The sequence below is a fragment of the Massilia jejuensis genome (assembly GCF_042656795.1).
Classification (GTDB): Bacteria; Pseudomonadota; Gammaproteobacteria; order Burkholderiales; family Burkholderiaceae_D; genus Telluria; species Telluria jejuensis.
Window position 1 is genome coordinate 55,965 of the sequence record NZ_JBHSMS010000011.1, and the last position, 55,242, is coordinate 111,206.

General features: G+C 67.6%; 55 protein-coding genes and 1 riboswitch (2 of these 56 running past the window's edge). Of the genes, 31 read left to right on the top strand and 24 right to left on the bottom strand.

What is annotated here, in order from left to right; all coding sequences use genetic code 11:
• Window positions 1-170, bottom strand: the 5' portion of a protein-coding gene (locus ACFPOU_RS02720) for a hypothetical protein (RefSeq protein WP_379716835.1). Its footprint begins 799 nt before the window's first position; 170 of the gene's 969 nt are visible here — the first part of the coding sequence; the start codon lies at window positions 168-170; its stop codon lies beyond the left edge, outside the window.
• 408 nt (window positions 171-578) lie between these two features.
• Between ACFPOU_RS02720 and ACFPOU_RS02725 the strand changes: the two genes are divergently transcribed.
• Window positions 579-1,949, top strand: coding sequence for a sensor histidine kinase (locus ACFPOU_RS02725; RefSeq protein ID WP_379716838.1), 1,371 nt, complete (start codon window positions 579-581; stop codon window positions 1,947-1,949).
• On the top strand, window positions 1,946-3,343 hold the full coding sequence (locus tag ACFPOU_RS02730; protein ID WP_379716841.1) for a sigma-54-dependent transcriptional regulator: 1,398 nt from the start codon (window positions 1,946-1,948) through the stop codon (window positions 3,341-3,343). The genes ACFPOU_RS02725 and ACFPOU_RS02730 overlap by 4 nt, the downstream gene beginning before the upstream one ends.
• A gap of 25 nt (window positions 3,344-3,368) precedes the next feature.
• On the opposite strand, the gene ACFPOU_RS02735 is transcribed toward ACFPOU_RS02730, so the two are convergent.
• Window positions 3,369-4,799 (bottom strand): metallophosphoesterase family protein, encoded by a 1,431-nt coding sequence (locus tag ACFPOU_RS02735; protein WP_379716844.1) that lies wholly within the window; start codon window positions 4,797-4,799, stop codon window positions 3,369-3,371.
• 128 nt (window positions 4,800-4,927) lie between these two features.
• Between ACFPOU_RS02735 and ACFPOU_RS02740 the strand changes: the two genes are divergently transcribed.
• From ACFPOU_RS02740 to ACFPOU_RS02760, 5 genes are all read left to right on the top strand, one after another.
• On the top strand, window positions 4,928-5,689 hold the full coding sequence (locus ACFPOU_RS02740) for a ZIP family metal transporter (RefSeq protein WP_379716847.1): 762 nt from the start codon (window positions 4,928-4,930) through the stop codon (window positions 5,687-5,689).
• 81 nt (window positions 5,690-5,770) lie between these two features.
• Window positions 5,771-6,103: a DUF5710 domain-containing protein gene (locus ACFPOU_RS02745; RefSeq protein WP_379716850.1), complete on the top strand. Its 333-nt coding sequence runs from the start codon at window positions 5,771-5,773 to the stop codon at window positions 6,101-6,103.
• A gap of 151 nt (window positions 6,104-6,254) precedes the next feature.
• Window positions 6,255-6,878: an exopolysaccharide biosynthesis protein gene (locus tag ACFPOU_RS02750; RefSeq protein ID WP_379716852.1), complete on the top strand. Its 624-nt coding sequence runs from the start codon at window positions 6,255-6,257 to the stop codon at window positions 6,876-6,878.
• A gap of 80 nt (window positions 6,879-6,958) precedes the next feature.
• Window positions 6,959-7,351: a VOC family protein gene (locus ACFPOU_RS02755; protein WP_379716855.1), complete on the top strand. Its 393-nt coding sequence runs from the start codon at window positions 6,959-6,961 to the stop codon at window positions 7,349-7,351.
• 19 nt (window positions 7,352-7,370) lie between these two features.
• Window positions 7,371-7,658 carry a hypothetical protein gene (locus ACFPOU_RS02760; protein ID WP_379716858.1) on the top strand — a complete coding sequence of 96 codons (288 nt, stop codon included), beginning with the start codon at window positions 7,371-7,373 and terminating at the stop codon, window positions 7,656-7,658.
• Between the two features lie 15 nt (window positions 7,659-7,673).
• Here ACFPOU_RS02760 and ACFPOU_RS02765 read toward each other — a convergent pair whose 3' ends face one another.
• The 7 genes from ACFPOU_RS02765 to cyoA are packed head-to-tail and all read right to left on the bottom strand — an operon-like array spanning window position 7,674 to window position 14,432.
• Entirely contained in the window at window positions 7,674-8,210 is a 537-nt protein-coding gene (locus tag ACFPOU_RS02765) for a response regulator transcription factor (protein ID WP_379716861.1), read from the bottom strand.
• On the bottom strand, window positions 8,203-9,546 hold the full coding sequence (locus ACFPOU_RS02770; protein ID WP_379716864.1) for an ATP-binding protein: 1,344 nt from the start codon (window positions 9,544-9,546) through the stop codon (window positions 8,203-8,205). The genes ACFPOU_RS02765 and ACFPOU_RS02770 overlap by 8 nt, the downstream gene beginning before the upstream one ends.
• Complete coding sequence (locus ACFPOU_RS02775) at window positions 9,530-10,366, bottom strand: SURF1 family protein (RefSeq protein WP_379716867.1); 837 nt, start codon at window positions 10,364-10,366, stop codon at window positions 9,530-9,532. Before ACFPOU_RS02775 ends, ACFPOU_RS02770 begins: the two co-directional genes overlap by 17 nt.
• Window positions 10,363-10,776, bottom strand: a complete 414-nt coding sequence (gene cyoD / locus ACFPOU_RS02780; protein ID WP_379716870.1) for a cytochrome o ubiquinol oxidase subunit IV — start codon at window positions 10,774-10,776, stop codon at window positions 10,363-10,365. The genes ACFPOU_RS02775 and cyoD overlap by 4 nt, the downstream gene beginning before the upstream one ends.
• Entirely contained in the window at window positions 10,773-11,417 is a 645-nt protein-coding gene (gene cyoC, locus ACFPOU_RS02785; protein ID WP_379716873.1) for a cytochrome o ubiquinol oxidase subunit III, read from the bottom strand. Before cyoC ends, cyoD begins: the two co-directional genes overlap by 4 nt.
• A complete protein-coding gene (cyoB, locus tag ACFPOU_RS02790; protein WP_379716876.1) occupies window positions 11,410-13,413 on the bottom strand; it encodes a cytochrome o ubiquinol oxidase subunit I in 2,004 nt (667 codons plus the stop codon). Before cyoB ends, cyoC begins: the two co-directional genes overlap by 8 nt.
• Before the next feature lie 2 nt (window positions 13,414-13,415).
• The gene (cyoA, locus tag ACFPOU_RS02795; RefSeq protein ID WP_379716879.1) at window positions 13,416-14,432 is read right to left on the bottom strand and encodes a ubiquinol oxidase subunit II; all 1,017 of its coding nucleotides are present in this window, start codon (window positions 14,430-14,432) and stop codon (window positions 13,416-13,418) included.
• 140 nt (window positions 14,433-14,572) lie between these two features.
• On the opposite strand from cyoA, the gene ACFPOU_RS02800 reads away from it, so the two are divergent.
• Together ACFPOU_RS02800 and ACFPOU_RS02805 are read left to right on the top strand one after the other, a co-directional pair.
• Entirely contained in the window at window positions 14,573-15,916 is a 1,344-nt protein-coding gene (locus tag ACFPOU_RS02800) for an MFS transporter (RefSeq protein ID WP_379716882.1), read from the top strand.
• 126 nt (window positions 15,917-16,042) lie between these two features.
• A complete protein-coding gene (locus tag ACFPOU_RS02805; RefSeq protein ID WP_379716885.1) occupies window positions 16,043-16,681 on the top strand; it encodes a dienelactone hydrolase family protein in 639 nt (212 codons plus the stop codon).
• A 44-nt stretch (window positions 16,682-16,725) separates the two neighbouring features.
• On the opposite strand, the gene ACFPOU_RS02810 is transcribed toward ACFPOU_RS02805, so the two are convergent.
• Window positions 16,726-17,634 carry a ZIP family metal transporter gene (locus ACFPOU_RS02810; protein ID WP_379716888.1) on the bottom strand — a complete coding sequence of 303 codons (909 nt, stop codon included), beginning with the start codon at window positions 17,632-17,634 and terminating at the stop codon, window positions 16,726-16,728.
• A gap of 393 nt (window positions 17,635-18,027) precedes the next feature.
• Here ACFPOU_RS02810 and ACFPOU_RS02815 point away from each other — a divergent pair, with 393 nt between their 5' ends.
• Window positions 18,028-18,666 (top strand): hemerythrin domain-containing protein, encoded by a 639-nt coding sequence (locus tag ACFPOU_RS02815; RefSeq protein WP_379716891.1) that lies wholly within the window; start codon window positions 18,028-18,030, stop codon window positions 18,664-18,666.
• 95 nt (window positions 18,667-18,761) lie between these two features.
• On the opposite strand, the gene hppD is transcribed toward ACFPOU_RS02815, so the two are convergent.
• A complete protein-coding gene (hppD, locus tag ACFPOU_RS02820; RefSeq protein ID WP_379716894.1) occupies window positions 18,762-19,850 on the bottom strand; it encodes a 4-hydroxyphenylpyruvate dioxygenase in 1,089 nt (362 codons plus the stop codon).
• Between the two features lie 533 nt (window positions 19,851-20,383).
• Window positions 20,384-21,289, bottom strand: coding sequence for a LysR family transcriptional regulator (locus ACFPOU_RS02825; RefSeq protein ID WP_379716897.1), 906 nt, complete (start codon window positions 21,287-21,289; stop codon window positions 20,384-20,386).
• 110 nt (window positions 21,290-21,399) lie between these two features.
• On the opposite strand from ACFPOU_RS02825, the gene hmgA reads away from it, so the two are divergent.
• The 3 genes from hmgA (at window position 21,400) to ACFPOU_RS02840 (ending at window position 23,908) form a co-directional block, all read left to right on the top strand.
• Window positions 21,400-22,710 carry a homogentisate 1,2-dioxygenase gene (gene hmgA / locus ACFPOU_RS02830; RefSeq protein WP_379716900.1) on the top strand — a complete coding sequence of 437 codons (1,311 nt, stop codon included), beginning with the start codon at window positions 21,400-21,402 and terminating at the stop codon, window positions 22,708-22,710.
• A gap of 13 nt (window positions 22,711-22,723) precedes the next feature.
• Window positions 22,724-23,137, top strand: coding sequence for a secondary thiamine-phosphate synthase enzyme YjbQ (locus tag ACFPOU_RS02835; RefSeq protein ID WP_379716903.1), 414 nt, complete (start codon window positions 22,724-22,726; stop codon window positions 23,135-23,137).
• A 192-nt stretch (window positions 23,138-23,329) separates the two neighbouring features.
• A complete protein-coding gene (locus ACFPOU_RS02840) occupies window positions 23,330-23,908 on the top strand; it encodes a PEP-CTERM sorting domain-containing protein (protein WP_379716906.1) in 579 nt (192 codons plus the stop codon).
• A gap of 88 nt (window positions 23,909-23,996) precedes the next feature.
• Here ACFPOU_RS02840 and ACFPOU_RS02845 read toward each other — a convergent pair whose 3' ends face one another.
• Complete coding sequence (locus tag ACFPOU_RS02845) at window positions 23,997-25,781, bottom strand: S8 family serine peptidase (protein WP_379716909.1); 1,785 nt, start codon at window positions 25,779-25,781, stop codon at window positions 23,997-23,999.
• 93 nt (window positions 25,782-25,874) lie between these two features.
• Window positions 25,875-25,963: riboswitch (cyclic di-GMP riboswitch) on the bottom strand.
• A gap of 246 nt (window positions 25,964-26,209) precedes the next feature.
• On the opposite strand from ACFPOU_RS02845, the gene ACFPOU_RS02850 reads away from it, so the two are divergent.
• On the top strand, window positions 26,210-27,193 hold the full coding sequence (locus tag ACFPOU_RS02850) for an alpha/beta hydrolase fold domain-containing protein (protein WP_379716912.1): 984 nt from the start codon (window positions 26,210-26,212) through the stop codon (window positions 27,191-27,193).
• 159 nt (window positions 27,194-27,352) lie between these two features.
• On the opposite strand, the gene ACFPOU_RS02855 is transcribed toward ACFPOU_RS02850, so the two are convergent.
• The gene (locus tag ACFPOU_RS02855; protein WP_379716915.1) at window positions 27,353-28,009 is read right to left on the bottom strand and encodes a VOC family protein; all 657 of its coding nucleotides are present in this window, start codon (window positions 28,007-28,009) and stop codon (window positions 27,353-27,355) included.
• A 168-nt stretch (window positions 28,010-28,177) separates the two neighbouring features.
• Between ACFPOU_RS02855 and ACFPOU_RS02860 the strand changes: the two genes are divergently transcribed.
• The 15 genes from ACFPOU_RS02860 to ACFPOU_RS02930 all read left to right on the top strand — a co-directional run bounded on the left by ACFPOU_RS02860 (window position 28,178) and on the right by ACFPOU_RS02930 (window position 45,389).
• Window positions 28,178-29,527, top strand: a complete 1,350-nt coding sequence (locus ACFPOU_RS02860; RefSeq protein ID WP_379716918.1) for a hemolysin family protein — start codon at window positions 28,178-28,180, stop codon at window positions 29,525-29,527.
• A gap of 278 nt (window positions 29,528-29,805) precedes the next feature.
• On the top strand, window positions 29,806-30,477 hold the full coding sequence (locus tag ACFPOU_RS02865; RefSeq protein WP_379716921.1) for a TlpA family protein disulfide reductase: 672 nt from the start codon (window positions 29,806-29,808) through the stop codon (window positions 30,475-30,477).
• An 86-nt stretch (window positions 30,478-30,563) separates the two neighbouring features.
• Window positions 30,564-31,910: an amino acid permease gene (locus ACFPOU_RS02870; RefSeq protein ID WP_379716924.1), complete on the top strand. Its 1,347-nt coding sequence runs from the start codon at window positions 30,564-30,566 to the stop codon at window positions 31,908-31,910.
• 74 nt (window positions 31,911-31,984) lie between these two features.
• A complete protein-coding gene (locus tag ACFPOU_RS02875) occupies window positions 31,985-34,396 on the top strand; it encodes a putative bifunctional diguanylate cyclase/phosphodiesterase (RefSeq protein ID WP_379716927.1) in 2,412 nt (803 codons plus the stop codon).
• A 135-nt stretch (window positions 34,397-34,531) separates the two neighbouring features.
• The gene (locus ACFPOU_RS02880; protein WP_379716930.1) at window positions 34,532-35,080 is read left to right on the top strand and encodes a TetR/AcrR family transcriptional regulator; all 549 of its coding nucleotides are present in this window, start codon (window positions 34,532-34,534) and stop codon (window positions 35,078-35,080) included.
• 268 nt (window positions 35,081-35,348) lie between these two features.
• Complete coding sequence (locus ACFPOU_RS02885) at window positions 35,349-36,581, top strand: 3-methyl-2-oxobutanoate dehydrogenase (2-methylpropanoyl-transferring) subunit alpha (protein ID WP_379716933.1); 1,233 nt, start codon at window positions 35,349-35,351, stop codon at window positions 36,579-36,581.
• 53 nt (window positions 36,582-36,634) lie between these two features.
• Window positions 36,635-37,642, top strand: a complete 1,008-nt coding sequence (locus tag ACFPOU_RS02890) for an alpha-ketoacid dehydrogenase subunit beta (RefSeq protein ID WP_379716936.1) — start codon at window positions 36,635-36,637, stop codon at window positions 37,640-37,642.
• Complete coding sequence (locus ACFPOU_RS02895) at window positions 37,643-39,028, top strand: dihydrolipoamide acetyltransferase family protein (RefSeq protein ID WP_379716940.1); 1,386 nt, start codon at window positions 37,643-37,645, stop codon at window positions 39,026-39,028.
• 4 nt (window positions 39,029-39,032) lie between these two features.
• Window positions 39,033-40,430: a dihydrolipoyl dehydrogenase gene (lpdA, locus tag ACFPOU_RS02900; protein ID WP_379716943.1), complete on the top strand. Its 1,398-nt coding sequence runs from the start codon at window positions 39,033-39,035 to the stop codon at window positions 40,428-40,430.
• A 267-nt stretch (window positions 40,431-40,697) separates the two neighbouring features.
• On the top strand, window positions 40,698-41,201 hold the full coding sequence (locus ACFPOU_RS02905) for a porin family protein (protein ID WP_379716946.1): 504 nt from the start codon (window positions 40,698-40,700) through the stop codon (window positions 41,199-41,201).
• 351 nt (window positions 41,202-41,552) lie between these two features.
• Window positions 41,553-42,335, top strand: coding sequence for a hypothetical protein (locus tag ACFPOU_RS02910; protein ID WP_379716949.1), 783 nt, complete (start codon window positions 41,553-41,555; stop codon window positions 42,333-42,335).
• Between the two features lie 2 nt (window positions 42,336-42,337).
• Window positions 42,338-42,967 (top strand): response regulator, encoded by a 630-nt coding sequence (locus tag ACFPOU_RS02915; RefSeq protein ID WP_379717008.1) that lies wholly within the window; start codon window positions 42,338-42,340, stop codon window positions 42,965-42,967.
• Between the two features lie 38 nt (window positions 42,968-43,005).
• The gene (locus ACFPOU_RS02920; RefSeq protein ID WP_379716952.1) at window positions 43,006-44,583 is read left to right on the top strand and encodes a GAF domain-containing sensor histidine kinase; all 1,578 of its coding nucleotides are present in this window, start codon (window positions 43,006-43,008) and stop codon (window positions 44,581-44,583) included.
• On the top strand, window positions 44,576-44,944 hold the full coding sequence (locus ACFPOU_RS02925; RefSeq protein WP_379716955.1) for a response regulator transcription factor: 369 nt from the start codon (window positions 44,576-44,578) through the stop codon (window positions 44,942-44,944). Before ACFPOU_RS02920 ends, ACFPOU_RS02925 begins: the two co-directional genes overlap by 8 nt.
• Window positions 44,945-45,131: 187 nt before the next feature.
• On the top strand, window positions 45,132-45,389 hold the full coding sequence (locus tag ACFPOU_RS02930) for a hypothetical protein (RefSeq protein ID WP_379716958.1): 258 nt from the start codon (window positions 45,132-45,134) through the stop codon (window positions 45,387-45,389).
• Window positions 45,390-45,522: 133 nt separating this feature from the next.
• Here the strand turns inward: ACFPOU_RS02930 and ACFPOU_RS02935 are convergent, their stop codons facing one another.
• From ACFPOU_RS02935 to ACFPOU_RS02955, 5 genes are all read right to left on the bottom strand, one after another.
• Complete coding sequence (locus tag ACFPOU_RS02935; protein WP_379717011.1) at window positions 45,523-46,296, bottom strand: Csu type fimbrial protein; 774 nt, start codon at window positions 46,294-46,296, stop codon at window positions 45,523-45,525.
• A gap of 9 nt (window positions 46,297-46,305) precedes the next feature.
• A complete protein-coding gene (locus ACFPOU_RS02940) occupies window positions 46,306-46,533 on the bottom strand; it encodes a hypothetical protein (RefSeq protein ID WP_379716961.1) in 228 nt (75 codons plus the stop codon).
• Window positions 46,530-46,697: a hypothetical protein gene (locus ACFPOU_RS02945; RefSeq protein ID WP_379716964.1), complete on the bottom strand. Its 168-nt coding sequence runs from the start codon at window positions 46,695-46,697 to the stop codon at window positions 46,530-46,532. Before ACFPOU_RS02945 ends, ACFPOU_RS02940 begins: the two co-directional genes overlap by 4 nt.
• Window positions 46,698-46,701: 4 nt before the next feature.
• Window positions 46,702-47,211, bottom strand: a complete 510-nt coding sequence (locus ACFPOU_RS02950) for a hypothetical protein (protein ID WP_379716967.1) — start codon at window positions 47,209-47,211, stop codon at window positions 46,702-46,704.
• Window positions 47,212-47,383: 172 nt separating this feature from the next.
• On the bottom strand, window positions 47,384-49,687 hold the full coding sequence (locus ACFPOU_RS02955; protein WP_379716970.1) for a sensor histidine kinase: 2,304 nt from the start codon (window positions 49,685-49,687) through the stop codon (window positions 47,384-47,386).
• 243 nt (window positions 49,688-49,930) lie between these two features.
• Here ACFPOU_RS02955 and ACFPOU_RS02960 point away from each other — a divergent pair, with 243 nt between their 5' ends.
• Complete coding sequence (locus ACFPOU_RS02960; RefSeq protein WP_379716973.1) at window positions 49,931-50,890, top strand: MYG1 family protein; 960 nt, start codon at window positions 49,931-49,933, stop codon at window positions 50,888-50,890.
• 51 nt (window positions 50,891-50,941) lie between these two features.
• Here the strand turns inward: ACFPOU_RS02960 and ACFPOU_RS02965 are convergent, their stop codons facing one another.
• The gene (locus ACFPOU_RS02965) at window positions 50,942-51,331 is read right to left on the bottom strand and encodes a hypothetical protein (protein WP_379716976.1); all 390 of its coding nucleotides are present in this window, start codon (window positions 51,329-51,331) and stop codon (window positions 50,942-50,944) included.
• A 154-nt stretch (window positions 51,332-51,485) separates the two neighbouring features.
• On the bottom strand, window positions 51,486-51,998 hold the full coding sequence (locus ACFPOU_RS02970; RefSeq protein ID WP_379716979.1) for a hypothetical protein: 513 nt from the start codon (window positions 51,996-51,998) through the stop codon (window positions 51,486-51,488).
• A gap of 188 nt (window positions 51,999-52,186) precedes the next feature.
• Between ACFPOU_RS02970 and xth the strand changes: the two genes are divergently transcribed.
• Window positions 52,187-53,005 carry an exodeoxyribonuclease III gene (xth, locus tag ACFPOU_RS02975; protein WP_379716982.1) on the top strand — a complete coding sequence of 273 codons (819 nt, stop codon included), beginning with the start codon at window positions 52,187-52,189 and terminating at the stop codon, window positions 53,003-53,005.
• An 87-nt stretch (window positions 53,006-53,092) separates the two neighbouring features.
• Here the strand turns inward: xth and ACFPOU_RS02980 are convergent, their stop codons facing one another.
• The 3 genes in view from ACFPOU_RS02980 to ACFPOU_RS02990 are tightly spaced (at most 10 nt apart) and all read right to left on the bottom strand, a layout consistent with a single transcriptional unit that may run on beyond the window.
• The gene (locus ACFPOU_RS02980; RefSeq protein ID WP_379716985.1) at window positions 53,093-53,806 is read right to left on the bottom strand and encodes an amino acid ABC transporter permease; all 714 of its coding nucleotides are present in this window, start codon (window positions 53,804-53,806) and stop codon (window positions 53,093-53,095) included.
• A 1-nt stretch (window position 53,807) separates the two neighbouring features.
• Window positions 53,808-54,500, bottom strand: a complete 693-nt coding sequence (locus ACFPOU_RS02985) for an amino acid ABC transporter permease (RefSeq protein WP_379716989.1) — start codon at window positions 54,498-54,500, stop codon at window positions 53,808-53,810.
• Window positions 54,501-54,510: 10 nt separating this feature from the next.
• Window positions 54,511-55,242, bottom strand: partial view of an ABC transporter substrate-binding protein gene (locus tag ACFPOU_RS02990; RefSeq protein WP_379716992.1) — the 3' portion only. 102 nt of this gene lie beyond the right edge of the window; the window shows 732 of its 834 coding nt (coding positions 103-834); the start codon falls outside the window, past its right edge; its stop codon occupies window positions 54,511-54,513.

The following is a 55,242-nucleotide window of genomic DNA, read 5'->3' on the forward strand; positions in this document are numbered from 1 at the left end:
CGGTCCTGGGGGGCGCTCAGGCCGAGCACGGTAAAGCCGCCGCCCGCGCAGCCATCGGACGAGGCCGCGCTGGCCTGGCCGGCGTAGCCGGCCGCGAGCAGCGCGCCGGCGAGGGCGAGACAGGCGGCGCGGCCGCCGGCTGCACGCGTGCGAAACGGTTTCTGGTTCATCAGGGTCTCCTCGGATATGGATAGGGGCAGTGCGACGCCATACGTCATCAGCAAGGCCCATGCCAGCCAGCCTTGCCGGGCGTGGCGTCGCGCCGCGCAGGTTCCTCCCGCGCATTTCGGGTGATTTCACCCACCCAGGGCGTGTTTTGCCCCAGTCGGGACCGGCCGCTGCACCGCGCCCACTTCACCCTTGTGGAATAAATGCAATAAGGGCAATAAAAGGTGGGAAGGCGTGGCGGTCCGGAGTAATATCGCCCCATGCGCAGTGCCCGAGGCCGGCATACCGGCTCGCGGTCGGCGCGCCGCAAGCCGCTGGGTCTTCGCCTGCCCGTCGCCTGCCCGTCGCTTGCCCGTCGCTTGCCCGTCGTCTGCTCCTCGTCCGCCTTTAACGCTGGGGGAATCCGCACCGTGAATCGCATCGACACCGCTGCCGCCAGCCAGTTCGACCTCATGCGACGGTTCTTGTTGCTGAGCCTGATCGCGATCTGCCTCGCCTCGGTCGTCTCGGCGGCCCTGATGTCGCGTTTCCTCACCCAGCGCCTGCTGCAGCGCGATGCCGAACTCACCCAGGATTTCGTCCAGAACGTGATGGCCATCGAACTGGCCCGCGGATATTCGCTCGACCATCCGCAAGCGGCACGCGGGCTGCTCGACTTTCTCCAGCACGTGGCCGCCATGCCCGACGTGGCGCGCGCGAATGTGTACGGCACCGACACGACCTTGCTGTGGTCGAGCGAGAACCGTCTCGGCCAGGGCAAGAAATACGGCGCCAACCCCGAACTGAACGAAGCGCTCAAGGGCAAGCTCGAAATCGAGAGCGGCGAAGTCGGGGTGAACGGGGCCGCGAAGGCGGAGCATTTCTACCTTGGCAAGTCGCACATGCGCTTCGTCGAGATGTATATCCCGATCCGCGATGCCGCCACCAAGGCGGTGATCGGCGTGGTCGAGGTGTACCGGATTCCGATTGCCCTGTCGCGCGCGATCAATGCCGGCACCGCCCTGACCTGGATGATCTCGATCGGTATCGGCCTGTTCCTCTACCTGGTCCTGTTCTGGATCGTGCGCCGTGCCGACCAGCTGATCCGCTCGCAGCAGGAGCAGCTGGTCGAGTCCGAGACCATGGCCGCACTGGGCGAAATGGCCTCCGCCGTCGCGCACGGCATCCGCAATCCCCTGGCGTCGATCAGGTCGTCGGCCGAACTGTGGCAGGATGCGCCGCAAGCGCTCGGCGGCGAGTCGGCCAACGACATCATTTCGGAAGCGCAGCGCATCGAACAATGGATCCGCGAGCTGCTGACCTATTCCCAGCTCCCCGACTACCGCAGGGAAGCGCTCGATCCGCGGCCCCTGATCGTGCAATGCGTAACCGGCTTCGCGCGCGAGGCGAAGCGCCGCAACACCGCCGTCGACCTGGCACTGGCGCCGCAGCTGCCGCCGATCCAGGCGAATGCCGCCCTGCTGACCCAGGTGCTGAACAATGTGGTGTGCAATGCGCTGGAAGCCATGCCGGCGGCGGGCGGGAGGATCGTCGTGGCCGCCGACGCCGCGCCGGGGGGCCGGGAAGTCGAGATCCGGATCAGCGACACCGGCGCCGGCATCGCGCCAGCGGACATCCACAAGATCTGCCAGCCGTTCTTCACGACCAAGGCGAAAGGACTGGGCGTCGGCCTGACCCTGGTGCGGCGCATCGTGAAGCGCTTCGGCGGCCGGGTCCGGATCGACAGTATCCAGGGCCAGGGCACCGCGATCACCCTCGTTTTCCTGGCGGCCGGACGATGACGCGCGCGATCCTGATCATCGAGGACGAACTGGTACTGGCCAAGAACATCAAGGCCTATCTGGAACGGCATGGCTACGAGGCGGTCACCGTCGACTCGGGCGAAGACGGCCTGGACCGGCTCGACGCCTTCCTTCCGGACGTCGTGGTGCTCGATTTTCACCTGCCGAAGATGAACGGGCTGGAGGTGCTGGCGCAGATACGCGCCAGGATCCCGCTCATCAAGATCATCATGATCACCGGGAACGCGACCGTCGAGGTGGCGGTGCAGGCGATGAAGCTGGGCGCGTTCGATTATCTGCCCAAGCCGATCGTGCTCGGCGAGCTGCGCCTGCTGATCGACCGCGCGCTGGGGCACGAGCGCGTCGAGAAAACCCTGAATTACATCCAGGCCCAGCAGGCGAGCAAGAGCGAGCTGAAACACTTGCTGGGACAATCGCCGCCGATGCTGGCCCTGAAGGAAGACATCCGGCGCCTGGCCGAGGCCGAATGCCGCCTGGTGGACAACGATCTGCCGACCGTGCTGATCACTGGCGAGACGGGCACCGGCAAGGAACTCGTGGCCAGGGCCGTCCATTACGCGGGCGCGCGCCGCACCCAGCCTTTCATCGAACTCAATTGCGCGACCATTCCGGCGCACATGCTCGAAGCCGAACTGTTCGGCTACGAACGCGGCGCGTTTACCGATGCGCGCGAACGCAAGTTCGGCCTGATCGAGGCGGCCGACGGCGGCAGCCTGTTCCTCGACGAGATCGGCGAGCTTGGGCTGGGCATGCAGGCCAAGCTCTTGAAGGTGCTCGAAGAAAAGAAAGTGCGGCGCCTGGGCGGCCTGCGCGAGCAGCGCATCGACTTTCGCGTGATCGCGGCGACCAACCAGGACCTGCACAGCCGCGTCCTGCAAGGAAGTTTTCGCTCGGACCTGTTCTACCGCTTGCGCATGGTGCACCTGCAAGTGCCGCCGCTGCGCGCGCGCTCGAGCGACATCCTGCTGCTGGCCCAGGCTTTCCTCGCCGTGCACGCGGCGCGCTACCGCAAGCCGCGCCTGTATCTGGCCGCCGATGCGCAGCAGGCGCTGCGCGACTGGCATTGGCCGGGCAACGTGCGCGAGCTGCGCAACATGCTCGAGCAGGTCGCGCTGATGGCGCGCGAGGATGCGGTCACGGCGCAGGACCTGCTGTTTCCCCTGCCTCCGGGCGGGCAGGCGCCGGGCATCGTGCCGCTTGCGGCCGCGGCCGACCAGAACATGAACCTCGAAGACGTCGAGCGTCACTACCTGATTGCCGCACTGGGGAAATCGAAGTGGAACGTCACGCGCGCGGCGAAATTGCTGGGCCTGTCGCGCGATGCCCTGCGCTACCGCATCGAGAAGTACAGCATCCGCAGCGGCCTGAAATAGCGGCGCGGCGCGCTCGCCCGGCGCGTCAGCGCACCTGCGCGAGCGCGCATACGGACTTGCGGCCTTCGACCTTGCAGCTGTTGCGCTCGCGCCCGTCGAGGTCGCGGACCGACACCCGCCAGGCGTCGGCCCCCGTGCGTTCCATCGTCATGAAGCCGAAGCCGCCCACCCATGAACTCATGTGCTCGACGATGGCGCCGGGCGCCGGCGCCCGGCCCGGCGGCGGCGCGGCCGGCAGCGGCGCGGTGTCCTCGGCCGTGCCGGAAAAGCCCGCCACGAACTGGGTCGGATGGCCGCTCGCGAAGCTCACCTGCTCCCACAGGTGCACGTGGCCCGACAGCAGCATGCCGAAGGAAGGCGGCAGATAGCCCGGATCGACGTCGCCGAAGGCGTCGAGCAGGCCGGCGTCGCCGCCGAACAGGCTCACCTCGCCGCTGTTCGCGTCGCGCCTGGCGCCGAAGGCGAACAGCGGATGGTGGCCGACCCCGATGTTGTAGCGCGCGCGGCGCGCCAGCGCCTCGATCTTGCGGTACTGCCCGGCATACGCGGCACGGCGCGGATCGGTGGCGGCAAAGCCTTTCCAGCTGGTGTTGGCCGTATCGAAGACGACCAGTTGCGCCCCGTTCCCGAGCGGCACCGCATACGGGTCGCCGTAGTCGCCCACCGCGTCGTTGGCCGGCACGTCGCAATCGCGCCCGGCCTGGAACGGGCGCGGATCGAGCCAGCGCCACCAGCCCTGCCCGGCGCGCGTGCAGTTTTCGTGATTGCCGCGCGCCAGCACCCAGGGCGCGGCCTCGAACAGCGTGCGCCCCGGGGTGAAGAAGTCGGCGGCCCAGGCCTCGAAGCCGTAGCCGTAGGGGCTGCCCGCGCAGCCCGCCTGGCCGGCGGGGCACGGGTCTTCGCGGTAATGGTAGTCGCCGACGTGGATCACCAGGTCGGGCTTGAAGGCGGCGGCGGCGGCGGCCACGCGCGCGAAGGGGAAGCGCGCCGGATCGTTGCAGGCCTGCGCCTGCTCGCCCTTGATGCGGCAGCCGGTGTCGCCGATGACGACGATGCGCCCGGGCTGCGCGCGCGGGACCGGCAGGGGCCGTCCGCCCACGCGGGCGACGGCACTGCCGGCGGCGATCGGGGCCTCGCAGGTGAGCACCGCGGCGGACGCCGGGCCCGCGGCCTGTCCCGGCCGGGCCGGCACGCTGGACCTGGGCACGCGCACGCGCATGGGCAGCGACCGGTTGTCCACCGTCAGCGGCGGGCAGGCGGCGCCGCCGGTGATCACGCGCGCGGTGGCCGCGCCGTCCTCGCCGATCACGACAAACGCTGTATCCTGCGGGCCGGGGCCGGCCACCGGGGTGGCGCAGCCGGCCAGGCCCAGGGCGGCGGCCAGGCTCGCGGCCCGGGACAGCCGGCGCAGGGGCGCGGGCACGCGCACGGGCAGGGGCAGGGACAACGATGTCATGCGTTTCTCCGTCCAAGAAAACGGCAATGTAGCACGGCCGCAGGGGCGTCATGGCGCGCCGCCGAGCAGCCGAGCGCGGCCGTCGCCCCATTCTGGCGTAACATTTTGGCAAAACCGATGGAGGATCGATGGAACAGGTACCGATGTGGCTGCAGGCGGGGGGCTGGGGACTGGTGGCTGGCGGCGCGCTGCTGCTGGGGGCGCTGGTGGGCTACCGCTATGCCGTGCCGGCGCGGCTGGTGGCGGCGTTCATGGCCTTCGGCAGCGGCGTGCTGATCTCGGCGCTGTCGTTCGAACTGATGGACGAAGCGTTCAAGACGGGCGGCTTGCAGGCGACCGCCCTCGGCTTCCTGGGCGGCGCGGCCGTCTACACGCTGGTCAACTGGTGGCTGGCCCAGGGCGGCGCGCGCCACCGCAAGCGTTCGGGCTGCCAGCCGAGCGAACAGGAGCATGGCGGCAGCGGGCGCGCGATCGCCGTCGGCGCCCTGCTCGACGGCATCCCGGAATCGATCGTGATCGGCCTGTCGATGCTGGGCGGCGGCAAGGCCAGCATGGTGGCGGTGACGGCGATTTTCCTCTCGAACGTGCCGGAAGGCTTGTCGAGCGCGGCCGGCATGAAGAAGGCCGGCCGCAGTGCCGGCTATATCTTCGGGATCTGGGGCACGATCGCGGCCGCCTCGGGCCTGTCGGCGCTGGCCGGCTTCACCCTGTTCGAAGCGGTCTCGCCGGCCACGGTCGCCGCCACCACGGCGGTCGCGGCCGGCGCGATCCTGGCCATGCTGGCCGACACCATGATTCCCGAAGCCTTCGCCGAAGCCCACGATTGCGCGGGCCTGATCACGGTGCTCGGCTTCCTGGCGGCATTCGCGCTCGGCAAGATGGGCGCCTGATGGGGCGCCGCCATCGCCTCTATCGCGCCCCCGCTTGCCTTACAATACGCGCGCCGTTTCATCCCTATCGAAAGCACACGCATGATCCTCCTGAAGGTCCCCTACGCCGAAAAAGACGAAGCCAAGTCCCTCGGCGCGCGCTGGAATCCGGCGCGCAAATGCTGGTGCGTCCCGGACGGCCAGGACAGCGCACCCTTCGCCCGCTGGATCGGCCCCGGGGCCGGCCCCGGCACGACCGGCAGCCCCTCCTCGCGCGACGCCCACGGCGCCAAGCCGGTCATCGGATCGGCCTATGTCGAGCTGCCGCACGCCTGCAATCCGTTCGAGGAATGCGCCGAATGCCGTCCGGCCCTGCTCGCCAGCGGCTGGCTGGAGGCGCACCAGGCGGTGCGCAGGCTGCTGGCGGGACTTTAAACAACAGCCCCGTCGCAATGCGGCCACACCGTACCCGCCCCGCCGGGCGCGGCCGTTATACTATTGCCTGCCGTGAAGACCGGACTGACCGGCATGCTGCGCGGCAACCGCGCTCGCGTACGCCCGACCCATCGACATTCCCAAGGACATGATGCACAGTGAACCCATTTCCCAGCGCCTGCGTTCGCTGGTCCGCTCCCTGCCCCGTACCGGCATCACGCTTTCCGAACTGGTGCACCGCGTCGGCAACGACGGCCTGCTGATCCTGACCGCCCTGCTCACCCTCGTGTTCCTGATCCCGGTGTCGATCCCGGGCGTCTCGACGGTGTTCGGCGGCGCCATCTTCCTGATCGGCACGAGCCGCCTGTTCCAGCGCACGCTCTGGATTCCGGCCCGCATCGAGCATAAGGTCATCGGCACCAAGAAGCTGCGGCCGCTGCTGAGGAAGGCGCTGCCCTGGCTGCAGAAGATCGAACGCGTCAGCCGCCCGAACCGCATCGAGTGGCTGGTGGCCGAAGGCCCGATCGCCCACCTGAACAACGCCTCGCTGATCCTGGGCGCCGTGCTGCTGATGATGCCCTTCGGTCTGATTCCGTTCAGCAATACCTTCCCCGCCGTGGCTTTGCTGTTCTTCGCCATCGGCCTGCTGCAGCGCGACGGCGTCTGCGTGCTGCTGGGCCACATCAGCAATGTCGCGACCATCGTCTATTTCGGCCTCCTGATCGGCGGCGGCGGCCTGGCGGCGCGCGAAGTATTCCAGCGCCTGACGGCCTGAGCTTGGTTTTCCCGGCCTGCCCGATCTATACTGGCAGCGGCATCAAGCCAGCAGTTTTTCCAACCACGGGAGGAGTCAGGATGTTCAGTCATGTGATGGTAGGTTCGAACGACATCGAGCGCTCGAAGAAGTTTTACGATGCGGTGCTCGGCACGCTGGGCGTGGGAGAGCCGTTTCGCAACGTGTCGGCGACCGGCCACACGCGCCTGTTCTACCGCCACGAGGGCAACAGCTTCGGCGTGACCGAGCCGATCAACGGCGCGGAGGCGAGCTGCGCCAACGGCGCCACGATCGGCTTCAAGTGCGGCTCGCCCGAGCAGGTGCAGCGCTTCCACGACGTCGCGATCGCCCACGGCGGCACCACCGCCGAAGACCCGCCGGGCCTGCGCGAAAGCGCGCTGGGCGCGCTTCACCTGGCGTATGTGCGCGATCCGGACGGGCACAAGCTGTGCGCGCTGTACCGTCCCGCCTGAGCCCGCGCGCGAGCAAGGCATGCGCACCGGGCCGGCACACTGCAAGTGTCCGCAATGCGGCTCGGTCCGCAGTCTTCCCCTGTTCTGGGGCTATCCGGGCGACCTGGCGCAGGAAGCCGGCCGCCAGGGCCTGATCGCCTTTGGTGGCTGCATGATCGACGATGCCCACCTGAACAGGAAATGTTGCGACTGCAGCCACCGGTGGGAAGATCCGGACGCGCCCGTCTTCGACTGGAGCACCGTCAAGCCGGTGCGCCCCTGGTCCGCGCTCTGGCGTCGCCTCAGGGCGCTCTGGCAAGCGCGCTGAGATCCACGGCGCCCCCTACTTGATCCGCTGCTTCTCCAGCTTGCGCGCCAGCGTCCGGCGGTGCATTCCCAGCCGCCGCGCCGCTTCCGAGATATTGAAATCGGTCTCGGCCAGCACCGCGTGGATGTGCTCCCACTCCAGCGTCTTGATCGAGGTCGAGCGGGTCGTCACTTCGATGTCGGCATTGCCGGCCACATGCCCGAAGGCGGCTTCGATGTCGTCCGTGTTCGAGGGCTTGGCCAGGTACTGGCAGGCGCCCAGCTTGATCGCCTCGACCGCCGTGCCGATGCTGGCGAAGCCGGTCAGCACGACGATCAGCATGTCCGGATCGTGCGCGTGCAGCAGCTGCACGCAGGACAGGCCCGAGGAATTGCCCTTGAGTTTCAAGTCGACCACCGCATAGCCCGGATCGTTTTCCTTGAGCAACTCGGCCGTTTCCTCGAAGCCCGGCGCGTGCAGCACCCGGTAGCCGCGCCGCTCGAAGGAGCGGCCCAGGGTGCGGGCAAAGGCGTCGTCGTCCTCGACGATCAGCAGCAGGGGCGGCTCAGCCATGTTCGCCCTCCTTGCCCAGCGCGATCGAGGCCAGGGGAATGCGCAGGGTGACCGCCGCGCCGCCCTCCTCGCGGTTGCGGGCGACGACACTGCCGCCCAGCGTACGGGCGACGTTGACCACCAGGAACAGGCCGACGCCGGCGCCGGGCCGGCTCTTGGTCGACTGGTAAGGTTTGCCGAACTGGGCCAGCATGGCCGGCGCGAAGCCGGGGCCGCGGTCGGCCACCTCCAGCACCAGGGTGCCGTCCTCGACGCCCGCGTCCAGGCGCACCCAGCCGGGCGATGCCTCCAATGCGTTGTCGAGCAGGTTGTCGATGGTCTGCTTCAGGGCCGAATCGAAGGCGACCGGGATATCCTCGCCGATCCGGTTCTCGTAGTCGAACATCCTGACCGGGCGGCTGTCTTCCCATTCCTCGGCCAGGCCGTCGAGGAAGGTATGGATCGTCGTGCGCACGGCCGACTCGCCGCGCGCGCTGCCGGCCGAGAGCAGGATGCCGCTGACGATCGACTTGCAGCGCTGGAGCTGGGTCTGCATCTCGGCGATTTCCTCGCGCAGGTCGGGATGGTCGCGAAAGACGGGCATGCGCTTCCAGTCGCCCAGGATCACCGACAGCGTCGCCAGCGGCGTGCCCAGCTCATGGGCGGCGCCCGAGGCCAGCAGGCCCATGCGCACGATATGGTCTTCCTCGGCCGCGCGCTGGCGCAGGTCGGCCAGCTGCGCCGCCTTGGCGCGCAGGGTGCCGCTGATGCGCGAGATGAAGATCACCAGCAGCGCCGCATTGAGCGCGAAGCACAGCAGCATGCCCTGCACGTAGAGGCTGGCGATCCCGCGTGCATGGTCGAAGGGCAGCGCGAGCGGCGGGGCGAACACGGCCAGCAGGGCCAGGCAGACCAGGGTGATGGCGACGATGGTCCAGGTCGACCATGCTTCGAGCAGCACTGCCGAGATGATAATCTGGAGCAGGAACAGGAAGGCGAACGGATTGGTCGTGCCGCCGGAGAGGTAGAGCTGGACCGTCAGGGTGGCCACGTCCACCAGCAAGGCCATGAACAGCTCGCTGTTGGCGACCGGGCGGCGCTCGTGCCAGCGCAGGTGGCTGGCGATGTTGAAGGCGATCAGGCAGGCCAGTACCTGCAGCATGTGCACCAGCGGCAGGTTGATGTCGAAGATCAGGATTGCCGCGGCAATCGTGGTGACCTGGCCGATGACGGCGATCCAGCGCAGCTCGATGAGCTGCAGCATGTTCTCGTGGCCGGCGGCATATTCGACGCTCGCCTCGGCCGACGAGCTGATCGCGGGGCTGATTTTTGTTAGTAGATCAAGCTTTACTGCCATCGGTCCTTGCCTTGCCGTGTTCCTTGTCGTTGCCGTGACGGGCGACATACCACCATGCCGCGGCAACCATCAAAGCCAGAGCATACCAAGTGATCGCATACACGAGGTGATTGTTTTGGAAGGAAATGACCGTCAGGCCGCCGACCGGACGGTCCGGGGCGTCGGCCGGGTCCTGCCCGCGCCCGGCGTCGACGAAATAGGGAGCGAGGCGGCCCAGGCCGCGGGCCGCGCCGATGGCCGCCACGTCGCGCGAAAACCAGCGGTTGCGCGCCGGGTCGTTCTCGCGCAGGAAGCCGCCACCCGGCTCGCTCATGCGCAGCAGGCCGGTCAGCGCGTGCCCGGCCTGCCGCGCCCCGGCCGCCGGGCAGGCCCGGCCGGTGGCCGCGCGTGCGCGATAGCGTTCGCGGGCATCGGCGGCGGGAATGAAGCCGCGGTTCACGAGCACGATCGTCCCGTCCGGGGTGCACAGCGGCGTGAGCAGCCAGTAGCCCGCGCCCAGCGCGGTGACGGCCTGCACCGGCGTCGTGTAGTCGTAGAGGAAATACCCTTCGAGGCGGACGTGGCGGTATTCGTGGGATTCTTTTGTGACGGAAAGGTCCCGGCCCGCCGCGGGGGCGGCGCTGGCCGGGGCCGTGACGCGCGCGTCGACGCGCTCGATCAGGGCCCGCTTCCATTGCAGGCGTTGCACCTGCCAGGTCCCGAGGCCCGCGAACAGCACGATCAGGAACAGGCCGGCGCCTGCCAGGACCAGGCGCGCCAGCTTGCGTGGGCGCGCCCGCCCGGAGGCGGCGGCGTGGTCCGGACCGTGCCGGCCGGTCATGGCATGTCGTGCGCGCCGTGGCCGGTCATCCCGGCTGCGTCGCCCATGCCGGGCATCATGTTGGCGTTCATGTGGTACATCACCCAGATCGAGCCGGCCAGGATAATTCCGAGCAGGACGATGGTCAGGATCAGCGCCATCATGTTCCAGCCGCCCTCGGACTTCGAGTTCATGTGCAGGAAATAAATCATGTGGACGACCACCTGCACCGCCGCGAAGCCCATGATGACGAAGCGGGTCGCCTCGGGTTCCAGGACATTGCCCATGACCAGCCAGAACGGGATGACGGTCAGGATCACGGCCAGCACGAAGCCGATGGTGTAATCCTTGACGCTGTAGTGGACGGCGTGGGCGTCGTGGTGGCCGTGGTCACCGTGGCCGTGGTGGCCGTGGTCGTGATGATCGCTCATGGCAGCACTCCCATCAGGTAAACAAAGGTGAAGACGAAGACCCAGACCACGTCCAGGAAGTGCCAGAACAGCGACAGGCAAGCCATGCGGCGCAGGTTTTCGACGGACAGGCCGTGCTTACCGAGCTGGAACATGAGGACCACGAGCCAGACGATACCGAACAGCACGTGCAGGCCGTGGGTGCCGACCAGCGAGAAGAACGCGGTCAGGAAGGCGCTGCGCGACGGGCCCGCACCCTGGTGGATCAGGTGGTAGAACTCGTAGATCTCGAGCGCCAGGAAGCAGACGCCGAGGACACCGGTGATGCCCAGCCACAGCTGCGCCTTGGCCAGGTTCTTCGCCTGCGCCGAGATCATCGCGAAGCCGAAGGTGATCGACGACACCAGCAGGAACGCGGTGTTGATGGCCACCAGGTTGAGGTCGAACAGTTCGGCGCCGGAGGGACCGCCGGCGTAGTTACGGCCCAGCACGGCGTAGGTCGCGAACAGGCTGGCGAAGATGAGGCAGTCGCTCATCAGGTAGATCCAGAAGCCGAGCATCGTGCCGTGCTCCGGATGGTGCTCGCGCAGGTGGTAGCGCGCGCCGGCGTCGGCGCCGGGGGCGCCGGCGTTCAGACCGAGGGTTGCGTTAGTTTCAGACATGGCTTTCCAGCAGTTTGGTATGCGCGTTCTCGGTGCGGGTCACTTCGTCCGCCGAGATGTAGTAATCGCGCTTGTAATTGAAGGTATGCGCAATGATGGCGGCCATCATCGCGACGAAGGCGACACCGGTCAGCGCCCACATGTGCCAGATGATCGCGAAACCCACCACCATCGACAGCGCGGCGATGACGAAGCCGGCCCAGGTGTTCTTCGGCATGTGGATGGCCACGTAGTCGCTCAGCGGACGCTTCCAGCCGTTCTTCTTCATGTCGGCGAAGGTGTCGTTGTCGTGCACTACCGGCGTGAACGCGAAGTTGTAGTCCGGCGGCGGCGACGAGGTCGACCACTCCAGGGTGCGGCCGTCCCATGGGTCGCCGGTGATGTCGCGCAGCGACTTGCGGTCGCGCCAGGTGGCGAAGAACTGCATCAGCATGGCGCCGATACCGCCGGCGATCATCACGGTGCCCACGAACGAGATCTGGAACAGCCACTGCAGTTCAGGATCCTCGAAGTGGCTCATGCGGCGGGTGACGCCCATGAAGCCCAGGATGTACGGCGGCGTGAACGCGACCCAGAAGCCGATCGACCAGAGCCAGAACGAGACCTTGCCCCAGAACTCGTTGAGCTTGTAGCCGGTGGCCTTCGGGAACCAGTAGTTGATGCCCGCAAACATGCCGAACAGCACGCCGCCGATGATCACGTTGTGGAAGTGGGCGATCAGGAACAGCGAATTGTGCAGCACGAAGTCGGCCGCGGGAATGGCCAGCATCACGCCGGTCATGCCGCCGATGGTGAAGGTCAGCATGAACGAGATCGTCCACATCATCGGCAACTCGAAGCGGATCCGGCCGCGGTACATCGTAAACAGCCAGTTGAAGATCTTGGCGCCGGTCGGGATCGAAATGATCATCGTGGTGATGCCGAAGAACGAATTGACGCTCGCTCCCGAGCCCATGGTGAAGAAGTGGTGCAGCCACACCAGGTAGGACAGGATCATGATCACGACGATCGCGTACACCATCGAGGTATAGCCGAACAGGCGCTTGGACGAGAAGGTCGAGACCACTTCCGAGAACACGCCGAAGGCCGGCAGGATCAGGATGTAGACTTCCGGGTGGCCCCAGATCCAGATCAGGTTCACGTACAGCATGGCGTTGCCGCCCTTGTCGTTGGTGAAGAAGTTGGTGTCGAACAAACGGTCCATGCCCAGCATGGCCAGCACGGCGGTCAGGATCGGGAAGGACATCACGATCAGGACGTTGGTGCACAGCGCCGTCCAGGTGAAGACCGGCAACTTCATCAGGTCCATGCCGGGAGCACGCATCTTGATGATGGTGACGATCAGGTTGACGCCGGAGAGCAAGGTGCCGACACCGGCGATCTGCAATGACCATATGTAATAGTCGACGCCGACCCCGGGACTGGCCAGGATGCCCGACAGCGGCGGGAAGGCCAGCCAGCCGGTACGCGCGAATTCGCCGACGAACAGCGAGGCCATGACCAGCACGGCGCCCATGGTCGTCATCCAGAACGAGAAGTTGTTCAGGAACGGGAAGGCGACGTCGCGCGCGCCGATCTGCAGCGGCACCACATAGTTCATCAGGCCGGTCACGAACGGCATCGCCACGAAGAAGATCATGATCACGCCGTGGGCGGTGAAGATCTGGTCGTAGTGGTGCGGCGGCAGGAAGCCGGCGTTCTCGCCGAACGACAGCGCTTGCTGGGCGCGCATCATGAGGGCGTCGGCAAAGCCGCGCAGGAACATGACCAGGCCCAGGATCATGTACATGATGCCGATTTTCTTGTGGTCGATACTGGTGATCCAGTCGCGCCACAGCGTGCCCCAGAGGCGGTAATACGAAATCAGGCCGAACACGGCACCGCCGCCGACGATCACGCCCGCGAAGGTCGCGAGCAGGATCGGGTCGTGGAACGGAATCGCGTCCCAGGTGAGCCGTCCGAAGATGAGCTTCGTCAAGTCAAATGAGTCTTGCATGGTTACTTCTTCACAGGATGAGGAGGGGTTTCGCACACTTCGGCAGCGGCATCCGCTTGCGCGACCGAACGCTTGGCGTCTTGCGGCAAGTTCTTCAAGGCGATGTCGTTGCGCACGCGCTGCATGTCCATCGACATCTGATGGTTCATGCAGACGGCGCCTTCGGCCACGCAGCGGTTCACGACCGACATGAACAGCGCCGGTTGCACGGCGCCGTAATGGCGGATCGGTTCTTTTTCGGACGGCTTCTCGAGCGCCAGGTAGTCGTTGCGGCCGAGCGTGTTGCCGCTGGCCTTGACCTTGGCGACCCAGGCGTCGAAATCGGCCTGGGTGGTGCCGCGGTAGGCGAAGTTCATGTGCGAGAAGCCGTCGCCCGAGAAGTGCGCCGACAGGCCCTTGTAATTGCCGGCCTTGTTCAGCACCGCGTTCAGGGTCGTTTCCATGCCCGGCATCGTATAGATCATGCCGGCCAGGGTCGGAATGTAGAACGTGTTCATCACGGTCGACGAGGTCAGCTTGAAGCGGATCGGGGTGTCGACCGGGGTGACCAGCTCATTGACCGTGGCAATGCCGAGCTCGGGATAGATGAACAGCCACTTCCAGTCGAGCGAGACGACCTGCACCTCGAGCACTTTGGCGCCGGCCGGCATCGGACGGTGCTCGTCGAGGCGGTCCAGCGGACGGTAGGGGTCGAGCTTGTGGGTGCTGATCCAGGTGATCAGGCCGAGCGCGATGATGATCAGCAGGGGCGCGCCCCAGATGACGAGTTCGAGCTTGGTCGAGTGGTCCCAGTCCGGTTCGTACTTCTCGTTCGCGCCCTTGCGGTACTTCCATGCGAAGAAGACCGTCAGGAGCATCACCGGGACGATGATGATTAACATTAACAGGACCGAGATCGTGATCAGGTCGGCCTGCTGCTTGGCGATATCACCGGCGGGGTTCATGACCACCGTGTTGCAGCCGGACAGCACCGCTACCAGGAGTAATGACAGTCCGGGACGGACAATTTTAGGAATCATGCTAGGTATCTAACGTTACATGGGTATAAGAACATGCTACTGTACTGGCATCGGCCTTTGTTGCATATTGGACGTTTTGTCCCACCCTTGCCCAGGCCAGGGGACCATGCGAAGGCTGCCGACCTACCTGGAGACCAAGAATGCAGAACACCCCTACCTACGGCGGCGAAGGCGCCGCTCCAATCAGCGCCCCGCATAGCGGCGCGCGCAACATCAATGCCCGGGACGGTCATATCTCACCGAGCGAAATCGCGATCGGCGTGATCATCGGGCGCGCCTCCGAATATTTCGATTTCTTCGTCTACGCGATCGCTTCCGTGCTTGTGTTTCCCGCGGTATTTTTCCCATGGGCTGACCGGCTCGAAGGCACACTCTACGCGTTTACCATTTTCGCGTTCGCTTTTATTGCGCGCCCGATCGGTACCGTCCTGTTCATGAAGATCCAGGAGCGCTTCAGCCGCGAAGTCAAGCTGACGATCGCCCTGTTCCTGATGGGAACGGCCACCGTCGTCATTTCCTTCCTGCCGACCTATGCCCAGATCGGCACCACGTCGATCGTGCTGCTGTCGCTGATGCGCATCGCGCAGGGCGTGGCCCAGGGCGGTTCCTGGGACGGCCTGCCCTCGCTGCTCGCCCTCAATGCCCCCGAGCACAAGCGCGGATGGTACGCGATGCTGGGGCAATTGAGCGCACCGCTAGGCTTCCTGATCGCCGCCGGCCTGTTCGCCTACTTGCTCGACAACCTGTCGACCGACGACTTCCTGGTCTGGGGCTGGCGCTACCCGTTCTACGTCGCCTTCGCGATCAACGTCGTGGCCCTGTTCGCGCGCCTGCGCCTGGTGTCGACGTCAGAATACGCCCGCCTGCTCGACTCGCACGAACTCGATCCGGCGCCGGTGGGCGAACTGCTGCGCACCCAGGGCTCGAACATCGTCATCGGCGCCATGGCCGCCCTTGCCAGCTACGCGCTGTTCCACCTGGTCACCGTGTTCCCGCTGTCGTGGATGCAGCTCTACGACACCCGCCCGATCAGCGGCTTCCTGTATGTGCAGATGTGGGGCGCCGTCGTGGCCGCGGTCTGCATCCTGGTTTCCGGCCTGATCGCCGACAAGGTCGGGCGCCGCACCACGCTCGGCACCCTGGCCGCGCTGATCGCGATCTTCTCGGCCTTCGTGCCGATGCTGATCGACGGCGGCGAGGCCGGACAGAACGCCTTCATCCTGATCGGCTTCGGCCTGCTCGGCCTGTCCTACGGCCAGGCGGCGGGCGCGGTGACGTCGAACTTCGCATCGCGCTTCCGCTATACCGGCGCGGCGCTCACGAGCGACCTGGCCTGGCTGGTCGGCGCGGCGTTCGCCCCGCTGGTCGCCCTCGGCCTGTCGGCCAACTTCGGCCTCGGTTACGTCAGCCTCTACCTGCTCTCGGGCGCGGTCGGCTCGCTGGCGGCGCTGAGCCTGAACCGCAAGCTGGAGATCAAGGACTAAGCCGCGACCGGGCTGCATCCATGCCGGGTGGCGCGCCGCCCGGACGGGCGAAATCCGGCCAGGCCACGTGTCTGCCCGGATTTTTCTTTACCATGGATGGTCTAAAAGGATTTGCAGGAGGCGGGCATGACACGCAAGCACCTCATCGGCATACCGGCAAGCGCCGCCTCGCTGGAGGGCATGCTCGAATTGCCCGCCAGTCCGATCGGCGTCGTGCTGTTCGCCCACGGCAGCGGCAGCAGCCGCTTCAGCCCGCGCAACCGGCAGGTGGCGGACGACCTGCGCGACGCCGGCATCGCCACCCTCCTGCTCGACCTGCTCACGCCGGAAGAAGACGCCACCTGGCGCAACCGCTTCGACATCGACGTGCTGTCGGCCCGCCTGCACGCGGCCGCGCGCTGGCTCGGCACCGAACCCTTGACCGCCCCCCTGCCCCTGGGCCTGTTCGGCGCCAGCACCGGCGCGGCGGCGGCATTGCGCGTCGCCGCCGACAGCGGCACCGGCATCGCCGCCGTCGTCTCGCGTGGCGGCCGGCCGGACCTGGCGGGCGCGGCACTGGCGCAGGTGATCGCGCCGACCCTGCTGATCGTGGGCGGCGAGGATGGCGCCGTGATCGACCTGAACCGCCAGGCGCTGGCGCAACTGGGCTGCGAAAAAGCGCTCGAGATCGTGCCGGGGGCGACCCATCTGTTCGAGGAGCCGGGGGCCCTCGCCCAGGTGTCGGCCCTGGCGTCGGACTGGTTCGTGCGGCATTTCGCGCCGTAGGCGCGGTGACGATCGGCCCGCCGGCACCGGCGGCCGGCGCGATCTCAGGCGAGCGCCGTGTCGAGCACCGTCATCAGGATGAATCCCAGGATCAAGGCAATCGTCGCCGAGGTCCCATTCCCGTTCTCGCGCATCTCCGGGATCACGTCGTTGACGATCACGAACAGCATCGCGCCACCCGCCGCCGCCAGCGCGAACGGCAGCAGGCCACCCGCGATCCCGATCAGCGCCACCCCGAAAGCGGCGGCGATGGGCTCGATCACGCCGGACAGCACGCCCATCCCGACCGCGGTCAAGCGGCCGTAGCCGACCGTACGCAGTGCCAGCGCCACCACCAGTCCCTCGGGCACGTCCTGGATCGAGATGCCGGTCGTGAGCGAATGCGCCTTTTCGATATCGATGCCGGCATACGCGACCCCGATTGCCATGCCCTCGGGCAAGTTATGCAGCGCCACCGCGATCACGAACAGCCAGGCGCGCCGCAGCGAGTTGCCGTGCACGTCGCTGGCGAGCACCTGGGCCGGCGCCGTCGCGCGGCTCATCAGGAGGATGGCGCCCGCGCCGGCCATGATGCCGGCCCCGGCCAGGAGGCTCGCTTCCCAGGGGCCGGCGCCGGAAGAACGGGCGGCGGCCAGCGCCGGAATGACGAGCGAGAACGCGGTCGCGCCCAGCATCACGCCGGCGCCGAAACCGAGGAAGGCATCGTAGGTGCGCTTCGAAAAGTTCTGTGAAAACAGGACCGGCAAGGTGCCCAGCGCGGTAGCCGCGGCCGCTGTCGCGCCGCCCAGCAGGGCGGCATGCATCTTCGGATTTGAATTGATGAGCTGCTCGATCAGGCTGCCCATGAGCAGCAGGCCGCCCGCGGTACAGATCAGGAGGCCGATCACGCGCCTGACGGTCATGGCACGCAGTAACGCTTCGGTCCAGCGCAATTTCTGTGTTCTCGATTCCATCCACCATCCCTTCGCTAAGCCCCATGCGCGCTCCCTGCGCTCTGCAGGTTAGCAAAAACAGCGGCGCGCGCGGCGCGCGACAGACAAGTCCGCCGACTCGCTGCGATACGACTGCACGGCGCCCGGCCAGCCGTCGACCATGGCGCATCTTCGCAGCCGCTACAGCGGACGTCATCAGGATGCTGGCCGTGTCCGTGTAGGACGAGGGTGACAAACGGTTAAAAAATTCCTAGGGGAAAAGCTTGTTTGTCGAGGGGTACGGTTGCCGCCTTTCCGATGGCGCGAGCCGGCAGCGACGCGCCGTTTGCCGACACTTGGTTGCGTTGTGCTCCTACGTCATGCTCGCCCGCTGCGCCGTAGGATCGTATGCATTCGTCAATCTGGAGGTACAAAATGTTTTCGCTAAACCAACTGAGCCCGACCATTACCGACATGATCCGTTTCGACCATTCGCATGTGATGGTCACCTTCCACCAGTACACGAAGGACAAGTCGCCGAGCGTCAAGAAAGCATTGGCCGATACCATCTGCACGGCGCTGGAAATCCACGCCACGCTGGAGGAAGAAGTGTTCTATCCGGTGATGCGCCAGATCGACAAGGGCGAGCCCTTCATCCACAAGGCCGAGCCCGAGCATGACGACATGCGCCGCCTGATCGCCGAGCTGCGCCGCACCAGCGCTTCCGATCCGCGCCACGACAAGGTCCTGCTCGAGCTGATGCGCGACGTGATCCACCACGTGGCCGACGAGGAAACGACGCTGCTGCCGCAGGCGGAAACCCTGATGAGCAAGGCGCGCCTGTCGGAACTCGGTTCGCAGATGACCAAGCGCCGCATGGAACTGCTTGCCCCGAAAGCCGGCAAGCTGGCCAAGAGCCATGCCGTGGGCTTTTCGGGCAGCACGACCGCCGCCGTGGTCGGCGTGGCCAGCGCGCTGTTCGCGCTGCGCCATCTGGTGAAAAAGCCGGACGCCACGAAGACCGACGCGACGCCTACCTGGGCCAATACGCGTTCGACGCCGCACGCGGGTTAAGTCTGGCCGTCCCAGGGGGGCGGACAGTTCGCCCGGGGCGGGAAGGATGGGCGCTTGCGTCCACCCTGCGCATGCGCAGGGTGGCCGTTCGACGCTCAGGCGACTGCCACCGCCTGCCCGATCGCCCCGCGCTTGACCTGGTCGCGCTCGATCGACTCGAACAGGGCCTTGAAATTGCCCTCCCCAAAGCCGTCGTCGCCCTTGCGCTGGATGAATTCGAAGAACACCGGCCCCAGCTGCGTTTCCGAGAAGATTTGCAGCAGCAGGCGCGGCTTGCCATCGACCACGTTCCCGTCGAGCAGCAGCCCGCGCGCCTCGAGTTGGGACGCATTCTCGCCATGTCCGGGAATACGGCTGTCGAGCATCTCGTAATAGGTTTCCGGCGGCGCGCTCATCAGGGGCACGCCGGCGGCGCGCAGCGAGTCGACGGTCGCGACCAGGTCGTCGGAAAGCAAGGCGATGTGCTGGATGCCTTCGCCGTTGAACTGCATCAGGAATTCCTCGATCTGGCCGCCGCCCGCCTTGCCTTCTTCGTTCAAGGGAATGCGGATCATGCCGTCCGGCGCCGTCATCGCCTTCGAGGTCAGGCCGGTGTACTCGCCCTTGATGTCGAAGTAGCGGATTTCACGGAAATTGAAGAGTTTTTCATAGAAGCCGGCCCAGAAGGCCATGCGCCCGCGGTACACGTTATGGGTCAGGTGGTCGATGATCTTCAAGCCATGGCCCACGGGGCGGCGCTCGACATCCGGCAGGAATTCGAAATCGATGTCGTAGATCGACTTGCCGTCTTCGAAACGGTCGATCAGGTAGAGCGGCGCGCCGCCGATGCCCTTGATGGCTGGCAGGCGCAATTCCATCGGACCGGTCGGGATGTCGACGGCCTGGGCGCCCAGCTCGAGTGCGCGCCGGTAGGCTGCATGGGAATCCTTGACGCGAAAGGCCATGCCGCAGGCCGAGGGGCCGTGCTCGGCCGCGAAATAGGCGGCATAGCTTTTCGGTTCGTTGTTGACGATAAAATTGATCTCGCCCTGGCGATACAGCGCCACGTTCTTCGAACGGTGCACCGCGACCCTGGTGAAGCCCAGCTTTTCGAACAGGGGTTCGAGCACGCCCGGCGTCGGGGATGCGAACTCGACGAATTCAAAGCCCATCAGGCCCATCGGATTCTCGAACAGGTCAGCCATCTTGTTGTCCTTATGATGCAGTATTGTCTCCTCCACCCGGCGCGCGCCGGATAGGCGGCTAACCTTGCGGAACCATTCGATCGGCACTGTTGCGCCAACCAGCAAGCATGCGAAGCGCGCCCGTCCAGGCCGGGCGGGGTCGACGACGGAAATGATACGCCAGTTGGATGTCTCGTCCAGCGAGAACGATATCGAACCGGCATGCTCGCGGCGCAGCATACCGAGAAACGGCGGTGGCAGGAAGACGCGTTTTATCGGCGCGGGCGTGCCTGGCCGGTAGCTGGAGGCCACCGGCGGACCGAAACCGAGTGCCCGCGCGGCCTGGGCCGCATGCTGCCCCGCCCTTGGCGCCGAACTTCATGGGGTGCGGCTGCCCCGGCGCGAGGCAAGTGAAATCGGCTGTCCATTGTTCGTGCAGGGCCTTGCCGGTCGCGCCGCCGTCCTGGTCGTTGGACAGGGCCCCGGTCAGCATCCTGCGGGAGGCGAACAGAAGGTGTGCGGGCCGCCAAGGCCGGATCGCTTGGCGCAATCGGCTAATGCGCGAAAGCCTCGGCGACGAGCGCGCGCAGCCATCCGTTGCCCGGGTCCTGGTTGTAGCGCCGGTGCCAGAACATGTTGGTCTGCAGCGTCGGCAAGTCCAGCGGCGGCGTGATCCAGGCCAGGCCGAAGGGCGGCCCGGCGCGCTCGGCCAGCTTTTGCGGCACTGTCACCACCAGGTCGCTGGCGCCGATGATGTAGGGCACGGCCGTGAAATGCGGCACCCGGAAGCGGGTCGAGGCGCCGACGCCCGCCTTTTCCAGCAGCTGGTTGATGCGGTCGTAGGGCGCTTCGGTCGACTCCACGAACAAGTGCTCGCAAGCGGCAAAGCGCGCCAGGTCGACCTTGCCCTGGGTGAGCGGATGGCCGCGCCGTACCATGCTGACATAGGGCTGGCGAAACAGCAGGCGCTGGTACAGGGCTTCGGAGATATCCTCGAAGGGTCCGATCGCCAGGTCCACGCGCCCGCTTTCCATCTCTTCCTTCAGGGCGATGCCAGCGGCGCGGCGCGAGCTGATCTGCACCAGGGGCGCGGCCAGGCGGCAGCGCTCGATCAGGGCCGGCATGAAGTGCACTTCGCCGACGTCGGTCATGGCGATCGTGAAGCAGCGCGTGCTGGTGGCGGCGTCGAAGGCGCTGCGCCGGTTCAGGGCCAGCGCCACCTGGGCCAGGGCGACGCCGACCGGCTCGGCCAGCGCCTGCGCATACGGGGTCGGCTGCATGCCCTGCCCGGTGCGCACGAACAATTCGTCCCCGAACACGCGGCGCAGGCGCGCCAGCGCATTGCTGACGGCCGATTGCGACAGTCCCAGGCGCCGCGCGGCGCTCGAAATCTGGCGTTCGCGGTAGACCTCCTGGAACACCGCCAGCAGGTTCAAGTCCATCTGATGGGGTTCGATCATGGCCGCTCCAGTATTTATTATATGAATAGTCTACATTCATCTATTCACGTCGTAAAATACCAACGCCTGGCTTACAGTGCAGGAAAACGCCATATCGCCAGGAGACGCGCATGACCCAGCACAGCGGACCGCAGCAGGCCTACCAGTCCGGTTTCGGCAACGAATTCGCCACCGAAGCCCTGCCCGGCGCCCTGCCCCGCCACAGGAATTCGCCGCAGCGCGTCGCCTACGGCCTGTATGCCGAACAGCTGTCGGGCACCGCCTTCACCGCGCCGCGCGCACAGAACCGGCGTTCCTGGCTCTACCGCATCCGTCCCGCCGCCATGCACGGCGCCTTCGAGCAGATCGACAGGCACCGTATCGCCGCCAGTTTCACCGGCGTCGCCCCGCCGCCCAACCAGCTGCGCTGGAACCCGCTGCCGATGCCGCAAGCGCCGACCGACTTCATCGACGGCTGGGTGACGATGGCCGGCAACGGCTCGGCCGAGGCGATGCATGGCTGCGCGATCCACCTGTATGCGGCGAACTGTTCGATGACGCAACGCTTCTTCTATTCGGCCGACGGCGAACTGCTGATCGTGCCCCAGCAGGGCCGGCTGGAAATCGCCACCGAACTGGGCACCATCGAGCTCGAACCGCAGGAAATCGCGGTGATCCCGCGCGGCATCCGCTTCCAGGTGCGCCTGCCGGACGGCACGGCGCGCGGCTATATCTGCGAGAACTTCGGCGCCCTGCTGCGCCTGCCCGACCTGGGACCGATCGGCGCCAACGGCCTGGCCAACCCGCGCGATTTCCTCACCCCCGTGGCCCGCTACGAGGACCGCGAAGGCGACTTCACGCTCGTCGCCAAGTTCTGCGGCAACCTGTGGGCCGCCAGCATCGGCCACTCGCCCCTGGACGTGGTCGCCTGGCACGGCAATTACGCCCCCTATAAATACGACCTGCGCCACTTCAACGCCATCGGCTCGGTCAGCTTCGACCACCCCGACCCGTCGATCTTCCTGGTGCTGCAGGCGCCGAGCGACACGCCGGGCGTCGACACGCTCGACTTCGTCATCTTCCCGCCGCGCTGGCTGGCCGGCGAAAACACCTTCCGTCCGCCCTGGTTCCACCGGAATGTCGCCAGCGAATTCATGGGCCTGGTGCACGGCGCCTACGATGCCAAGGCCGAGGGCTTCGTGCCGGGCGGCGCCAGCCTGCACAACTGCATGAGCGGCCATGGACCGGACGCTTCGACCTTCGAGAAGGCCAGCCAGGCCGATACCAGCACGCCGGTGAAGGTCGCCGACACGATGGCGTTCATGTTCGAGACCAGGCAGGTGCTGTGTCCGACCGCGCATGCGCTCGCCTCGCCCGCGCTGCAGGACCGCTACCAGGACTGCTGGGCCGGCATCCGCAAGAACTTCCGCCCGACGCCATGAACAGGCCGCCAGCATGACCCACCAGGCCATCCTCAGTTTCCGGACCCGCGGGCGCGGCACCCTGGATATCACGCGCGAAGTGGCCGAGGTCGTACGGGCGTCCGGCCTCGCCTGCGGCCTGGCGCAGGTCTTCGTGCAGCACACCAGCTGCTCGCTGACGATCACCGAGAACGCCGACCCCGACGTGCGGCGCGATCTCGACACGGTCATGGCGCGCCTGGCACCCGACGGCGACCCTGCCTACCGCCACGACGACGAAGGGCCGGACGACATGGCTGCCCATGTACGTAACGTCTTGAGCGATACCGGGATCACGATCCCGGTGGGGGGCGGCCGCCTGCTGCTCGGCACCTGGCAAGGCATCTACCTGTGGGAACACCGCACGCGGCCGCACCGGCGCACGGTGGTGGTCACCGTACTCGGCTAGGTCACCCTTATGCGCGGCCGCATCTGCCCCGGTTGGCATCGGCCGCGCCACCGCCAAGCTTGTCGAAATACTTTACAATGGACAACTTAGATGATCGCTCTGATATCGTATATTTGCTAATAATCAAGCACTTGTTCCTCATGGCACGACTTTTGCTGATAGCTGGGTACACAACTATTATTGGGAGTTTCCATGAAAGCGCTGAACGTGAAAAACATGCTGGTCGCAGCAACCGCAGTCGCCGGTCTCGCAGCAGGCAACGCCATGGCGGTCCCGACCGCCGATACCCTGAAGGGCGCGTTCGAGACCAAGAACTCGGGTGACAAGGCCGAACTGGCGCTGTTCGAGGCGGTCTCCGGCCTCGACCTCGCCGAGCAAGACCTGCTGCGTGACGAAAGCCCTTCGGTCACCGAAGTGAGCGCGGGCCTGTGGATGCTCAACGACGCGCCGACCGAAGCCGGCTACTTCCTGCTCAAGTTCGGCCTCGGCAAGAACGACGGTTTCAAGACTTCCCTGGACAGCTATCTCTTCCAGAATGTCGGCGACCTGACGCAGCTGGTGTTCAGCGCTGCCGACGTCAATTTCCTGATCGGCGGCGACTGCTCCACCAAGAACGACAATGCCTGCAATGCCGGCCGCCTGAGCCACTGGACCTTCATCGCCGGCGGAGGCGGCGGCGGCAACCCGGGCGGCGGCGAAGTGCCCGAGCCGGCATCCCTGGCCCTGCTCGGCGCCGGCCTGGCGGGCATGGCCCTGCGCCGCCGCAAGTAATTCCGGCGCCGCACGGGCGCCGCTGCCTTCCATGCAACATGGCGCCCGGGAGAGGGCGCCATTTTTATTGGCCGCGCGCCGCCGCCCTTCAGCGCACGGTCACGCTCACCGTCCTGGTGCTGGCGTTGCCGGCGGCATCGCGCGCGCTCGCGGCGATCGTGTGGGTGCCTGGCGCCGCCTTGCGCGTGTTCCAGCTGTAGGCCAGCGAAGCGCCGGTGCCGCTGGCAACGACCTTGCCGTCGATCGACAGGCTGGTGCGGATGCCGGCGGCGCCCGCGTCGTCGGATGCGGCGATACTGACGGCCACGGTGCCGCTGACCGCGCCGGCGACCGGATTGTTGATGGCCACCACCGGGGCGGCGGTATCGGCCGCCACGACGGTGCCGCCGCTGCCGTTGGCGACGTTGACCGCCACCGTGGCCGACGCGCCCGCATTGCCGGCCGCGTCATGCGCGACCGCCACCAGCGATGCCATGCCGTTCGCGACGCCCGCCGAATTCCAGGTGAAGCTGTAGGGCGCGGCGCTGGCGCTGGCCACGGTCGTGCCGTTGACCTTCAAGTCGACCCGTGCCACGCCGACGTTGTCCGACGCCGTCACGCTCACCGCCACCGTGCCCGACACCGAACTGCTGCCCAGCGGGGCGGCGATCGCCGCCAGCGGCGCCGTCGCGTCGAGCGTGGCGGCATGGCCGAGGGCCGCGCCGACGGCGGCGGCGGCGTTCACGCGACCGTGGCCGAAGACGGCGTCGCGGCCCGCCGTGCCGAGGTCGACCGCGGTCGAGAACAGCAGCGATTCGACCTGCTCGGCGCTCAGGTCGGGACGCGCCGCCATCATCAGGCCGGCCGCGCCGGCGGCCACCGGGCTGGCGAACGACGTGCCGTTCCAGGCCGAGTAGCCGAGCGAATTGTTGGTGGTCCAGATGCCCGTACCCGGCGCGGCCAGCGCGACGAAGCTGCCCCAGCTCGAAAAGCTCGATTTCCTGTCCTGGCTGTCGGTCGAGGAAACGATGATGAAGGCGTTGTCGGGCGCGACGTTTTCATCGACGTTGTTGTTGCCGGCCGAGATGAAGACCAGGCCGCCCTTGTTCTTCATGTAGCGCGCCGCGCTTTTCACGGCCGCGCTGCCGGCGATGCCGACGAAGCTGATGTTGGCGATGCGGGCGCCGTGGTCGGCGGCGTAGGTGATGCCGCTGGCGATGGTGCTGAAATAGGCCGGGCAGCCGCCGCTCGCATCCTTGTAGGCGATGCGGACCGGCATGATGCGCGCCGCTCCGGCAACGCCGGCCACGCCCATCGCGTTGTTGGTGCTGGCCGCCGCCGCACCGGCCACCGCCGTGCCATGGCCGCACAGGTCGCTGGTGTCGGCCGTGTTGTTGTAGACGTTGAAGCCCGCCACGAGGCGGTCCTTCAAGTCGGGGTGGGCGGCGTTCACGCCGGTGTCGAGCACGGCGATGGTAATGCCGCCGCCCTGGGTGCTGTCCCAGGCGCCCGGCGCGCCGATCTTGCCGATGTGCCAGGCGCTGCCGATGTAAGGGTCGTTGACCGCCAGTGCCGGGCCGACCTTGCGGTCGAGTTCGGCGAACCTGATTTCCGGGCGGCGCGACAGCCTGGCGACCGCGTCTTCCTCGGACAGGCCCGGCGCCAGATGGACCACGTGCATGCGGCTCTGGCCGAGCTTGCGTCGCTTGCCGCCGTGGGCCTTGACCAGGGTGTCGAGTTCGGCGTCGGACAGGCCGGCTTGCGCTTCGATCACGATCCGGCCGCGGGCGAAGTCGCCGCCCGGGGCGGCGTGCGCGGCGCCCAGGCCCAGGCTGGCGGCGGCGAGCGCGGTCAAGGTTGTGCGGAGGGACGAAGTGGCGAAGGCGGTCGTCATGGCGGGCGATCCTGTTGGTGGTTGCAGTTCACAGGATTGCTGGCCGACGCGACGGCGCGCGCACGCAAGCTGCGCGCCGCGCGGGTGTCGGTGCCTGGCAGTCCTGCCGTCATCGAGCCGGGTGGCTCATTAGACCGTTGACTTTGCGTCCTCCGCTTTCGCGGAGTTTGCCCTTTTCAGTGATGGGACCGAGTGTAGCGTCGACATTACCACATGGCAACATAAATCTGCGCGTGGGCGGTTTCTCATCGTTCCGACCGTACATCCCGCGCGCGGATGGCCGAACGCCACCTTCCAAAGGCGCACTGCATGCACTTTCTCACGGGCACGCGCGGACATGCGTGGACGGCGCGCCGGCGCCATCCTCATTAGAATGTCACCCACCCTATCAAGATGCCGGGCCGTACCAAGGCCCTTGTCCGCCCCGCATGACAAACATCGAACTCGACGACCTGGTGCTGGACCAGGTACGGCGCCTGAACCGCATGCTGGCCTGGCTGCCGCGCCTGAAGGTCGCCAACCGCTTCGCGCCGCTGCTGGTGCGGGCCGTGCTGCGCGTCTCGCAAATCGGCGCCGACGCCCGGCTGGCGCGGCGCGGCGTGCGCATCGCGCACCTGGCTGCCGAAGCGGACGGCTTGCGGGTGCCGGTGCGGGTGCTGCGCCCGGCCGGCCCGGCGCGCGCGGTCGTGTTGGACATCCACGGCGGCGGCTGGGTGTTCGGCAACCCGCGCCTGGACGACCCGCACAACGCGGCGCTCGTCGACGCCTGCCAGGTGGCGGTGGTCGCGGTCGACTACCGGCTGCTGCCGCGCGCCACGCTGCAGGACGCGATGGACGACTGCCTGGCCGCCGCGCGCTGGCTCCTGGAAGGCGGCCTCGGCGAGCTTGCCGGCCTGCCCGTGTTCGTGCTGGGCGAATCGGCCGGCGCCCACCTGGCCGCCACCGTGCTGCTGCGCCTGCGCGCCCACCCCGGCCTGCTGGCGCGCGTCGCCGGCGCCGTGCTGTACTACGGCGTCTATGACCTGGGCGGCACGCCGCGCGTGCATGCGGCCGGCCCCGAGACCCTGGTGCTCGACGGCCCCGGCCTGGCCGCCGACCTCCGTATGCTGCTGCCCGCCAGCAGCGAACGCGAACGGCGCGCGGCCCCGCACTCGCCCCTGTACGGCGAGCTGTCCGGCCTGCCGCCGGCGCTGCTGGTGGGCGCGCAGCGCGACCCGCTGTGCGACGACACGCGGCTGCTGGCGGCGCGCTGGGCCGAGGTGGCCGAGGTCGAGCTGCATGTGCTGCCCGAGGCGCCCCATGGCTTCCTGCGCTTTCCGACGCCGCTGGCGCACATCGTGCCGGCCCGCACCCATGCGTGGATTGGCGAGCGCATCGCCGCCACTACCGGGCGCAAGGCGCTAAGTGCTTGACCAGAAATAAATGTGAATTTTGGCAAACCGAATCGGATGCGGTGCAAGGCGGCGAGTGCGCCGCAGTGCGAGCACTGCAAGCACCGCAAGCGGACAGGGACCAGCGCAGCAGCGCGCCGGTTCTGGCAGCCAAACACGCATTGAGTTCCGGGCGAGTACTTAGTAGCGAAAGAGCAGCGGCAGCGCGGGCCGGAAATCGTGGACCTGCCCCGAGGGCGCGCCGTCGAAAGCGATTTCCAGCAGGTCGCCGGGGCCCTCGACAATGGCGACCTTGCCCGTGCAGATGGCCGCCACCGCCGCCGGCGACAGGACATGCCGGTCGCGCACCGTGACGGTGACGGCGCTGATTTCGCGCAGCCCGGCGCCATGCGCGAGCGGTTGGCGGCGCGCGACGGGTGCGGTCTCCGGCGCGGTCGCACTGCGCAGGAAAAACCACATCGGCTCGGCCAAGGGAGCCTCGGCGGCGATGTCGACCTGCATGCCGGGAGGCAGATACCCGGGCGTGTACGGCCAGGCTGGGAACGGGACGCCATCGCGCCCCGGCGATGGCCGGAAACACAGGCCGAAGGGGGAGGCGTTTCCAGCGCCGTCGAGGCGCGCGTGCAGCTGCGTGCGTCGCGTCGCCGAACCGGTGGCCTCGGCCTCGTCGGCGATCCACAGCAGCTCGATGAAGGCATTTCGAAAAAAAAAGCGGCGGTTCGCCGTGCCCTGCCCCGGATGCGTATTCGGACTGCCCTCGGCCAAGCCGAAGGCGGCCAGCAGCGCCGCTTCCGGCGCGCCGGCCCGTGCGCGGATAAACAGGTGGTCCAGTTCCATGCAGCTGCCGATCGATCGTGGTTTCGTTTCCCAAGAATAACAGACAGGCGGCGCCCCTCCGGTGCGGGGCTGGCGGGCCCGCTCGTGCGATGATGCAATTAAGTTATCAACCAGGCGCCCATGCGCCCCGGACCGGCCCGGCAAGCCGTGGAGCCGCGCTTTCCCGTTATGCTGACCGATATCCTGATCATCCTTTTCCTTATCCTTCTGAATGGCGTATTCGCGATGTCGGAACTGGCGCTGGTCTCGGCCAAGCGCATGCGGCTGGAGAAAGCCTCCGGCGAAGGCAGCCGCGGTGCGCGCGCCGCGCTCGACCTGGCCGACGAACCGAGCCACTTCCTCTCCACGGTCCAGGTCGGCATCACGCTGATCAGCATCTTCAACGGCGCCTTCGGCGAGGCGTCGCTGGTCGCCCACCTGAAACCCGAATTCGAAACGATGCCGCTGATCGCGCCCTACGCCTACCAGGTCGCGCTCGGCCTGGTGGTGGTGTGCATCACCTTCGCCTCGATCATCCTCGGCGAACTGGTTCCCAAGCGTATCGCCATGGCCTATCCGGAAGCGGTGGCCACGCTGATCGCGCCGCCGCTGCGGGTGCTGTCGACGATCATGTCGCCGTTCGTGAAGATCCTGGCGCTGGCCACCGAAGCGATCGTGGCCCTGATCGGGATCGGGCGCCACAAGGAGGAGGCGCCGACCGAGGAAGACATCACCGGCATGTTCAAGGAGAGCACGGACGCCGGCGTGTTCGAGAAAACCGAATACGACATCGTCTCGCGCGCGCTGCGCCTGGACGACCAGCACCTGAAATCGCTGATGACGCCGCGCGTCGACCTGACCCTGGTCGACCTGGAGATCCCGCGCGCCGACAACCTGGCGCGCATCGCCTGCAGCCGCTACAGCCGCATGCCGGTCTGCCGCGGCGACCGCTCGCAGATCATCGGCTTCGTCCATTGCCGCGACCTGCTGGCCCAGGCCGTGCGCGCCGGCACGCTCGACGCGATCGACATCGAACGGGCGGTCCAGGAGATCCTGTACGTGCCGGAGACGGTCAGCGCGATGGGCCTGCTCGAACTGTTCAAGAAGAACAAGGCGGAAATCGCGCTCATCGTCGACGAATACGGCGACACCCAGGGCATGGTCACCCTGACCGACGTCATGAGCGCGCTGGTGGGCGACGTGTCGGTCATCGGCGAGGACGACGAACAGGACGCCGTCCAGCGCGAGGACGGCAGCTGGCTGCTCGACGGCAGCGTGGCGCTCGACCGCTTCCGCGACCTGATGAATACGGCGCAGCGCTTCCCCGGCGAGGAATCGGGGGCCTATCACACGCTGGCCGGTTTCATCCTGTTCCAGCTCGGCTATATCCCGCGCGTGTCGGAAACGACGCACTGGAACGGCTACTGCTTCGAAGTCGTGGACATGGACGGCAACCGCATCGACAAGCTGCTGGTCGCGCACCTCCCGCCGCCAGCCGAGGAAGTCGACGAAGCCCGCATGCGCGACGACGCGGCCTGAAGCGCGCGGCCCAAGGCGCGCCGTCTGGAGCGCGAAGGCGCTCCCCGCCGACCGGGTATCGGCCGCGCCTTAACCGTCCGCTAATACTGTCGGGTTAAGCTGAACGCTTTCAGCCAGCTTCAATCCGACCGGAGACCGCTATCGACGCCATCAATCTCGGACCCCTGGTCCTGCCGCTGCGCGTACTCGCGCCGCTCGTCGCGCTGCTTGCCGCGAACCTGGCCGCCTGGTACTGGCAGCGCCGGCGCGGCATCGATGCCTCCCCCGCGCTGTGGCAGATGACGCTTTGGGGCTTTCTCGCCGCGCGCGCCGCTTTCGTGCTCAAGCACTGGGAGAGCTACCGCGACGCCCCGCTCGGCATGCTCGATATCCGCGACGGCGGCTTCATCGCCTTCGCCGGCCTGCTGGCGGCCTGCGCGGTCGGCTTCGAGCAACTGCGGCGCGCCCCCATCCTGCGCCGGCCGCTGACGACGGCCGCGCTGGCGGGCGTGCTGGTCTGGGGCGGCGCCACGCTCGCGCTGCACGCAGGCCACGCGCCTGCTCCCCTGCCCCGGCTCGTCCTCCAGCGCCTCGACGGCGGCGCGGTCGACCTGCGCCAGTTCACCGGGCGCCCGGTGGTCGTCAACCTGTGGGCGACCTGGTGCCCGCCCTGCCAGCGCGAGATGCCCGCGCTGACCGCCGCCCAGGCCGCCCACCCGGAGGTTACCTTCCTGTTCGTGAACGCGGGCGAAGACGCGGCCACCGTGCAGCGTTACCTGGCTGCGGCCGGCGTCGCGCCGGAGAATGTGCTGCTCGACGCGCCGCGCGCGGCGGCGCGCGCCATGGACGCGGTCGGCTACCCGACCACGCTGTTCTACGATGCGCGCGGGATGCTGGCGGCGCGCCACATGGGCGAGCTCTCGCGCGCCGCCGTCGAGGAACAGCTGGGCCAGCTGCGGCGCGCGCCCTGAGCGGCGGCAGCGCCGGCCCCACTATTGCCTCCCTGCAAATGCCCATATGCATTAGAATCATCGACTTTGTTCACCGGGCAGGCGGCATGAAAGCACCCACGCAGCAACTCAAACGCGGCCTCAAGAGCCGGCACATCCAGCTGATCGCCCTCGGCGGCGCCATCGGCACCGGGCTCTTCCTCGGCATCGCGCAGACGATCCAGATGGCCGGGCCCTCGGTGCTGCTCGGCTATGGGGTGGCGGGCGTGGTCGCCTTCCTGATCATGCGCCAGCTGGCCGAACTGGTGGTCGAGGAGCCCGTCGCCGGTTCGGTCAGCTATTTCGCCGACAAGTACGGCGGCCACATGGCCGGCTTCATCTCGGGCTGGAATTACTGGGTGATGTACATCCTGGTGTCGATGGCCGAGCTGTCGGCGGTCGGGATCTATGTCCAGTACTGGTTCCCCGAGGTGCCGACCTGGATGTCGGCGCTCGCCTTCTTCCTGATCATCAATTCCTTCAGCCTGCTCAACGTGAAGGCCTTCGGCGAACTCGAATTCTGGTTCGCCGTGATCAAGGTCGTCGCCGTGATCGGCATGATCCTGTTCGGCAGCTGGCTGCTCCTGTCCGGCACGGCCGGTCCCGAGGCTGGCGTGGCCAACCTGTGGCGCCATGGCGGGTTCTTCCCCAACGGCGTGGCCGGCCTGGCGCTGTCGATGGCCGTCATCATGTTCTCCTTCGGCGGCCTGGAGCTGATCGGCATCACCGCGGCCGAAGCGGACGACCCGGCCCGCTCGATCCCGCGCGCCACCAACCAGGCGCTGTACCGCGTGCTGATCTTCTATATCGGCGCCCTCTTCATCCTGCTCGCGCTGTTCCCGTGGACCAAGGTGGTACAGGGCGGCAGCCCCTTCGTGCTGATCTTCGCGGCCCTCGACAGCAGCGCCGTGGCCACCGTCCTGAACATCGTCGTCCTCACCGCGGCGCTGTCGGTCTACAACAGCGCCGTGTATGCCAACACGCGCATGCTGTTCGGCCTGGCGACGCAAGGCAACGCGCCGCGCGCGCTGATGAAGCTGACGCGCAACGGCGTGCCGCTGGCGGCGCTGGGCGTGTCGGCGCTGGCCACCGGCGCCTGCATCGCCGTCAACTACTTCCTGCCGCGCGAAGCCTTCGGGATGATGATGGGACTCGCGGTGGCGGGCCTGGTCATCAACTGGGCCACGATCTCGATCGTGCACCTGCGTTTTCGCAGCGTGAAGGCAGGCACCCCTACCCGCTTCCCGAGTCCCCTGCATCCGCTCGGGAATTACCTGTGCCTGGCCTTCCTCGCCGGCATCACGCTCGTCATGTACCTGACGCCGGCCCTGCGCATCTCGGTCTACCTGATCCCGGCCTGGCTGCTCCTGCTGTGCGTAGGCTACGCCGTGCGCGGGCGCCGCGCGCGCGGCTGACGGACGCCGTCATGTTCGCGCCGCCTGGCGGACAAAGCGGCTAGACTGCCGCTGTTACCGTCCGTGGGCTCGGCATGGAAAGTTCTTCACAGCGTTTCGTTCCCGGCGTCGCCGCCGAGCCGGCAGGCGCGGCGTCCGTGCGCGCTGGCGGGCCGGGCGTGCTGGTGGCCGATGCCGCCCAGCGCGTGCTCGGTGCCAGCGACGGTTTTTTCGCGCGTACCCGGCTCGGCCCCGCCGACGTGGTCGGACGCACGCTGGCCGAACTGGCACCGGCGCTGGCGCGCAACCCGGCATTGGTCCAGCCGGCCGCGCTCGACATCGTCCCCGTGTTCGACGGCGGCGGCCAGGTCGCCCACTTCACGGCCACCCTGCGCGAAGGTGCGGCCGCGCCGCCGCACGCCCACGAACTGCTCGACCGCATCCCGGCCGGCGTCGTCGTCCATGCCGCCGACGCGCGCGCCGTCTACGCCAACTGCCACGCGCGGGCCCTGCTTGGCCCGGCCCTGGACGGCATGCGCGGCCCGCCCGGCGGCGCGCGCGGCCCGGCCCTGCTGCGCGCCGACGGCACGGTGCTCGCGCCCGACGATTACCCGGCCGTCACGGCGCTGCGCCACGGGGCCATGGTCAGCGGCTTCATTGTCGGGCTGCCCACGGACGGCGCGCCGCGCTGGCTGATCTGCAACGCCTTTCCCGTGCACGCGCCCGACGGCAGCATCGACGAAATCGTCTCCTGCTATACCGACTGCACCCGGCTCAAGCAAATCGAACAGTCCCTGCTCAAGTCCGAGGAACGCCTGCGCCTGGTGCTGCAAGGCTCGACCGACGCGCCCTGGGACTGGGACCTGGTCAGTAACGAACTCTACTATTCGGAGCGCTACTGGGAAATGGTCGGCTACCGGCCGGGCGAACTGCCGGCGCGGCCGGAAACCTGGATGAGCATGCTGGACCCCGAGGACAGCGAGCGCGCGATCGGGTTCGTGCGCGACCTGCTGCGCGGGCGCGAACGCACCTACAGCATCGAATTTCGCCTGCGCCACCGCGACGGACATGCCGTGCCGATCCTCTCGCGCGGTTTCGTCCTGCGCGACGCGAGCGGCCGGGCGATCCGCATGTCGGGCACGAATACCGACCTGACCCAGGCCAAGCAGGCCGAGCGCCGCATCTACGAACTGGCCTATTTCGACTACCTCACCGGGCTGCCGAACCGGCGCCTGCTGGTCGAGCAGCTGGCCAAGATCCTGCCGCGCAGCCAGCGCACCGGCCAGTTCGGCGCCCTGCTCTTCATCGACCTCGACAACTTCAAGCTGCTCAACGACACGCTCGGCCACGACGTCGGCGACCAGCTGCTGTGCGAAGTGGCCGAGCGCCTGCGCCGTACGGTGCGCGCGAGCGACCACCTGTCGCGCCTGGGCGGCGACGAATTCGTCGTCGTGCTGGAAAACCTGGGTGCGACCGGGGATGGCGCGGTCGTCGAGGCCAGCCTGGTCGGCGCCAAGCTGCTCGCGGCCCTGGCCCAGCCCTTCCAGCTGGCCGCCCGTCCCAGCGTCAGCACGCCCAGCATCGGCGTCGCCCTGTTCGGGGACGGCCCCGCCAGTGTCGACGTGCTGCTGCGCCAGGCCGATCTCGCCATGTACCGCGCCAAGGCCGAGGGCCGCAACACGGTGCGCTTTTTCGACCCCGGCATGCAGGCCGCGGCCGACCGCCAGATCGCGCTCGAACACGACCTGCGCGAGGGCATCCGGCGCCAGCGCTTCGAACTGCATTGCCAGCCGCAGTTCGACGTGGCCGGGCGCCTGGTCGGCGCCGAAGTGCTGCTGCGCTCGAATCATACGGGACTGGGCCTGGTCGGCCCCGCCGAATTCATCGGCCTGGCCGAAACCAGCGGCCTGATCGTGCCGCTGGGCGCGATGGTGCTGCTCGAGACCTGCCGCGTCCTGGCGCGCTGGGCGCGCGACCCGCGCCTGGCCTGCCTCACGCTGGCGGTCAACGTCAGCGTCCAACAGCTGCGCCAGCCCGATTTCGTCGAGCGCGTCCTCGCTGCCCTGCTCGAGACCGGCGCCGCCCCGGACAAGCTGCGCCTGGAGCTGACCGAAAGCGTCTTCGCCGAGGACGTCGAGGCCGTGGCCGGCAAGATGCATGCGCTGCGCGCGCATGCGGTGAGCTTCTCGCTGGACGACTTCGGCACCGGCTACTCGTCGCTCAGCTACCTGAAGCGCTTGCCGCTGGCCGAACTGAAGATCGACCGCAGCTTCGTGAAGGACCTGCCCGAGGACGCAAACGCGGGCGCGATCGTCGACGCGATCCTGGGCCTGGCGCGCACGCTCAATCTGCAGGTGGTGGCCGAAGGCGTCGAGACCCAGGCGCAGCGCGATTTCCTGGTGGCGCACGGGTGCGCGCTGCTGCAGGGATACCTGCTGGGGCGGCCGGTGCCGATCGAGGCCTTCGAGCGCGACTGGGGAAGCGCCGGCCAGGAACCTGTCCGGTAGGGAGGACGAAGTTGGCGACGGTGCATGGCAGGCACGCGGCCAGCGCGATGCAAGTAGCGTGCGCTGGCCCACGGCGCATCGCGCTATTCTGGTGGCGAACCGGTCATCCCATCAACCGGACAACGGTGTCCACAAATGACCCAATTGCGCCCCGACGCCGCGCTGCGGCGCGACCAGATCCTCGATGCCGCCGATGCCGTCTTTTCCGAACGCGGCATCACCGCCCCGCTCGACCTGGTGGTCACGCGCGCCGGCGTCGGCCGCGCCACCCTGTACCGCAACTTTCCCGACCGCGCGGCCCTGGTCGAAGCCCTGTTCGAGCGCGCGCTCGACGAACTCGAGGCCGGGGCGGCCGGCCAGGACCTGTTCGCCCTCGTCGAGCAGGTCGGCCTGCGCATCGTCGCCACGCCCGCGGTCGCCGACTACTGGCGCGCGCTGGAACCGGGCGACGCCGGCGCGAAGGCGGCGCGCGAGCGCCTGGCCCGCCTGTTCCGGGCGCCGCTGGCCGCGGCCTTGAGGCGCCAGGCCTGCCGGGCCGACCTGCGTCCGGCCGACCTGGTGCTGGTCTGCGGCATGCTGGGCGCCGCGCTGCGCGGCGCGACACCGGCCCAGCGGCGCCTGCTGGTGCGGCGCGCAATCGACTTGCTGCAGGTCGGCGTGGCGGCCGGGGCGCGCCCGCGATAGGCGGCGCCGGGACGCCGTCCCGCTCCGGCCGAACGCGCGCACCTTTGCCCTTGCTCGGCACAGCCTCGTGACGAGCGTGCTACTTTGCCGGCAGATGCGGGCCGGCGCCGGCGATCGACGCGGCCTGCACCGCCATCGGACAGGCCCTTTCCGCACGAAATATGCTGCACGGCACCACGAAAATACTTCTCTGCAATGCCCGCCTACCCGTCCGCAGCATTTATCATTCCAGCTTGCCGCACATCACCTTACAAAGGGAACGTGAATTATGAGCCAGGGACAACCTCTGTCGCTGCATGTCCCGGAGCCAACCGGCCGCCCGGGTTGCAAGACCGATTTTTCGTATTTACAGACCAGTCCTGCCGGCGCCGTCCGGCGGCCGGACACCGATGTCCTGTTCGGCGACACCGCCGACCTCGTGACCTCGCTGATCCGCGTGCTCGACGACGACGGCAATGCCGTCGGTCCGTGGGCGCCGGAGCTCCCGGTCGAGACGCTGCGCTTCGGCCTGCGCACGATGATGAAGACCCGCATCTTCGATGCGCGCATGGTCATCGCCCAGCGCCAGAAGAAGATGTCCTTCTACATGACCTCGCTGGGCGAGGAAGCCATCGGCACCGCCCAGGCGCTGGCCCTGAAGGACGGCGACATGTGCTTCCCGACCTACCGCCAGCAAAGCCTGCTGATGGCGCGCGAATACCCGATGGTCGACATGATCTGCCAGCTGCTCTCGAACGAGCGCGACCCGATGAAGGGCCGCCAGCTGCCGGTCATGTACTCGGTCAAGGCCAAGGGCTTCTTCTCGATTTCCGGGAACCTGGCCACGCAGGTGCCGCAGGCGGTCGGCTGGGCCATGGCCTCGGCGATCAAGGGCGACACCAGGATCGCCTCGGCCTGGATCGGCGACGGCGCCACCGCCGAATCGGACTTCAACACCGCGCTCACCTTCGCCCACGTGTACCGGGCGCCCTGCATCATCAACGTCGTCAACAACCAGTGGGCCATCTCGACCTTCCAGGCGATCGCCGGCGGCGAGAGCGTCACCTTCGCCGCGCGCGGCGTGGGCAGCGGCATCGCCAGCCTGCGCGTGGACGGCAACGACTTCCTGGCCGTGTACGCGGCCTCCTGCTGGGCCGCCGAGCGTGCCCGCGGCAACCTCGGGCCGACCCTGATCGAATGGGTCACCTACCGCGCCGGCCCCCACTCGACCTCCGACGATCCCTCGCGCTACCGGCCGGCCGACGACTGGTCGCGCTTTCCGCTGGGCGACCCGATCGCGCGCCTGCGCCGGCACCTGGAGAAACTGGGTGCCTGGTCCGAGGAGGAGCACGAGCGCGTGCAGGCCGAACTCGAAGCCGAGGTCATCGCCGCGCAGAAGGAAGCCGAACAATACGGCACGCTGGCCGACGGCCGCGTACCGAGCGCGGCGTCGATGTTCGAGGATGTCTACAAGGACATGCCCGAGCACCTGCGCCGCCAACGTCAACAATTGGGAGTGTAATGATGGCGCGCGATAGCGATAGAGAACCGGTCACGGAATCGGCTACAACCCAGATGACGATGATCCAGGCGCTGCGTTCGGCCATGGACGTCATGCTCGGCCGCGACGGCAACGTCGTCGTCTACGGCCAGGACGTCGGCTACTTCGGCGGCGTGTTCCGCGCCACCGACGGCCTGCAGGCCAAGTACGGCAGCTCGCGCGTGTTCGATGCGCCGATTTCCGAAGGCGGCATCGTCGGCACCGCGGTCGGCATGGGCGCCTACGGCCTGCGGCCCGTGGTCGAGATCCAGTTCGCCGATTATTTCTACCCGGCGTCCGACCAGATCGTCTCCGAGGCGGCGCGCCTGCGCTACCGCTCGGCCGGCGACTTCACGGCCCCGCTGACGATCCGCATGCCTTGCGGGGGCGGCATCTACGGCGGCCAGACCCACAGCCAGAGCCCGGAAGCGATGTTCACCCACGTCTGCGGCCTGCGCACGGTGATGCCCTCGAATCCGTACGACGCGAAGGGCTTGCTGATCGCCTCGATCGAGAACGACGATCCGGTCATCTTCCTCGAACCGAAGCGCCTCTACAACGGCCCCTTCGACGGCCACCACGACCGCCCGGTCGTGTCATGGTCGAAGCATCCGCTGGGCGAAGTCCCGGAAGGCTACTACACGGTCGCGCTGGACAAGGCCGCCATCTTCCGCCCGGGCGCCGACCTGACCGTCATCACTTACGGCACCATGGTCTGGGTCTCGGAAGCGGCCGCCCTGGAAACCGGGATCGATGCCGAAATCATCGACCTGCGCACCCTGTGGCCGCTGGACCTGGACACCATCGTCGAATCGGTCAAGAAAACCGGCCGCTGCGTGGTCGTTCACGAGGCGACGCGCACCAGCGGCTTCGGCGCCGAACTGACGGCCCTGGTGCAGGAACACTGCTTCTATCACCTGGAAGCGCCGATCGAGCGCGTCGCCGGATGGGACACCCCGTATCCGCACGCGCAGGAATGGGCATACTTCCCCGGCCCCGACCGTGTCGGCGCCGCGTTCAAACGTGCGATGGAGGCGAAATAAATGGGTATTCACGTCATCAAGATGCCCGATCTCGGCGAAGGCATCGCCGAAGTCGAAGTCGTCGCCTGGCACGTCAAGCCGGGCGACACGGTCAAGGAAGACCAGGTCCTGGCCGACGTCATGACCGACAAGGCCACCGTCGAGATTCCCTCGCCGGTGCACGGCACCGTCACCTCGCTCGGCGGCGAGCTCGGCCAAGCCATGGCCGTCGGCGCGGAACTGATCCGCATCGAGGTCGAAGGCGCCGGCAACTACATGGGCGACACCGGCGCGGCGCGCCGGCAACCGGCCAATGCAGCCCCGGCAGCGGCCGGCGCGCAGTCCAGCGCCGGCACTGCCGAGCAATTCGAGCCGGTCACCGTGGCCGAGCCGGAAACCGTGGTCACGACGGCGACCGGCGCCGCGACGGCGGCGCCCGCGCAAGCCGCGCCGCCGCGCCCGGCGCCGGCGCCGGCCTGCACGCAAGGCGGTTCGCAACCGGCGGCACCCGGCCACCATGGCCGCGCCGCGGGCGAACGGCCGCTGGCCGCGCCCGCCGTGCGCCAGCGCGCATGGGACATGGGCATCGAGCTGCAATACGTGACCGGCTCCGGACCCGCCAGCCGGATCTCGCACGCCGACCTCGATGCCTTCGTCGCGCGCGGCCGGCAAAAGGCCGCCGAGGGCGACCGCCGCTACGCGCCGCTCGAGGGCGAGCAGGCCATGCCGCTGATCGGCATGCGCCGCAAGATCGCCGAGAAGATGGCCGAAGCCAAGCGCCGCATCCCGCACTTTACCTATGTCGAGGAAGTCGACGTCACCGAACTCGAAGCGCTGCGCGTGCAGCTCAATGCCCGCTACGCCGGCCAGCGTCCGAAGCTGACCCTGCTGCCGCTGATCATGCGCGCGGTCGTGCTGGCGATCCGCAAGTACCCGTCGGTGAACGCCCGTTTCGACGACGACGCCAACATCGTCACCACCTACAACCCGGTCCACCTCGGCATCGCCGCGCAGACCGACGCCGGCCTGATGGTGCCGGTGGTGAGGAATGCCGAAGCGCGCGACCCGTGGTCGGCCGCGAGCGAGGTGGCGCGGCTGGCCGAGGCGGCCCGCAGCGGCAAGGCGCTGCGCGAGGAACTGGCCGGTTCCACCATCACGATCACCAGCCTCGGCGCCCTGGGCGGCATCGTCACCACGCCCGTGATCAACCGGCCCGAAGTGGCGATCGTCGGGATCAACCGCATCGTCGACCGCCCCACCATCCGCGACGGCGCGATGGTCGCGCGCAAGCTGATGAACCTGTCCTCGAGTTTCGACCACCGCGTCATCGACGGCATGGTCGCGGCCGAATTCATCCAGACCATCCGCGGCTACCTCGAGTGCCCGGCAACCCTGTTCGTGGAGTGACCCGATGAACCGACTCTCGACGACGCTGCTCGTCATCGGCGGCGGCCCCGGCGGCTACGTGGCCGCCATCCGCGCCGGCCAGCTCGGCATCCCGACCGTCCTGGTCGAAGCCGGCCCGCTGGGCGGCACCTGCCTGAACATCGGCTGCATTCCCTCGAAAGCCCTGATCCACGCGGCCGAGGAGTTCGACAAGGCCAACCATCATGCCGGCGACTCGCCGCTCGGCATTTCGGCCGCCGCGCCATCGATCGACATCGCGCGCACCGTCGGCTGGAAGGACGGCATCGTCAAGCGCCTTACCGGCGGCGTCGGCGCATTGCTCAAGAAGAACGACGTCCAGGTGATCCACGGCTTCGCCCGCATCCTCGACGGCAAGACAGCCGAGGTGAAGACGGCGGACGGCCAGGTCCAGCGCGTGCACTGCGAGCACCTGCTGCTGGCCGCCGGTTCCGAGGCGGTCGAACTGCCCTTCATGCCGTTCGGCGGCATGGTGGTGTCCTCGACCGAGGCGCTGTCGCCCGACGCCATCCCGAAGCAGCTGGTCGTCGTCGGCGCCGGCTATATCGGTCTCGAACTGGGCACGGCCTATCGCAAGCTGGGCGCGGAAGTGACGGTGGTCGAAGCGGCGCAGCGCATCCTGCCTGCCTACGACGCCGAGCTGACCAAGCCCGTGGGGACGGCCCTGAAGCGTCTCGGCATCGACCTGCGCCTGGGGTCGAAAGTACTGGGCCTGAACGCCGGCGGCAACGGCGTGCGGGTCCAGGAGGCCAATGGAGAGGAGATCGTCCTGTCGGCCGACCGCGTGCTGGTGGCCGTCGGCCGCCGTCCGCGCGCCGCCGGCTGGGGCCTCGAGTCGCTCCGGCTCGACATGAACGGACGCGCGGTGAAGATCGACGACCAGTGCCGCACGTCGATGCGCAACGTCTGGGCCATCGGCGACCTGGCGGGCGAGCCGATGCTGGCGCACCGCGCGATGGCGCAGGGCGAGATGGTGGCCGACATCATCGGCGGCAAGCGCCGTCACTTCATGCCCGCGGCGATGCCGGCCGTGTGCTTTACCGATCCGGAGGTGGTGGTGGTCGGCATGGCACCGGACGAGGCCGAGGCAGCCGGGATCGATGCCGTCGTCGCCAGCTTCCCGTTCGCCGCCAACGGCCGCGCGATGACGATCGAGTCGACCGACGGTTTCGTGCGCGTCGTGGCACGGCGCGACAACCATCTGGTGCTGGGCTGGCAGGCTGTGGGACGCAATGTCTCGGAACTGTCGACGGCCTTCAGCCACTCGATCGAACTGGGCGCGTGCCTGGAAGACGTGGGCGGCACCATCCACGCGCATCCGACGCTGGGCGAGGCGGTGCAGGAAGCGGCGCTGCGGGCGCTGGGGCATGCGCTCCACATCTGAACCCTGGCGCAGGCAGGATCGGGGCGGCCCGCGCCCGCGCGCCGTCGCCGTCGCCGTCCGGGCTGCGACTACCCATGTTGCATGAAGGTTACATCTGTTTACACAAAGCCTATTTTTCGTCTTTCGGCACCGCCTACAATTGCGCTTAGATCGCGTGGCGATGTCGGAGGGGCGACGATGCAGCCCGTCCGCGCACGTGCGATAATCCGCTCGCGCCGAAACCGCGCGTTCGGCCTCCTTCATTCACCAGCCACCAGAGATCCAGACATGTTCAAGAAAATCGCAGCAGCAGTCGCCCTCGTCGCCGCATCGGCGTCCGCCTTCGCCGTCGAACCGCAGCCGTTCTACGCCGGCGTCGACGTCGGTTCGACCAAGATCGAAGGCCTCGACCGCGAAGGCGGCTACGGCGCCTTCCTCGGCTACAAGTTCACCCCGAACGTCGCCATCGAAGGCGGCTACCACCGCCTGGCCGATACCGAATTCAGCGTCGGTTCGGCGCGCGGCGACGTGACCGTCGACCAGATCGCCCTGTCGGTGATCGGCAGCCTGCCGCTGTCGAACGGCTTCGACGTCTACGGCCGTCTCGGTTACAACCGCATCGAAGCCGATGCGGACTTCGGCGGCGTCAGCGCCAAGGAACACGATTCGGGCGCCTTGTACGGCCTGGGCCTGGGCTATTCGTTCAGCCCTGTCGTCCACGCCCGCCTCGAAGTGCAAAAGCCGGCCAGCGACACCACCCGCGTCCTGGCCGGCGTCGGTTTCCGCTTCTAAGCTGCTGCCAACCGGCTGCGCGCCGGCCGTCCAGACGAACCGGGATGCCTGCATCCCGGTTTTTTTGCGTCTGGCGCCGGTCCTTCGCCGTCCATCCCGAAACCCGGCGCGCATGGATTGCGTCGCACGTACAACGGTCATGTCCGGAGTACAAAATGTTTTCACAAGGAAAGACGTGAATGTCGTAGTATCGGCTCATGGATCAAATCGGTAAAAATGAAACAGGAGGTCGGCTACCCGTGGAACATCTCGCTTCGCTGGCCTGTCACGCGTTTGACCCGCTTTCTTTATCGTAGCAACCTGTCAACTTCGGTAGAATCGAATGTTTTTGAACATGGGGCGAGACCGTTCATGCAAGACGACCTCCGTTTTCTGGACCGCGGTGGCCGGGTCGCTCGCCGCATTCTCAAGCTCGACTGGTCCGGCCACCCGCTCGGCCCGGTCGGCACCTGGGACCCGGCGCTGCGCGACGGCCTCGGCACCATGTTCGCGTCCTCGTTTCCGGGGTTCCTGGTGTGGGGCGACGCGATGACCCTGTTCTTCAACGACTTATATGAACCCATGCTCGGCAACAAGGCACATAGCCTGGGCTCGCCGTTCCCGGCCGTCTGGCACGAGGTCTGGGACTGCCTTGGGCCCAGCGTCAAGCGAGTGATGGCGGGCGAGTCCTTCTTTTTCAGGAATTATGCCGTGACGCTGGAACGCCATGGCTACCCGGAACTGGCCCGCTTCCACTTTTCCTACGCCCCCCTGCGCGACGCCGTGGGTGCGGTGCGCGGCTTGTTCTGCACCTGCGTGGAAATCACCGGCGAAGGCGACCCGTTGGCGCCTTATCAGCGCAGCCGCGCGCAGCCCTTGGGGGAGCGCTCCGGCGCGAACGGGAAGTGCGGCTGGACCGAGCGCGCCGCGCAGGCCGACGCACGTTTCGCACGCCTGTGCCGGCGACAAGCGTCGCCGACCCGCGCGCCCGGCGCGCCGACGCCGGCCGGCGATGCCGTCGCGCCCGACCCTGTCGCGGCGCCCTGCGCCGTCCTCGACGATCCGATTGCCTGCACCGCGGCCAGGGACGTCAACGCATCACCCACGACGCCGGCCGATGCCGGCACGTCCTGCCCGGCCCCGACCGTTCCGTGACCATGCATAAATCCGACTCCGATTCCGACCTCGCCTATAACGCCGCCGAGTTTTGTTCCACCAAGGATGCCGCGCGCCTGCTCGGCGTGTCGCACCGCACGGTCCAGCTGTGGGTCGAGAACGGCGCCCTGCAGGCCTGGAAAACCGCGGGCGGCCACCGCCGCATCACGGTCGCGTCGGTCCACAAGCTGGTCAACGAGCGGCGCGGCATCAGCGCCGGCGCGGCGGCCGCACCGGCGGCGCCGGCCGTGAAAAAGCTGTTGCTGGTCGACGACGACCATACGCTGCTGCGCCTGTACGAGCTCGAAATCGCCGGCTGGAACCTGCCGGTCACGGTGGTCAAGGCCCAGGACGGGTTCGAAGCGCTGATCCGGATCGGCGAGCAGCGTCCCGACATCCTGGTGAGCGACCTGAGCATGCCGGGCATGGATGGCTTTCGCATGATCCGCACGCTGCGCGCCGACGCCAGCTCCGTCAACATGGCCGTCATTGTCGTGAGCGGCCTGGACCGTACTACGATCGACTCGATCGGCCTGCCCGACGACATCCCGGTCTTTCCCAAGCCGGTGCCTTTCAACCAGCTGCGCGCCGCCGTCGAACAGGCGCTCTCGGGACCGGCGGACACGATCTGAGCCATGCCCGCCCTGTATTCCACCAGAATCGAAGCCTTATGCCCGCACCGCCACTGCCGCCCGACGAAGAACGCAGGCTCCAGGCCCTGCGCACGCTGAACCTCCTCGACACCGCGCCGGAAGAGCGCTTCGACCGCGTCACCCGGCTGGCGGCCGACCTGTTCGGCGTGCCGGTCGCAATGGTCGGACTGGTCGATGCGCGGCGCGAATGGTTCAAGTCGCGTGTCGGAGGACTCGGCCCGGAACTGCCGCGCGCGCTGTCCCTATCTGCCCACGCCATCGTGGACGACGCCGGGATGGTGGTCGAAGACGCGCTGGCCGACGAACGCTTTGCCGCCCATCCCCTCGTCACCGGGGAGCCGGGGATTCGCTTCTACGCCGCGGCGCCGCTGGCCGCACCCGACGGCAGCAAGGTCGGGACGCTGTGCCTGATCGACAGGGCGCCGCGCCGTTTCGACGCGCGGCAACGCGCGCTGCTGCGCGACCTGGCAGCGATCGTCGCACGCGAATTCGCGGCCGACGAACTGCAGGGCGCCCTCGCCCGGGAGCGCGAGAGCGCTGCCGGGCTGCGCGCGCTGATCGACCAGTTGCCCGAGGGCGTGCTGGTGCTCGACGAGAACGCCGTGGTACTGTCCGCGAACCGGGCCGCGGGCGCGCTTTTCGGCGCCGAGCCGGACGCGCTGGGCGGACGCGGCGTCGAATCGCTCGCGGCCGACGCCGACAGCGTTCGGCTCGCCGGCCAGGCCGAAGACGCCGTGGTGACCCGCCAGCTGAGCGGCCGCCGCGTCGACGGCAGCATTTTTTCCCTGGACCTGACAGCCCGCGCCGTCGTGCTGGACGGACGCCGCCGTTACGCCGCCATCGTGCGCGACGCCGCGGCGCCCCCTGAACATGCCTTGGGCCCGCGCGCGGCCAGCGAACGCCGGCACAAGACCTTCACCCTCGCCTCGCACGAGCTGCGCACGCCGCTGGCGAGCATCATCGGCTTTACCGAACTGCTGCTCAAGCGCGAATTCGATGCGCCGACCGCGCGCGAACTGGTGGAAATCGTGCATGCCCAGGCTGCCACGCTGACGACCGTGCTCAACCAGATATTCGACCTCGCGCGCATCGAGGCCGGTGGACGCCGGGCGCTGCACATCGCGCCCGAGTCGGTGAACGCGGTACTGCTCCAGGCCATGGGCAGCATCGAAGCGCTCGGCCAGAACGCGCGCGTCGTGCTCGCCGTCGACCCGGGCCTGCCGCCGGTGGCGGCCGACGCGCACCGGCTGGCGATGGCGTTTTCCAATGTGCTGTCCAACAGCCTGCGCTATTCGGACGAGGGCAGCCCCGTGACGGTACGCGCATGGTCCGAGGCCGCGCCCGCCCCGGGGGCGGTGCTGGTGCGAGTGAGCGACCAGGGAACCGGCATGTCGCAGGAAGAGCGCGAGCGCCTGTTCGAATCGTTCTACCGCGGCGCGGGCGCCCGTGGCACTGTCGGAACCGGTTTGGGCATGGCCATCTTCAAGGAAATCATCGACCTTCACGAGGCGGGCGTCGAGGTCGCGTCGAGCCCGGGCAAGGGCACGAGCGTGACAGTGCGGCTGCCGATCGCCGGCGAGGTGACCGATGCCTGATTCGATCCTGGTCGTCGACGACCGGCCGGAACTGCGGCTCCTGATCCGGCTGAGCCTACTCACACTGGGCCGGGTCGACACCGCGGCGACGACCGCGGAAGTGCTCGAGCGGGTACACACCGACCCGCCGCGCCTGCTGGTACTCGACGTTTCGCTCGGGACTGAATGCGGCCTGAGCCTGTGCAAGTTGCTGAAAGCCGACCCGGCCACCAGCATGATCCGCATCATCCTGCTCTCGGCCCATGGCCAGCGCGCCGACGTCGCCGCCGGCATGGCGGCCGGCGCCGACAGCTACGTGATCAAGCCTTTCAGCCCGCGCGAGCTGCTGGCTGCCGCCACGGCCCTCATGCAAGAGAATTGATTCCGTAAATTCGGCAACTACGCCCAAATTCGATAAAACCGATAGCAATTCCGGGGAAATCCCTTGCGTTCGGTTGCTGCCGTCCCGCTTCCGCCGCACATCATGTATGATGCAAGAATGTTTTGCTGCTAAGAAACCTTAGTGGCATCATCATCAAGATTGCCTTGCCCTGACTCCGGAGTGCTGAATGTATCCTCGCTTGTTCCCTGCCGCCTTGCTGACGATCTTGCCGACGATCTTGCCGACGATGCTGCTGGCGTTTCCGGCGCAAGCGCGCATGGAGAGCGCGAGCATGGAGGCAATCTTTTCCCTGCACGCCGCCTGGACTGTCGACTTCCTCTCTCGCACGGCGGCGCCGCGCGTCTCCTGCACCGACGCCAGCCCTTACCGCCTCGCATCCCAGGTGCAGGCGTCCGGCGGCGCGAGCTGGGTCCTGACATTCTGAGGCGCGCCCCGCCGCCGCCTTCGCCTAGCCGGCGCAGCACTTCGCGGAACGCTCGAAGACGCGACCGGAAACGGGGCGAAGCGGCAACGCGCCGGCCGCGCAGCCACGGCCACGCGCATCTTTCGGTGCATACCTAGAAATACACCGTCACGGTCAGCGTATCCTTGTAGTCGCCCGGCGACGGCGTCGGCTGCGGCGGCACCCTGCCGTACAGGGGCAGGCTCTGCACCGTGCCGGTGCCGGTGCCGGCCACCGTCGACGTGCCCGCCGTGCCGTCGCCCCAGCCCGGACCGTCCGGGGTGCCGGAAATAACGTAGCGCACCGTTTCCCCGGTCAGGGCGTTGCGCATGCGGCGCTCGCCGACGCTGCCGTGCATGCCGCCGTCCAGGGCGATACGATAGGCATTGTTGGCCGTCAGCTGGAGCGCCAGCGCGGCATTCGCGCGCACTGTGCCTGTGAGAACGCTGCTGCTGCCGAACTGCAGGTTCGAGGCATTGATGACGGCATCGTTAATGACCGTGGCGCGCACCTGGAACGGGAGCGTCGAGGTGGTCCCCGCGGTACAGGAAGGCGTGCCGCTCACGCTCGAGAAGGCGTAAGTGAAGGTGGCGTCGGCGCCGAAAATGCTCGCAAAGACCGTGTCGGCATTACCGGCGGTGGCAACGCCTGCCAGCATTGAACCGGGCACCTTGCCGTAAATCGTATGAGTACGGGAAAAAGACCCCATCGCCACCACGCCGGCCGGCACCGAGACGAGCAGCGGCGTCTGGTTGGCCGGCATGGCGGCGCCGCCCCAGACCGCCGCGCCGCCATAGCTGCTGTCGAGATACAGGTTGTAGGGCAGGCGCGACCCGCCGGCGGCCATCGTGCGCCATGCGCCGGAGGCGCCGCCGCTGCCGGCGCCCAGGCTGGCGCACTACGACAGGTTCGGGAACAGGACGGTCGGCAGGCGCGGCGACATCACGCACTTGATGGTGAGTGGGCCGCTGGCGAAATAATCGCTGCCCGCGATCGGACTGACCTGGGCGAAGACGACATCGGTCATCACGGCGACGCAGCTGTCGGCACGCGCGGACTCGCCGCTGCCGAGCCACAGCACCAGGGCCAGCAGGGCCCAGTGCATGCATTTTTCGAGTATTTTCATGGTCCTCCGAGAGGCGCGCAGGTCAGCGGCCCGATCCGCGCGGGCGCCGCGCCCGGCGCCGGGTCGACATCGAATTTCACTTCGCACGCTCCTTCGGGCGCGCGTGCCGCCACGTAGCGCTCGACCTCGAAACGCGCCACGAGGCCGGCCAGTTGCTGCGGCACGACGTCAATGCTGGCCGTGCGCACGTGGGCGGCGAGCGGCAGCTCCGAAGTGTCGGTCGCCAGCCGGTTCGGGGAGTATGGCGCCAGGTCGGGCAGCAGGAACCGGCCGCCGGCGTCGGTCCGTCCGATCAGGCGGTTTTCCTGCGGTACCGGCACGTCCGGCAAGCCGGTTGAGACCAGCCCGTATCCCGTTCACGAACAGGCTGACGCTGCTGGGCACCACCGCCGAACCCTTCAGGCCGGCCACCGGATAGGTGACCAGATCGGGGCGCAGCTCGAAATTATTGCGCCACTCGACGCCGGCCATGCGCAGGGAACGGGTCCACGAGAACGAGCGGTTCACCAGGTCGCCCACCCGGAGCGAGGCCAGCGCGGCCGGATCGGCCCAGCTCCACGTGCTGTCGTGACGCAGGTAACGGCGTCCGGTACCATGCAGCGTCGCCACGCCGCCGGTGCTGAAGAGGCCGCGCGCGTCGAAATAGCGCAGCTCGTTAAGGGCGGCGATGCTGCGCACTGGCGATGGCACGGCGAAATGTCGATGCAGACATGAGAATTCTCCTGGATAGTGATGCGCAGAGTTGCTACGCATCAACTATGCCAGAATTTCGTTAATCGGCAAAGACGGCAACAACGATCAAATCAGTAATTGTTGCTTGGAAGCATCGCTTGCATGAAAGAATGTCATGTCATGTCGCCGGCGCGTGGCGGGCCGGGCCGTCGCGCGTCAGGATCACGTGGAAAACCGTGCCCCCACCGGGCGCATCGGCGATCTCGATCGCGCCTCCATGCTCGTCGACGATACGCTTGCAGATAGCCAGTCCGAGCCCGGTGCCGCCGGCGTCGCTCCCCTTCGCACCGATCTGGACGAAAGGCTGGAAGACCCGTTCGCGCATGGCCGGCGGAATGCCCGGCCCGCGGTCGCAGACCGACAAGCGCGCCCCGCCGTGCTCGGCGATCAGTTGCAGCAGGACCGGGCTGCCCCGCGGCGCCACCTTGATCGCATTCGACAACAGGTTGGTCAGCACCTGAGTCAGGCGATCCATATCGAAGTTCGCGACGATCGCCTCGGCCCCTGGACCGCTGTCGAGCACGAGCGACACGCCGGCGGCGGTGGCCATGCCGCGCATCGTGCGCAGCGCCTCGCGCGCCAGCGGCAGCACGGGCTGCATGACGGGCGCGAAGCTCATCATCCCGGCCTCGATCTTCTGGATGTCGAGCATGTCGTCGACCAGGCGATTGAGGCGGATGCAGTTGTCGTTGCAGATATCGATCACTTCCTGCATGTCCGCGGGCAGCGGCCCGAGCACGCCGTCGGCGAGCAAGGCCAGCGAGGCCCGGATCGAGGTCAGCGGCGTGCGCAGCTCGTGCGAGACGGTGCCGACGAATTCGTTTTTCATGCGGTCGATGCGCTTGCGTTCGGTAATATCGCGCAGGAAGATGCTGAAGGTGGCGGCGTCGCCCTGCCCGGTCAGGCCGGTACTCATTTCAACCGGGATCTCGACGCCGTGACGATCGGTGACGACCCGTTCCACGCGGCGGTCGAGCGCACCGTCCTGGCCGCCGTCGAGGAAAGACGCCCTGGCCTGGCCTGCTTGCGGGCGAAAACGCTCCGGCAGCATCAGCTCGACCAGGCGCTTGCCGATCACTTCGTCGCGGCGCCAGCCGAGTAACTGCTCGGCCTGCTTGTTCCATTCGATGATGCGGCCCGCAAGATCGGCCCCGATGAAAGCGTCGTGCGCGGTGTCGACGATGGCCCGGATGCGCGCTTCGCTGGCGCGCACGGTGTCGAGGGCGCGCCGCAGTTCGAGCGTGCGCGCCTCGACCACGCTCTCGAGCGTGCTGTTGACTTGCAGCAGCTGGCGCCGCCGCTCCTCGAGATCGCCTACCAGGGTATCGAGGGAACGGCTCAGGGCTCGCACCTCGGCGTAGCCGCCCTGGTCGGACGGGATCGAGGACGCACCGCCACCGCTGACCTCGCCCGCCGACCTGGCCAGTTGTGCGAGCGGGCGCGTGACGCGGCGCGCCATCCACAGGCCGGCCAGCGAGCACAGCAGGGCCAGCGCGACCCCGCCCACGAGCAGCTGGGTGCGCATGTCGCGCACCGGCGCGTAGGCGTCGTCGACGCCCTGGCGCACCAGCACCACCCAGCCCAGGCCCGGATAATAGGAATAACCGGCGCCTTTCTGGTAGCCGACCAGGTAACGTTTTCCATCCGGCCAGCGCTCGACCGTGAAACCGCCCTGTCGGGTCGCCGTGGCGCGCCGGAAGCTTTCCAGCGCGAGCGTTGCATCGATCAGCTCCGGCGGGCCGAGCAGCACCTTGCCCGTGCTGCTCAGGATAAAGGTTTCAACCGAATTACGGCGTGCGAAGGAACCCACCACCGACTGCTCGACCTCGCGTGCCCAGCGCCAGGACAGGTGCGCCCCGAGCACCCCCTGCACCTTGCCGCCGGCGTCAGCGAACGGAAACGACACATCGACGAAGCGCCGCCCCTGGCCCGGCTGCGGCGGCAGCAGCTTGGCCAGCAGCACGGCCTCGTGGACGTCGCCCACGAAGCCGCCGACCAGGCCCTGGCGGAACCAGGGCCGGGAAGCGACGTTGGCGCCAACCAGCAAATTATTGCCCGCCGCCAAAACCTTCCCGTCACGGTCGGCGATGCCGAGCCATTCGTAGTAGGTATAGCTCTGCTGCACCTGCGCGAGCACCTGGGCCCGCGCCGCCGCCTCATAGTCGTGCTCGACCAGGGCGGCACGGCGCGCGATCAGGGCCACTTCACGGTAGCGCTCGAACATGCCGCGCTCGAGCTTGTCGGAAGTCTGGGACGCGAGGTCGGCCAGTCCTTCCCCGATGCGCGTTTCGACCTCGGCGACGGCGCGGCGCTCGACGAGCGCGACCAGGGCTGTCGTGAGTACGATCGACAATAGGGAAAAGGCCAGGGCCAGCTGGGTGCCCAGACCGCGCGGCATGAAGCGTTCGAGCTTGTTTTTCAAAGGACCCTCGGATTGCATCGCATGAGGAAACGCTGCAACGCTACCACAGCCCCGGCCTGGCGCGCCGCGCGCGAGCTGGAACGGCCTTTCCCGGCGGTGGGGCTGCGGCGGGGCGCACGCCGTTTTACCCGCGCTTCCTCCCGAACCGGTATGATCGCGCACCGGACGCGGCGCGGCCGTGCCCGGCGGGCACGCGGCAGGGATGCGCGGCATCGGCCGGTATTTTTTGGAATGGAGTTCTGTATGATCGTGGCCACACATAGCGGCAAATTTCACGCCGACGACGCCTGGGCATGCGCCGTCCTGTTCATCCTGTATCCGGACAGCGAGCTGGTACGCACGCGCGACATGGCCGCCATCGATGCCGCCGATTTCGCGATCGACGTCGGCGGCGTCCACGATCCGGCCAGGGGCCGCTTCGACCACCACCAGAAGGGTTTCGACTGCGCGCGCCAGTCCGGCGTGCCGTACGCCAGCGCGGGCCTGGTGTGGCGCGAGTACGGCGCGCGCTGCGTTGCCGCGCTGGCCCGGCAACACGCCGGCTACGCGCTCTCGCCCGACGCGAGCCAGCAGATGGCGTATGCGATCGACGCCGACATCGTCCAGTACCTCGACCTGTCGGACGTCGGCGCGGCCAAGAGCGCGCCGGGCGGCTATGGCCTGTCGGCCGTCGTCTCGGGCTTCAATCCGAACTGGATGGACGAGCAGCGGCTCGGCTACGGCGCCGACTCCGAGGCGTACCGGCTGGCGCAGTTTCGCAAGGCGATGGCGCTGCTCGCGGAGATCATGGTCAACTCGGTCAAGTACCGGGTCGGCGCCCTGCTGGCGCTGGAGCAGGTGCGCGGGGCGCAAGTGCTCGAAGGCGGCAAGCTGCTATTGCTGGACAATGGCGCCCTGCCCTGGACCGCCGTGGTGCGCAAGGAAATGCCGAAGGTCCTGTTCGTCATCAGCCACAGCATCGCCGAGCAGCGCTACATGATCCATGCGGTGCCGGTCAGCGCCGACAGTTTCGACGCCCGGGCCGACCTGCCTGCCGCCTGGGCCGGCCTGCGCGACGCCGACCTGGCGCTGGTTACGGGCGTGCCGGATGCGAGCTTTTGCCACAACGGGCGCTTCATCGCCGCCGCCAAGTCGCGCGCCGGCATCCTCGAGCTGGCGCGTCTGGCGCTGCAGGACGTGGCCCAGGGACCGGTCGCCGACTGAAGGAGGATCGCCGCGCGGGCGCCTGGTGCGGCCCCGCCGGCGCGGCAGCACTCAGCGGTTTTGCTGGCCCCTGGAAGCCGGGTCGTCGTCGCGGCCCTCATCCTCGACGCGTGCCCCCTGACCGCCATGGCTGCCCGGCTGGCCCGACTGGCGGTTGCCTTGCGCGCCGCCGGTGAGCTGGCCGATGCCTTCCAGACCAGTCTGGATCTGGCCGCCGCCGCCCGAGAAGCCCTTGTCGCCGGTGGGCGTTGCGCCATCGTCGAGCAGGTCGTCGGTACGCCCGGCCGATTGCGCATTGCCCTCGCGCTGCAGCTTGCCGCTATCGCCGGTGCCGCCCACGCCCATGCTGCCGGCACTGCTGGTACCGTTTTTCGTGATCTGGTCCCAGGAGCGGCCCTTCACGTCCTTCTTGTCCTTCTTGTCGTCGTATGTCGACATCATGTTCTCCTCGATCGTTGGTATCCGGGCATCTTAAGGGGCTGGTGCACCGGCACAATCGGCGCACGCGCGCCTGCCATGTAGGACTGACCGCACGGAATCCGGACGCAAAAAAACGGCGCCATCTCTGGCGCCGTTTTGCCGGCGCAAGCCAGGATCAGTCCTTGTAGTACAGGACCTTGCCGACCAGTTTGATATTGCCGGTACCGGTGCTCATGTCTTCGCCGCCCGAGAGGGAGCCGCCGCCGGTGATACGGGCAAATTTGCCGGTGCCGCCGGTGACCTGGAAGGTCGCACCCGAGAACACGTAGTTGGCGCCGACGCCGGTCGGCACGAACTGGCCGCTGTAATTGGCATAGATCTGGTCGCCCGAGGTGGTCATGACGATGAACTTGCCGCCGTTGAAATTAAACAGGGGGCCAACCGGGGTGATGCAGTCGGTCGCGATGAACACGACCTTGCCGCCCATCAGGGCGCTTTCGCCACGACCGCTGATGGTGCCACCGAATTTCGACGGGCAACGTTCGGCCGAGCCGACGGCTTCGACCAGCACGCCTTCGACCTCGAGCGGTGCGACGACCCAGTTTCCTGCGGATGCGGTGGCCGAAGCAGCGAGCAAAAGAGCAGCAGCGGCTGGACGGGCAATCGCGCGCAGGGTGGAAGTGAACATGTGTGTCTCCGGGAATTAAGTAAAATCTCATCATATAGATTTTGCACAAATCACTGCGCACGCTCAGCCTTACTTGTGGTTTTCAAGATACATAGATTTTCAGCAACATCTGCGTTCCATCCCGCCGCCGTGCGAGCGGCGGCAGGGCTGGCATTGACGTACCTATCGCTATTTACATCGGAGAAAACATGCGAGTTGCCACCTTCAACATCAACGGCATGGGCAGCCGCCTGCCGGCCCTGCTCGAATGGCTAGAAGAGACGCAACCGGACGTGGCATGCCTGCAAGAGTTGAAGTCGCCGCAGGAACGCTTCCCGCTGGCCGAGCTCAATGCCGCCGGCTACGGGGCGATCTGGCAGGGGCAAAAGAGCTGGAACGGCGTGGCGATCCTTGCGCGCGGCAGCGACCCGGTCGAAGTCGCGCGGGGCCTTCCGGGCGACGATAGCGACGAGCAGAGCCGTTATCTGGAAGCGGTGGTGGGCGACCTGGTGGTAGCCTGCCTGTACCTGCCGAACGGCAACCCAGCGCCCGGACCCAAGTTCGACTACAAGCTGGCCTGGTTCGAAAGGCTCATCACGCGCGCCCGGCAACTGCTGGAGACCGGTACGCCGGTCGTGATCGCCGGCGACTACAACGTCATGCCGACCGAACTCGACGTCTACAAGCCGGAACGCTGGCTGACCGACGCGCTGTTCCGGCCCGAATCGCGCGAAGCCTTCCACCGGCTGCTGAACCAGGGTTGGACGGACGCGCTGCGCGCCATGCACCCGGACGAAGTCATCTACACCTTCTACGATTATTTCCGCGATGCCTATGGACGCAACGCCGGCCTGCGCATCGACCACCTGCTGCTCAGCCCCGCGCTGGCGCCGGCGCTGCGCGCGGCCGGCACCGACCACGCCATCCGCGGGCGCGACAAGCCGAGCGACCACGTGCCGACCTGGATCGAGCTGGACATGGGCGCGCTGGCCACGGAAAAGGCCGCGGCCAGGATGAAGAACGCCTGATCGGCGGTAGCCGCGGTCGGTCGGGCAGCGGCGCGCGCGGATAGACGGGATGCCGGCCGTGCCACTCGTCGAGGCCTTGGAGCGCGATCATGGGCCGGCCCCGGCCGGATCGATGGCATGCGCCGGACGCCGGTTCAGGCGGCGCTCGAGCAGGAAGGCCAGCCGCGACAGGCCGAAGCACAAGATGAAATAGGTCAGCGCGAGCACGATATAGACCTCGACCGCCTTCGTGAACACCAGCGTATTGACCTGGGTGGCGATGAACGAGACTTCGGACAGGCCGATGATGTAGCCGAGCGAGGTGGCCTTGATGGTCGCCACCAGCTGGCTCACCAGCGAGGGCGAGACATGGCGCAGCGCCTGCGGCAGGATCACCAGGCGCAGCGCCTGGCCGTAGGACAGGCCGAGCGAACGCGCGCCTTCGAGCTGGCCCCTGGGCAGCGACTTGATGCCGGCGCCGACGATCTCGGCCAGGTAGACGGCATCGAACAGGACCAGGGTCATCAGCATGGTCGTGGCCTGTCCGGTCTTCACGCCGGTGACGGCCGGCAGGAAGAAGTAGGCCCAGAACACGACCAGCAGCAGCGGCACGGCGCGCACGAGCTGCACCAGCACGGCCACCGGCCAGCGCACGGCGCGCCACGGACTGACGCGCGCCACGCCCAGCACCAGGCCGAGCGGCATGGCCAGTACCAGGGCGGCCCCCGACAGCAGCACCGTGAGCGCGAGGCCGCCGAGCGGCCCGTTCGGGTATTGGCCGACCAGGAAATAGAGCCAGTAGTCCTGGATGAGTTCGATCATCTCAGGTCCTCACCGGAAAACGGCGCGCATACAGCTGGGCGGCCAGCGAAATCGCCAGCGACACGGTCAGGTAGGCCAGCGTCGCGAAGGTGAACGCTTCGACGCTGCGGAAGGTCGCCGTCTCGACGCGCGCGGCCTGGTACATCATCTCGGCCGCGCCGATCACGGTGGCCACGCTGGTGTCCTTCCACAGGTTGACCGTCTGCGACAGCAGCGGCGGCACGGCGATGCGGATGCTCTGGGGCAGCACGACCAGGCGCAGGGACGCGATGCGCCCCAGGCCGAGCGAACGCGCCGCTTCCATTTGCGATGCGGGCACGGCGCGCATGCCGCTGCGGATGTCCTCGGCCATGTGCACGCCGGCGTACAGCGACAGCGCGATGACGGCGCAGACGAACTCGGGGTTGTTCTCGTAGAGCGCCAGCTTGACCGGCTCGGGCAGCAGTTCGGGAAAGGCGAAATACCAGAACAGCAGGTGCGCCAGCAGCGGGACGTTGCGGATGCCTTCGACGACGGTCGCGCCGATTGCCTGCAGCGCGCGGCTGGGCGCAGTGCGCATCAGCGCAATCGCTACGCCCAGCGGCAAGGCGATCACGAAGCTCGCAAGCAGCAGCTGCAGCGACACGATGAATCCCTGCACCAGCCAGTCGTGGTATTGCCCGCCCTGGATCGGGCTTGCGTCGAAAAACGTCAACGGAGACGACTCAGAGCTTGTCGGTGTGGATGGTGAAGCCGCGCGTGGCGATGTTCGGGCGCGTGCCCGGCCCATACCATTTCATGAACAGGGCGTTCGCCGCGCCGCTCGTTTCCAGCTCGCGCAGGGTGGCGTCGACCACGGTCTTGAGACCTTTTTCGCCCTTGCGCAGGCCGAGCGCGATCGATTCGATGCCGATGCTGGTGGGCAGGATCGTGAAGTTCTTCGCGTTCGGACCGAGCTTGCCGAAATCGGCCAGGAGCGAGGACTCGTCGTTCACGTAGGCGATGCCCTTGCCCTGCTGCAGGGCCTGGAAGGCTTGCTGGGTATTCTCGAAGGTGACGACGGTGGCGGTCGGGACGGCGGCGCGGATGTTCGTTTCCTGGGTGCCGCCGCGGACCGTGACGACCTTCTTGCCGGCCAGTTGCGCCAGCGCGGTCACGCCGCTGGCGTTGCGCACCATGACTTTCGAGCCGGTGACGAAGTGGGTGAGCGCGAAATCGACCTGCGACTCGCGCTCCTTGTTGTGGGTAAGCGTCGCGGCCAGTACGTCGACATGGCCTTGCTGGAGTTCGGGAATACGGGCCGCGACCGACATCTGCTTGAACACAGGCCTGACCCCGATCTTCCTGGCGACGGCTGTCGCCAGGTCGATTTCGTAGCCTACCAGTGCACGGGTCTTCGGATCGATGAAGCTGTTCGGTTCGTCGGTGCCGAGCACGCCGAAGACGATCTCGCCCTT

Bases quoted from the DNA above. Each gene is read 5' to 3' on its own strand.
- ACFPOU_RS02730 (WP_379716841.1), top strand. From the start codon at position 1,946: ATGACGCGCGCGATCCTGATCATCGAGGACGAACTGGTACTGGCCAAG.
- ACFPOU_RS02735 (WP_379716844.1), bottom strand. From the start codon at position 4,799: ATGACATCGTTGTCCCTGCCCCTGCCCGTGCGCGTGCCCGCGCCCCTG.
- ACFPOU_RS02740 (WP_379716847.1), top strand. From the start codon at position 4,928: ATGGAACAGGTACCGATGTGGCTGCAGGCGGGGGGCTGGGGACTGGTG.
- ACFPOU_RS02745 (WP_379716850.1), top strand. From the start codon at position 5,771: ATGATCCTCCTGAAGGTCCCCTACGCCGAAAAAGACGAAGCCAAGTCC.
- ACFPOU_RS02750 (WP_379716852.1), top strand. From the start codon at position 6,255: ATGCACAGTGAACCCATTTCCCAGCGCCTGCGTTCGCTGGTCCGCTCC.
- ACFPOU_RS02755 (WP_379716855.1), top strand. From the start codon at position 6,959: ATGTTCAGTCATGTGATGGTAGGTTCGAACGACATCGAGCGCTCGAAG.
- ACFPOU_RS02760 (WP_379716858.1), top strand. From the start codon at position 7,371: ATGCGCACCGGGCCGGCACACTGCAAGTGTCCGCAATGCGGCTCGGTC.
- ACFPOU_RS02765 (WP_379716861.1), bottom strand. From the start codon at position 8,210: ATGGCTGAGCCGCCCCTGCTGCTGATCGTCGAGGACGACGACGCCTTT.
- ACFPOU_RS02770 (WP_379716864.1), bottom strand. From the start codon at position 9,546: ATGGCAGTAAAGCTTGATCTACTAACAAAAATCAGCCCCGCGATCAGC.
- ACFPOU_RS02775 (WP_379716867.1), bottom strand. From the start codon at position 10,366: ATGACCGGCCGGCACGGTCCGGACCACGCCGCCGCCTCCGGGCGGGCG.
- cyoD (WP_379716870.1), bottom strand. From the start codon at position 10,776: ATGAGCGATCATCACGACCACGGCCACCACGGCCACGGTGACCACGGC.
- cyoC (WP_379716873.1), bottom strand. From the start codon at position 11,417: ATGTCTGAAACTAACGCAACCCTCGGTCTGAACGCCGGCGCCCCCGGC.
- cyoB (WP_379716876.1), bottom strand. From the start codon at position 13,413: ATGCAAGACTCATTTGACTTGACGAAGCTCATCTTCGGACGGCTCACC.
- cyoA (WP_379716879.1), bottom strand. From the start codon at position 14,432: ATGATTCCTAAAATTGTCCGTCCCGGACTGTCATTACTCCTGGTAGCG.
- ACFPOU_RS02800 (WP_379716882.1), top strand. From the start codon at position 14,573: ATGCAGAACACCCCTACCTACGGCGGCGAAGGCGCCGCTCCAATCAGC.
- ACFPOU_RS02805 (WP_379716885.1), top strand. From the start codon at position 16,043: ATGACACGCAAGCACCTCATCGGCATACCGGCAAGCGCCGCCTCGCTG.
- ACFPOU_RS02810 (WP_379716888.1), bottom strand. From the start codon at position 17,634: ATGGAATCGAGAACACAGAAATTGCGCTGGACCGAAGCGTTACTGCGT.
- ACFPOU_RS02815 (WP_379716891.1), top strand. From the start codon at position 18,028: ATGTTTTCGCTAAACCAACTGAGCCCGACCATTACCGACATGATCCGT.
- hppD (WP_379716894.1), bottom strand. From the start codon at position 19,850: ATGGCTGACCTGTTCGAGAATCCGATGGGCCTGATGGGCTTTGAATTC.
- ACFPOU_RS02825 (WP_379716897.1), bottom strand. From the start codon at position 21,289: ATGATCGAACCCCATCAGATGGACTTGAACCTGCTGGCGGTGTTCCAG.
- hmgA (WP_379716900.1), top strand. From the start codon at position 21,400: ATGACCCAGCACAGCGGACCGCAGCAGGCCTACCAGTCCGGTTTCGGC.
- ACFPOU_RS02835 (WP_379716903.1), top strand. From the start codon at position 22,724: ATGACCCACCAGGCCATCCTCAGTTTCCGGACCCGCGGGCGCGGCACC.
- ACFPOU_RS02840 (WP_379716906.1), top strand. From the start codon at position 23,330: ATGAAAGCGCTGAACGTGAAAAACATGCTGGTCGCAGCAACCGCAGTC.
- ACFPOU_RS02845 (WP_379716909.1), bottom strand. From the start codon at position 25,781: ATGACGACCGCCTTCGCCACTTCGTCCCTCCGCACAACCTTGACCGCG.
- ACFPOU_RS02850 (WP_379716912.1), top strand. From the start codon at position 26,210: ATGACAAACATCGAACTCGACGACCTGGTGCTGGACCAGGTACGGCGC.
- ACFPOU_RS02855 (WP_379716915.1), bottom strand. From the start codon at position 28,009: ATGGAACTGGACCACCTGTTTATCCGCGCACGGGCCGGCGCGCCGGAA.
- ACFPOU_RS02860 (WP_379716918.1), top strand. From the start codon at position 28,178: ATGCTGACCGATATCCTGATCATCCTTTTCCTTATCCTTCTGAATGGC.
- ACFPOU_RS02865 (WP_379716921.1), top strand. From the start codon at position 29,806: ATGACGCTTTGGGGCTTTCTCGCCGCGCGCGCCGCTTTCGTGCTCAAG.
- ACFPOU_RS02870 (WP_379716924.1), top strand. From the start codon at position 30,564: ATGAAAGCACCCACGCAGCAACTCAAACGCGGCCTCAAGAGCCGGCAC.
- ACFPOU_RS02875 (WP_379716927.1), top strand. From the start codon at position 31,985: ATGGAAAGTTCTTCACAGCGTTTCGTTCCCGGCGTCGCCGCCGAGCCG.
- ACFPOU_RS02880 (WP_379716930.1), top strand. From the start codon at position 34,532: ATGACCCAATTGCGCCCCGACGCCGCGCTGCGGCGCGACCAGATCCTC.
- ACFPOU_RS02885 (WP_379716933.1), top strand. From the start codon at position 35,349: ATGAGCCAGGGACAACCTCTGTCGCTGCATGTCCCGGAGCCAACCGGC.
- ACFPOU_RS02890 (WP_379716936.1), top strand. From the start codon at position 36,635: ATGACGATGATCCAGGCGCTGCGTTCGGCCATGGACGTCATGCTCGGC.
- ACFPOU_RS02895 (WP_379716940.1), top strand. From the start codon at position 37,643: ATGGGTATTCACGTCATCAAGATGCCCGATCTCGGCGAAGGCATCGCC.
- lpdA (WP_379716943.1), top strand. From the start codon at position 39,033: ATGAACCGACTCTCGACGACGCTGCTCGTCATCGGCGGCGGCCCCGGC.
- ACFPOU_RS02905 (WP_379716946.1), top strand. From the start codon at position 40,698: ATGTTCAAGAAAATCGCAGCAGCAGTCGCCCTCGTCGCCGCATCGGCG.
- ACFPOU_RS02910 (WP_379716949.1), top strand. From the start codon at position 41,553: ATGCAAGACGACCTCCGTTTTCTGGACCGCGGTGGCCGGGTCGCTCGC.
- ACFPOU_RS02915 (WP_379717008.1), top strand. From the start codon at position 42,338: ATGCATAAATCCGACTCCGATTCCGACCTCGCCTATAACGCCGCCGAG.
- ACFPOU_RS02920 (WP_379716952.1), top strand. From the start codon at position 43,006: ATGCCCGCACCGCCACTGCCGCCCGACGAAGAACGCAGGCTCCAGGCC.
- ACFPOU_RS02925 (WP_379716955.1), top strand. From the start codon at position 44,576: ATGCCTGATTCGATCCTGGTCGTCGACGACCGGCCGGAACTGCGGCTC.
- ACFPOU_RS02930 (WP_379716958.1), top strand. From the start codon at position 45,132: ATGTATCCTCGCTTGTTCCCTGCCGCCTTGCTGACGATCTTGCCGACG.
- ACFPOU_RS02940 (WP_379716961.1), bottom strand. From the start codon at position 46,533: ATGAAAATACTCGAAAAATGCATGCACTGGGCCCTGCTGGCCCTGGTG.
- ACFPOU_RS02960 (WP_379716973.1), top strand. From the start codon at position 49,931: ATGATCGTGGCCACACATAGCGGCAAATTTCACGCCGACGACGCCTGG.
- ACFPOU_RS02965 (WP_379716976.1), bottom strand. From the start codon at position 51,331: ATGATGTCGACATACGACGACAAGAAGGACAAGAAGGACGTGAAGGGC.
- ACFPOU_RS02970 (WP_379716979.1), bottom strand. From the start codon at position 51,998: ATGTTCACTTCCACCCTGCGCGCGATTGCCCGTCCAGCCGCTGCTGCT.
- xth (WP_379716982.1), top strand. From the start codon at position 52,187: ATGCGAGTTGCCACCTTCAACATCAACGGCATGGGCAGCCGCCTGCCG.
- ACFPOU_RS02980 (WP_379716985.1), bottom strand. From the start codon at position 53,806: ATGATCGAACTCATCCAGGACTACTGGCTCTATTTCCTGGTCGGCCAA.